This is a genomic window from Streptomyces sp. NPDC049879, from assembly GCF_044461265.1.
GTDB lineage: Bacteria > Actinomycetota > Actinomycetes > Streptomycetales > Streptomycetaceae > Streptomyces.
In genome coordinates this window covers 1-55504 of sequence record NZ_JBITKT010000011.1, presented here as the reverse complement: position 1 = coordinate 55504, position 55504 = coordinate 1, and the positions used below count along the sequence as shown (strand labels likewise).

Annotated in this window: 56 protein-coding genes (1 of these 56 cut by a window edge); 31 read left to right on the top strand and 25 right to left on the bottom strand. The window is 73.4% G+C overall.

All coding sequences use genetic code 11. The annotated features are described in order from the left end of the window. Window positions 1-38, bottom strand: the beginning of a protein-coding gene (locus ACIBPC_RS29305; RefSeq protein WP_398848833.1) for an SDR family oxidoreductase. Its footprint begins 709 nt before the window's first position; the window shows 38 of its 747 coding nt (coding positions 1-38); the start codon lies at window positions 36-38; its stop codon lies beyond the left edge, outside the window. A gap of 84 nt (window positions 39-122) precedes the next feature. Here ACIBPC_RS29305 and ACIBPC_RS29300 point away from each other — a divergent pair, with 84 nt between their 5' ends. Continuing rightward, window positions 123-602, top strand: a complete 480-nt coding sequence (locus ACIBPC_RS29300; protein ID WP_398848831.1) for an RrF2 family transcriptional regulator — start codon at window positions 123-125, stop codon at window positions 600-602. A gap of 3 nt (window positions 603-605) precedes the next feature. Here ACIBPC_RS29300 and ACIBPC_RS29295 read toward each other — a convergent pair whose 3' ends face one another. Further along, entirely contained in the window at window positions 606-1049 is a 444-nt protein-coding gene (locus tag ACIBPC_RS29295) for a Rid family hydrolase (RefSeq protein WP_398848829.1), read from the bottom strand. Between the two features lie 93 nt (window positions 1050-1142). Here ACIBPC_RS29295 and ACIBPC_RS29290 point away from each other — a divergent pair, with 93 nt between their 5' ends. Beyond that, complete coding sequence (locus ACIBPC_RS29290; RefSeq protein WP_362957970.1) at window positions 1143-1643, top strand: MarR family transcriptional regulator; 501 nt, start codon at window positions 1143-1145, stop codon at window positions 1641-1643. A gap of 4 nt (window positions 1644-1647) precedes the next feature. On the opposite strand, the gene ACIBPC_RS29285 is transcribed toward ACIBPC_RS29290, so the two are convergent. Then, on the bottom strand, window positions 1648-2406 hold the full coding sequence (locus ACIBPC_RS29285) for an APH(3'') family aminoglycoside O-phosphotransferase (RefSeq protein WP_398848827.1): 759 nt from the start codon (window positions 2404-2406) through the stop codon (window positions 1648-1650). A gap of 229 nt (window positions 2407-2635) precedes the next feature. Between ACIBPC_RS29285 and ACIBPC_RS29280 the strand changes: the two genes are divergently transcribed. Continuing rightward, a complete protein-coding gene (locus tag ACIBPC_RS29280; protein WP_398848825.1) occupies window positions 2636-3688 on the top strand; it encodes an RNA ligase family protein in 1053 nt (350 codons plus the stop codon). A 183-nt stretch (window positions 3689-3871) separates the two neighbouring features. Here ACIBPC_RS29280 and ACIBPC_RS29275 read toward each other — a convergent pair whose 3' ends face one another. Beyond that, the gene (locus ACIBPC_RS29275; RefSeq protein ID WP_398848823.1) at window positions 3872-4390 is read right to left on the bottom strand and encodes a pyridoxamine 5'-phosphate oxidase family protein; all 519 of its coding nucleotides are present in this window, start codon (window positions 4388-4390) and stop codon (window positions 3872-3874) included. Window positions 4391-4484: 94 nt separating this feature from the next. Between ACIBPC_RS29275 and ACIBPC_RS29270 the strand changes: the two genes are divergently transcribed. After that, a complete protein-coding gene (locus tag ACIBPC_RS29270) occupies window positions 4485-5102 on the top strand; it encodes a TOPRIM nucleotidyl transferase/hydrolase domain-containing protein (RefSeq protein WP_398848821.1) in 618 nt (205 codons plus the stop codon). Window positions 5103-5120: 18 nt separating this feature from the next. On the opposite strand, the gene ACIBPC_RS29265 is transcribed toward ACIBPC_RS29270, so the two are convergent. Further along, complete coding sequence (locus ACIBPC_RS29265) at window positions 5121-5627, bottom strand: isochorismatase family protein (RefSeq protein ID WP_398848819.1); 507 nt, start codon at window positions 5625-5627, stop codon at window positions 5121-5123. A gap of 37 nt (window positions 5628-5664) precedes the next feature. On the opposite strand from ACIBPC_RS29265, the gene ACIBPC_RS29260 reads away from it, so the two are divergent. After that, window positions 5665-6042: a cupin domain-containing protein gene (locus ACIBPC_RS29260; RefSeq protein WP_398848817.1), complete on the top strand. Its 378-nt coding sequence runs from the start codon at window positions 5665-5667 to the stop codon at window positions 6040-6042. Window positions 6043-6173: 131 nt separating this feature from the next. Here the strand turns inward: ACIBPC_RS29260 and ACIBPC_RS29255 are convergent, their stop codons facing one another. Next, window positions 6174-6614: a VOC family protein gene (locus ACIBPC_RS29255; protein WP_398848816.1), complete on the bottom strand. Its 441-nt coding sequence runs from the start codon at window positions 6612-6614 to the stop codon at window positions 6174-6176. A gap of 59 nt (window positions 6615-6673) precedes the next feature. Here ACIBPC_RS29255 and ACIBPC_RS29250 point away from each other — a divergent pair, with 59 nt between their 5' ends. Beyond that, window positions 6674-7639, top strand: coding sequence for a YafY family protein (locus ACIBPC_RS29250; RefSeq protein WP_362957995.1), 966 nt, complete (start codon window positions 6674-6676; stop codon window positions 7637-7639). 2 nt (window positions 7640-7641) lie between these two features. Here ACIBPC_RS29250 and ACIBPC_RS29245 read toward each other — a convergent pair whose 3' ends face one another. After that, window positions 7642-9582 carry a cellulase family glycosylhydrolase gene (locus ACIBPC_RS29245; RefSeq protein ID WP_398848814.1) on the bottom strand — a complete coding sequence of 647 codons (1941 nt, stop codon included), beginning with the start codon at window positions 9580-9582 and terminating at the stop codon, window positions 7642-7644. A gap of 222 nt (window positions 9583-9804) precedes the next feature. Here ACIBPC_RS29245 and ACIBPC_RS29240 point away from each other — a divergent pair, with 222 nt between their 5' ends. From ACIBPC_RS29240 to ACIBPC_RS29215, 6 genes are all read left to right on the top strand, one after another. After that, window positions 9805-10863, top strand: coding sequence for a LacI family DNA-binding transcriptional regulator (locus ACIBPC_RS29240; RefSeq protein ID WP_362958001.1), 1059 nt, complete (start codon window positions 9805-9807; stop codon window positions 10861-10863). A 444-nt stretch (window positions 10864-11307) separates the two neighbouring features. Beyond that, a complete protein-coding gene (locus ACIBPC_RS29235; protein ID WP_398848812.1) occupies window positions 11308-11826 on the top strand; it encodes a toxin-antitoxin system HicB family antitoxin in 519 nt (172 codons plus the stop codon). A gap of 109 nt (window positions 11827-11935) precedes the next feature. Next, the gene (locus ACIBPC_RS29230) at window positions 11936-12781 is read left to right on the top strand and encodes a DUF4097 family beta strand repeat-containing protein (RefSeq protein WP_398848810.1); all 846 of its coding nucleotides are present in this window, start codon (window positions 11936-11938) and stop codon (window positions 12779-12781) included. A 99-nt stretch (window positions 12782-12880) separates the two neighbouring features. Beyond that, a complete protein-coding gene (locus tag ACIBPC_RS29225; RefSeq protein ID WP_398848808.1) occupies window positions 12881-13873 on the top strand; it encodes an ATP-binding cassette domain-containing protein in 993 nt (330 codons plus the stop codon). Then, the gene (locus tag ACIBPC_RS29220) at window positions 13870-14658 is read left to right on the top strand and encodes an ABC transporter permease (protein WP_398848806.1); all 789 of its coding nucleotides are present in this window, start codon (window positions 13870-13872) and stop codon (window positions 14656-14658) included. The genes ACIBPC_RS29225 and ACIBPC_RS29220 overlap by 4 nt, the downstream gene beginning before the upstream one ends. 80 nt (window positions 14659-14738) lie before the next feature. Then, window positions 14739-15398 (top strand): class I SAM-dependent methyltransferase, encoded by a 660-nt coding sequence (locus ACIBPC_RS29215; protein ID WP_398848803.1) that lies wholly within the window; start codon window positions 14739-14741, stop codon window positions 15396-15398. 22 nt (window positions 15399-15420) lie between these two features. On the opposite strand, the gene ACIBPC_RS29210 is transcribed toward ACIBPC_RS29215, so the two are convergent. From ACIBPC_RS29210 to ACIBPC_RS29170, 9 genes are all read right to left on the bottom strand, one after another. Further along, window positions 15421-16401 carry an aldo/keto reductase gene (locus ACIBPC_RS29210; RefSeq protein ID WP_398848801.1) on the bottom strand — a complete coding sequence of 327 codons (981 nt, stop codon included), beginning with the start codon at window positions 16399-16401 and terminating at the stop codon, window positions 15421-15423. Continuing rightward, window positions 16398-17060 (bottom strand): HAD-IA family hydrolase, encoded by a 663-nt coding sequence (locus ACIBPC_RS29205; RefSeq protein WP_398848799.1) that lies wholly within the window; start codon window positions 17058-17060, stop codon window positions 16398-16400. Before ACIBPC_RS29205 ends, ACIBPC_RS29210 begins: the two co-directional genes overlap by 4 nt. A 2-nt stretch (window positions 17061-17062) precedes the next feature. Next, window positions 17063-17911: a phytanoyl-CoA dioxygenase family protein gene (locus tag ACIBPC_RS29200; RefSeq protein ID WP_362958020.1), complete on the bottom strand. Its 849-nt coding sequence runs from the start codon at window positions 17909-17911 to the stop codon at window positions 17063-17065. 83 nt (window positions 17912-17994) lie between these two features. Then, window positions 17995-19341 carry a glycosyltransferase gene (locus ACIBPC_RS29195; RefSeq protein WP_398848797.1) on the bottom strand — a complete coding sequence of 449 codons (1347 nt, stop codon included), beginning with the start codon at window positions 19339-19341 and terminating at the stop codon, window positions 17995-17997. Between the two features lie 21 nt (window positions 19342-19362). Further along, window positions 19363-20460: an MFS transporter gene (locus ACIBPC_RS29190; RefSeq protein WP_362958025.1), complete on the bottom strand. Its 1098-nt coding sequence runs from the start codon at window positions 20458-20460 to the stop codon at window positions 19363-19365. A gap of 56 nt (window positions 20461-20516) precedes the next feature. Next, complete coding sequence (locus ACIBPC_RS29185; RefSeq protein WP_398848794.1) at window positions 20517-21152, bottom strand: SIS domain-containing protein; 636 nt, start codon at window positions 21150-21152, stop codon at window positions 20517-20519. Continuing rightward, window positions 21149-21949, bottom strand: a complete 801-nt coding sequence (locus tag ACIBPC_RS29180; protein WP_398848793.1) for a hypothetical protein — start codon at window positions 21947-21949, stop codon at window positions 21149-21151. Before ACIBPC_RS29180 ends, ACIBPC_RS29185 begins: the two co-directional genes overlap by 4 nt. A 5-nt stretch (window positions 21950-21954) precedes the next feature. Beyond that, on the bottom strand, window positions 21955-22893 hold the full coding sequence (locus ACIBPC_RS29175; RefSeq protein WP_398848791.1) for a transketolase family protein: 939 nt from the start codon (window positions 22891-22893) through the stop codon (window positions 21955-21957). After that, on the bottom strand, window positions 22890-23774 hold the full coding sequence (locus tag ACIBPC_RS29170; RefSeq protein WP_398848789.1) for a transketolase: 885 nt from the start codon (window positions 23772-23774) through the stop codon (window positions 22890-22892). Before ACIBPC_RS29170 ends, ACIBPC_RS29175 begins: the two co-directional genes overlap by 4 nt. 508 nt (window positions 23775-24282) lie before the next feature. Between ACIBPC_RS29170 and ACIBPC_RS29165 the strand changes: the two genes are divergently transcribed. The 3 genes from ACIBPC_RS29165 (at window position 24283) to ACIBPC_RS29155 (ending at window position 26624) form a co-directional block, all read left to right on the top strand. Next, window positions 24283-25572, top strand: a complete 1290-nt coding sequence (locus tag ACIBPC_RS29165) for a HEAT repeat domain-containing protein (protein WP_398848787.1) — start codon at window positions 24283-24285, stop codon at window positions 25570-25572. A gap of 216 nt (window positions 25573-25788) precedes the next feature. Next, complete coding sequence (gene crcB / locus ACIBPC_RS29160) at window positions 25789-26271, top strand: fluoride efflux transporter CrcB (protein WP_398848785.1); 483 nt, start codon at window positions 25789-25791, stop codon at window positions 26269-26271. After that, entirely contained in the window at window positions 26268-26624 is a 357-nt protein-coding gene (locus ACIBPC_RS29155; protein ID WP_362958046.1) for a CrcB family protein, read from the top strand. The genes crcB and ACIBPC_RS29155 overlap by 4 nt, the downstream gene beginning before the upstream one ends. Window positions 26625-26687: 63 nt before the next feature. Here ACIBPC_RS29155 and ACIBPC_RS29150 read toward each other — a convergent pair whose 3' ends face one another. Then, on the bottom strand, window positions 26688-29276 hold the full coding sequence (locus ACIBPC_RS29150; protein WP_398848783.1) for an ABC transporter permease: 2589 nt from the start codon (window positions 29274-29276) through the stop codon (window positions 26688-26690). Continuing rightward, entirely contained in the window at window positions 29273-30061 is a 789-nt protein-coding gene (locus tag ACIBPC_RS29145) for an ABC transporter ATP-binding protein (protein WP_398848781.1), read from the bottom strand. The genes ACIBPC_RS29150 and ACIBPC_RS29145 overlap by 4 nt, the downstream gene beginning before the upstream one ends. 404 nt (window positions 30062-30465) lie before the next feature. On the opposite strand from ACIBPC_RS29145, the gene ACIBPC_RS29140 reads away from it, so the two are divergent. The 4 genes from ACIBPC_RS29140 to ACIBPC_RS29125 all read left to right on the top strand — a co-directional run bounded on the left by ACIBPC_RS29140 (window position 30466) and on the right by ACIBPC_RS29125 (window position 36113). After that, window positions 30466-31605, top strand: coding sequence for an acyltransferase family protein (locus tag ACIBPC_RS29140; protein ID WP_398848779.1), 1140 nt, complete (start codon window positions 30466-30468; stop codon window positions 31603-31605). Between the two features lie 66 nt (window positions 31606-31671). Next, the gene (locus ACIBPC_RS29135; protein WP_398848777.1) at window positions 31672-34317 is read left to right on the top strand and encodes a glycosyltransferase; all 2646 of its coding nucleotides are present in this window, start codon (window positions 31672-31674) and stop codon (window positions 34315-34317) included. 102 nt (window positions 34318-34419) lie between these two features. Beyond that, on the top strand, window positions 34420-35085 hold the full coding sequence (locus tag ACIBPC_RS29130) for a SurA N-terminal domain-containing protein (RefSeq protein ID WP_362958060.1): 666 nt from the start codon (window positions 34420-34422) through the stop codon (window positions 35083-35085). 20 nt (window positions 35086-35105) lie between these two features. Further along, on the top strand, window positions 35106-36113 hold the full coding sequence (locus ACIBPC_RS29125; RefSeq protein WP_398848775.1) for a nucleoside triphosphate pyrophosphohydrolase: 1008 nt from the start codon (window positions 35106-35108) through the stop codon (window positions 36111-36113). 849 nt (window positions 36114-36962) lie between these two features. Here the strand turns inward: ACIBPC_RS29125 and ACIBPC_RS29120 are convergent. Further along, the gene (locus ACIBPC_RS29120) at window positions 36963-37808 is read right to left on the bottom strand and encodes an NAD(P)H-binding protein (RefSeq protein WP_398848773.1); all 846 of its coding nucleotides are present in this window, start codon (window positions 37806-37808) and stop codon (window positions 36963-36965) included. A 122-nt stretch (window positions 37809-37930) separates the two neighbouring features. Here ACIBPC_RS29120 and ACIBPC_RS29115 point away from each other — a divergent pair, with 122 nt between their 5' ends. Beyond that, window positions 37931-38335, top strand: coding sequence for a helix-turn-helix domain-containing protein (locus tag ACIBPC_RS29115; RefSeq protein WP_362958069.1), 405 nt, complete (start codon window positions 37931-37933; stop codon window positions 38333-38335). Here ACIBPC_RS29115 and ACIBPC_RS29110 read toward each other — a convergent pair. Beyond that, on the bottom strand, window positions 38299-40350 hold the full coding sequence (locus ACIBPC_RS29110; protein WP_398848771.1) for a polysaccharide pyruvyl transferase family protein: 2052 nt from the start codon (window positions 40348-40350) through the stop codon (window positions 38299-38301). The two genes, ACIBPC_RS29115 and ACIBPC_RS29110, sit on opposite strands and share 37 nt — an antisense overlap. Before the next feature lie 113 nt (window positions 40351-40463). After that, on the bottom strand, window positions 40464-41420 hold the full coding sequence (locus ACIBPC_RS29105) for an SUKH-3 domain-containing protein (RefSeq protein ID WP_398848769.1): 957 nt from the start codon (window positions 41418-41420) through the stop codon (window positions 40464-40466). Between the two features lie 80 nt (window positions 41421-41500). On the opposite strand from ACIBPC_RS29105, the gene ACIBPC_RS29100 reads away from it, so the two are divergent. From ACIBPC_RS29100 to ACIBPC_RS29080, 5 genes are all read left to right on the top strand, one after another. Next, on the top strand, window positions 41501-42475 hold the full coding sequence (locus ACIBPC_RS29100) for an HNH endonuclease (protein WP_362958079.1): 975 nt from the start codon (window positions 41501-41503) through the stop codon (window positions 42473-42475). Further along, on the top strand, window positions 42472-44805 hold the full coding sequence (locus tag ACIBPC_RS29095; protein WP_398848767.1) for an SUKH-4 family immunity protein: 2334 nt from the start codon (window positions 42472-42474) through the stop codon (window positions 44803-44805). The genes ACIBPC_RS29100 and ACIBPC_RS29095 overlap by 4 nt, the downstream gene beginning before the upstream one ends. Before the next feature lie 190 nt (window positions 44806-44995). Then, window positions 44996-45886 (top strand): cellulose-binding protein, encoded by an 891-nt coding sequence (locus ACIBPC_RS29090; protein ID WP_398848765.1) that lies wholly within the window; start codon window positions 44996-44998, stop codon window positions 45884-45886. Window positions 45887-45995: 109 nt separating this feature from the next. Continuing rightward, window positions 45996-47459, top strand: a complete 1464-nt coding sequence (glmU, locus tag ACIBPC_RS29085; RefSeq protein ID WP_398848764.1) for a bifunctional UDP-N-acetylglucosamine diphosphorylase/glucosamine-1-phosphate N-acetyltransferase GlmU — start codon at window positions 45996-45998, stop codon at window positions 47457-47459. Between the two features lie 66 nt (window positions 47460-47525). Then, window positions 47526-48503, top strand: coding sequence for a ribose-phosphate diphosphokinase (locus tag ACIBPC_RS29080; protein ID WP_362958088.1), 978 nt, complete (start codon window positions 47526-47528; stop codon window positions 48501-48503). Between the two features lie 237 nt (window positions 48504-48740). Here ACIBPC_RS29080 and ACIBPC_RS29075 read toward each other — a convergent pair whose 3' ends face one another. Further along, a complete protein-coding gene (locus ACIBPC_RS29075; RefSeq protein ID WP_398848762.1) occupies window positions 48741-49319 on the bottom strand; it encodes a TetR/AcrR family transcriptional regulator in 579 nt (192 codons plus the stop codon). Between the two features lie 90 nt (window positions 49320-49409). On the opposite strand from ACIBPC_RS29075, the gene ACIBPC_RS29070 reads away from it, so the two are divergent. The 5 genes from ACIBPC_RS29070 to ACIBPC_RS29050 all read left to right on the top strand — a co-directional run bounded on the left by ACIBPC_RS29070 (window position 49410) and on the right by ACIBPC_RS29050 (window position 52702). Next, complete coding sequence (locus ACIBPC_RS29070; RefSeq protein ID WP_398848760.1) at window positions 49410-49856, top strand: anthrone oxygenase family protein; 447 nt, start codon at window positions 49410-49412, stop codon at window positions 49854-49856. 55 nt (window positions 49857-49911) lie between these two features. Then, window positions 49912-50298, top strand: coding sequence for a VOC family protein (locus ACIBPC_RS29065; RefSeq protein WP_398848758.1), 387 nt, complete (start codon window positions 49912-49914; stop codon window positions 50296-50298). A gap of 52 nt (window positions 50299-50350) precedes the next feature. Beyond that, a complete protein-coding gene (locus tag ACIBPC_RS29060; RefSeq protein ID WP_398848756.1) occupies window positions 50351-50788 on the top strand; it encodes a DUF4267 domain-containing protein in 438 nt (145 codons plus the stop codon). Between the two features lie 144 nt (window positions 50789-50932). Continuing rightward, window positions 50933-51535 (top strand): DUF6879 family protein, encoded by a 603-nt coding sequence (locus tag ACIBPC_RS29055; protein ID WP_398848754.1) that lies wholly within the window; start codon window positions 50933-50935, stop codon window positions 51533-51535. A 366-nt stretch (window positions 51536-51901) separates the two neighbouring features. Next, window positions 51902-52702: a TIGR02452 family protein gene (locus ACIBPC_RS29050; protein WP_398848752.1), complete on the top strand. Its 801-nt coding sequence runs from the start codon at window positions 51902-51904 to the stop codon at window positions 52700-52702. A gap of 162 nt (window positions 52703-52864) precedes the next feature. On the opposite strand, the gene cpt is transcribed toward ACIBPC_RS29050, so the two are convergent. Both cpt and ACIBPC_RS29040 read right to left on the bottom strand, forming a co-directional pair. Next, a complete protein-coding gene (gene cpt, locus ACIBPC_RS29045; protein ID WP_398848750.1) occupies window positions 52865-53398 on the bottom strand; it encodes a chloramphenicol phosphotransferase CPT in 534 nt (177 codons plus the stop codon). 29 nt (window positions 53399-53427) lie between these two features. Further along, window positions 53428-54453 (bottom strand): hypothetical protein, encoded by a 1026-nt coding sequence (locus ACIBPC_RS29040; protein ID WP_398848748.1) that lies wholly within the window; start codon window positions 54451-54453, stop codon window positions 53428-53430. A gap of 109 nt (window positions 54454-54562) precedes the next feature. Here ACIBPC_RS29040 and ACIBPC_RS29035 point away from each other — a divergent pair, with 109 nt between their 5' ends. Then, window positions 54563-55228, top strand: a complete 666-nt coding sequence (locus ACIBPC_RS29035) for a TetR/AcrR family transcriptional regulator (RefSeq protein ID WP_398848746.1) — start codon at window positions 54563-54565, stop codon at window positions 55226-55228. On the opposite strand, the gene ACIBPC_RS29030 is transcribed toward ACIBPC_RS29035, so the two are convergent. Beyond that, window positions 55191-55504: hypothetical protein (locus ACIBPC_RS29030; RefSeq protein WP_398848744.1), on the bottom strand; the 314-nt coding region annotated here is incomplete at its 5' end. The two genes, ACIBPC_RS29035 and ACIBPC_RS29030, sit on opposite strands and share 38 nt — an antisense overlap.

The following is a 55504-nucleotide window of genomic DNA, read 5'->3' as shown; positions in this document are numbered from 1 at the left end:
CCGATGTTCCCGGTCGCTCCGGCGACGACGATCCTCATGGGCTGTCTCCCTCTGCTCGGTGGCTGCCCGGACTCTATCTCGGACTAAACACGTCCGCAATCTCCGAGATAGGATCGGGTGTCATGAAGCTGCCCGTGAGCACCGAATGGCTGTTGCACTGCGCCACGACCCTGGCGCAGCTCGACGAGCGGTCCACGACGTCGGCGGCGCAGCTCGCGCGCTACTACGACCTGCCGCCCGCCTCGCTGGCCAAGCAGTTGCAGGCGCTGGTCAGGGCCGGCGTGCTCGCGGCGACGACGGGGCCGCGCGGCGGGTTCCGGCTCGCGCGCCCGGCGTCGGCGATCTCGCTGCTGGACGTGGTGGAGGCGGTGGACGGCCCGGCGTCGCCGTACGAGTGCCGCGAGATCCGGCAGCGGGGGCGCGGCGCGCTGCCCGCCGAGGACTGCCGCGACACGTGCCTGCTGGCGCGGAAGATGGCCGAGGCGCACGACGCGTGGCGGCGCAGCCTGGCGGGGACGACGCTCGCCGATGTCGTCGGCGAGCTGCCGCCGTCCGCCCCGGCCCGTACGCGGCGGCGGATGTCCGACACGGCGGGCGGCTGACCGTCAGGCGGCGTCCCGGCCGGTCAGGGCGGTGACGCGGATCTCGACGCGCATGCCGGGCGCGCCGAGCGCGGCGACGCCGATCTGGGTCCAGATCGGCGCCCGGTCGCCCATGCGGCGGCGGAACTGCTCGACCATGGCCCGGTTGTGCGCCTCGCCGATGGTGCCGGCCCCGGCGGGGACGTGGTACGAGTCGACGGCGACGACGTCGCGCCAGGTCGCCCCGGCCTCGGCGAGGGTCCGCTCGACGTTGTCGAAGGCGCGCGCGATCTCGTCCTCCAGCGCCTCGGGGAACGCCACCTCACCGACCGATTCCCACGCGGGGCCCCAGCCGCCCTGGCCCGAGATCTCGACGCGGTCCCCGATCCGCACGGCCTGGCTGTAGTGCAGGGCGGAGCGGAGCGCCGGACCGTAGCCCGGCGTGACGAAGAACTCGGGTGCCGGCATGGCGCCCACCTCTCGATTGACTTCACGCATGAAGTGAACGTAGCACGGTTTCGCTTCACGCGTGAAGTGAAACGCGCTTGGTAGGATGCCCGCATGACCGGCTCCACGGCCCCGGACGCCGGGGGTGACACCCCGGACGGGCCGCAGTGGCTCACGCCCGCCGAGAAGGACGCGTGGACGGGCCTCGTCTCCCTCGTCCTGCTGCTGCCGGGACGTCTTGAGTCCCCGCTCCAGCGCGCGTCGGGCCTGACGCTCTTCGAGTACCTGACGCTGAGCCACATCTCCGAGTCCCCCGGCCGCCGCCTGCGGATGAGCGAGCTGGCCTACCTCGCCAACGGGTCGCTCTCGCGGCTCTCCAACGTCGTCAAGCGCTTCGAGGCGCGCGGCTGGGTGGCACGCTCCCCCGACCCGGACGACGGGCGCTACACGCTCGCGGCCCTGACCGACGCGGGGTACGAGGTCGTCGTCGCGGCGGCGCCGGTCCACGTACGGGCGGTGCGCGAGCTGGTCATCGACCCGCTGACCGCCGCCGACCAGCGCGCCCTGGCGCGCATCGCCGCCAAGCTGCGGACGCGGCCCGTCGATCTCGCCTGAGCGCTCAGCCCCAGGTCAGCGGATCGAGGCCGAGGTAGAAGCGCGCCCGGTCGTGGTCGAGGGGCGTGCCGTAGCGCGCGGCGAACGCGTCGTCCGCCTCCCGCGCCGCGTCCTCGCCGGCCCAGGTCTCGCGGGAGTTGGCGAGGAGGAGGGCGATGTCGGCGTACGGGTCGGCGCGGCCGAGGCGGCCGAGGTCGATGAAGCCGGTGACGGTCGCGGACTCGGGGTCGAGCAGGATGTTGGGCAGGCACAGGTCGCCGTGGCAGACGACGGTCTGCGCCGCCTCCTGGGCGAGGCGCGCGTCGAGCTGGGGCGTGAGGCGGGCGAGGAGTTCGGCGGGGGGCGTCGCCTGCTGCTCGTCGGGAAGGAACTCAGGGTTGACCGCGCCGCGCGCGACGACATCGAGGGCCAGGGCGTACATGGTGGTGAGGTCGCGCGTGAACGGGCAGGTCCGCGGCGGCAGTTCGTGCAGCCGCCGTACGGCGTCCGCGATGGCCGCCCAGGACGCCCGGAGCGTCGCGGCCGGAACGCTGTCGGCCGGGACTCCGGCGACGGCGCTGGTCGTCAGCTCCGCTCCCTCAGGGCCTTCGCGCCAGTCGAGGACGCGCGGGCACGGCACACCCTGCGCGCCCAGCCACTCCACGCGGTCGCGCTCCGCCCGGAGCGACGCCTCCTGCCCGGCCGGGACCCGTTTGAGGTACCACGTCCCGTCGGACGACCGGTACACCGCCGCCCCCGACTCACCGCGCGTCACCTCGTCCACAGGCCCACACTAAGGTCTGTCCGGCGGCCCGCCACAACGGCCACCTCGACGTCGTGCGTGAGCTCGTCGACGGGCGGACCGGCGCCTGAGATCTGTCGTGCACGTCACGAGCGGAGCCGGAGCCGGATCGAGGCGAGGGCAACGGTTCGGTGCCGTCCCGCCGCCAAGGCCGCAGCCGTCGCGGCGAATCCGGTTGCCCGGTGCCGGGCAGGCAGCGATGATCCCCCTCATGTTCGATGCCGCACCTACGGGCTCCGCGCTACGGCCGTATCCCAAGATCTCCGCAAGGGGAGGGCTCGGCGTGTCCGGGGCCCGGGATTGGGTCGCAGCGGAAAAAGTGCATGGAGCGCACTTTGCCGTGGTGTGCGAGGGAGCGGGGGTTCATCCGGCGAAGCGGCGTGAGCTGCTGGGCGATGATGCGCTGGATGGCTTCTTCGGCGTGAGCACGATCTGGCCGGTGCTCTCGGTGGCGGCGGCCCGTTTCGCTTCCGCACTCCGCAGTGCGTGGGACGACGCCGCGAAGGTGACGATCTACGGTGAGCTGGCCGGTGGAAGCTACCCGCACCCCGATGTTCCCGCCGTCGCCGGGTCCGAGCCGGTACAGACAGGCGTCTGGTACGCGCCGGGCCTGCAGTGGCTGCCGTTCGACGCATCGGTCGAGACCGCCGAGGGACGCTGCTGGATCTCCGACCGCGCACTGCGTGACGGCGCAGCCGCCGCAGGGCTCAGCTGTCCTCCCGCTCTTGGGCACGGCACACTGAACAAGCTCCAGGAGCTGCCGTGCGCCTTCCCCACAAGGGTCCCAGCGCTCTTCGGGCTGCCCGAGCTGGCAGACAATCTCGCCGAAGGCTATGTCCTCAAGCCAGCCGGCCGATGGCTGGAGGCGGATTCCGCAGGCACAGGCGGCGTACGTCCCGTGGTCAAGGTGAAGCAGAAGTCCTTCGCGGAGGACGCGCGGTTCGACGGCGCACGTCCCTGTCTGCCGCCGCCGCAGGGAGCGGCCGGGATTCCTGCCTGGCTTCTGATCGAGGCCTCGGCGCTCCTCACCCCCGCTCGCGCGGCCGCCGTGGTCAGCAAGCTGGGCCCCCGCACTCCAGTGGATGTCGTGGCGGAGGAGATAACCCAGGATGTTTCGGAGGAGCTTGCCGAAGCACTGGGAGGCCTGGAGGACACGCTCCTGCGCGCTGTGGAACGGGCGCTTCTGTCCGGCGCGCGCTCCTTGGCGGTCTTCGACGCGAAGGACCGTCACCGCTCCCGGACAGGCAGACCAGGCACACGATGACGGCAGTAGGTAACTGCTTCTCGGTGGGAACTCAAGGGTTCGTCGTCGTGCTCTGCGGAGTTGCTTCCGTGGGTTCGGGGCCGACTCGCGACCTTGCCGTTCCGGTCCCCTGGACCGGCAACACGCCGCGCGGCCCCGCACCCACGTACGCGCAGGTGCGGGCCCTCGTCGACGGGCCCGGCGTCACATGCCGGTGAGCTTGTCGAGGTCGGGGGCGTAGACGGTCATCCAGTGCGGGTTCAGCCGGTAGTAGACGACCTCGCGGTTCCAGTCGAAGGCGTCGTCGTCGTAGAAGTCCTGCAGGTAGGCGAGGAGTTCCTGCCAGTCGGCCGTGGTCGCGGCGTCCTGGGGGTTCAGCTCCTCCACCGTGCCGTGGGCGAACACGCCGAGGTCCTCGCCGCGCAGGTGCGCGACGCTGGCGGCCGGACGGGCCGCGAGATGACGGGCCTTGGCGGCGTTGCGCGCCGTGCCGAAGTGCCACCGGCCGTGCAGGAAGTGTCCGTCGGCGCCGCTGATCCGCGGTTCGCCCTTCGCGGTCACCGTGGAGAGGGCGAGCGTGCACATGCCGGTGAGGACGCCGGTGAGCTGCGCCGCCGTGATGGTGCGGCCCTCGACGATCGAGCGGAGGTGTGCGGTCGAGCCGGAGAGGGAGGAGCCGAGGAGGGACTGGAGCTTGTCGAGTTCTTCTGGGGTTTCGCGCATACGGCCATCGTCGGCCGTAAACCCGACACCCTCTGTCGTCATTGATGAAGCAGCGGAGGTGTCCTGACGGGCGGTGAGGGCGGAGACTCGTCGCATGACGGACATGGGGGCGTTCCGGGAGGCGGTCACCGCGTGGGCGGCCGGTGGGCCGGGCGACGGGGTGCGGGAGCTGGCGGCGCGGCTGCCGGTGCGGACGGTGGTCCTGCTCGAAGGGCCGAGCGACGTCGCGGCGGTCGGCGCGCTGGCCGCCCGCCGGGGCCGGGACCTGGCGGCCGAGGGCGTGTGCGTCCTGGCCATGGGAGGCGCGATGAGCGTCGCCCGGTATGCGCGCCTGCTCGGGCCGCCCGGCCTCGGCCTGCGCCTGACAGGGCTGTGCGACGAGGCCGAACGGCCCTTCTACGCGCGCGGCTTCGAGCGGGCCGACGCCGCGCGGGAGGAGTTCTTCGTCTGCGCCGCCGACCTGGAGGACGAATTGATCCGCGCGCTGGGTGTCGCACGCGTGGAGGAACTCGTCACCGCGGAAGGCGACCTGCGCGCGCTGCGGACGTTCGCGCGCCAGCCCGCGCAGCGGGACCGTACGGCGCACCAGCGGATGCGGCGCTTCCTCGGCACGAAGAAGGGCCGCAAGATCCACTACGGGCGGGTGCTCGTCGAGGCCCTCGCCCCGGACCGCGTGCCCGCGCCGCTGGACGGACTGCTCGCCCGCCTGTGACCGTCCGCCCGCCCGGCGTCAGCTCTCGCCCGTGGCGCCCAGGTAGTCGGTGGAGAGGCGGACCGCGCCGAAGCGGGGGAACGTGTGGGTGACCGCGAAGTCGTGCTCGGCCGCGGTGAACCCGGCCATCGCGTCGGCGGCGAACTCGATCTCGTACCCGTGATCGCTCGCCGCGCGCGCCGTGGACTCGACGCCCATGGTGGTGACGAGTCCCGCCATCACCACGGTGTCCACGCCGCGTTCGCGCAGCCGCGCGTCGAGGTCCGTGGCGTGGAAGGCGCCGACCGTGTGCTTCACGACCACGATGTCCGCCGCCTCAGCCACCCCGTCGGCGAAGCCGCTGCCGGGGGGCTGCTCCGCCACGCCGGGGCGGTCGACCCGTACGGCGGCGACCGGCCGCCCGGCGTCGCGGAACGCCGTGGCGAGGCGGCGGCAGCGGCCGAGGACCTCTTCCCCGGTGTGCGGGGCGAGCGGCAGGCCGATGATGCGCGGCATGAGGTCGATCAGGACGAGGCAGGAGGTCACGGTTCCCGATCGTAGGGGCCGGGGGATGATCCGCCGCATGGACATCTTCACGTTCGACCGGGCGGAGCGCGCCGTGGAGCGTTTCGGCAGTGTCGGCACGCACGCGACGCGTATCGCCGCCGGTGACGGTGGTGCCGTGTCGGCGACCTGCCTGTCGGTGGCCCCCGGCGGAACGGTCGGCGCGCACCCGGCGACCGCCCCGCAGGTCTTCCTCGTGGTGGCGGGTGACGGCTGGGTCGCCGGTGGAGACGGCCGCCGGGTGCCGGTCGCGGCGGGCACGGGGGTGCGGTGGGAGGCGGGCGAGACGCATTCCTCGGGCAGCGAGGGTGCCGCGGGCCTGACGGCGATCGTGCTGGAGGGCCATGGCCTGCGTGTCTTCCCGCCGGACGCGACCCCCGGCACCCGCCTGGCCTGACGGCCGCGCCAGGCCGGTTGGACGCGGCGGTTCCCGTACTCGCCATGCTGCCTGTCACGGTGCGCTCCCTTCATGAACCATCTGGTCACGCAACGTAACAGGCGGCACTGACAATCCGCCCCGCCGCCGGATCAGGACTGCACGAACAGGCAGAACGGATGCCCGGCCGGGTCGAGCAGCACCCGCCAGCGGTCCGGCGAGGGCTGCGACGAGGGCTCCGTCGCCCCCAGCGCCAGCATCCGCGCCTGCCCCGCGTCCAGGTCCGCGACGCCCAGCTCCATGTGCGCCTGCTTCGCCCGGCCCGCCTCCGGCCAGGTCGGCGGCTCGTACCCGTCGATCCGGCAGCAGCCAACGCCGGGCGACCCCGGGTTCCCCAGCAGCACGAAGTCGTCGCTGCCGTAGATCACCGGCAGCCCCAGGGCCTCGCCCCAGAAGCGGCTCAGCTCGGCGATGTCGGCGCAGTCGAAGGAGACACCGGCCCAGGTGGCGGGTGCCGCGCCGGTGGTCTCGGTGTTCTCAGTGGTCTCAGTGGTCTCAGCGGTCTGAGTGGTCCCAGTGGTCTCAGTGGTCATGCCGACGACCGTAGGACCCGACCCGGACAGCTTCGGTCCTGGTCGGCGAGACTGTTCCCGTGATGAGCACTTCCGCGCGCCTCCTGCGGCTCGTCTCCCTGCTGTCGGCCCGCCCCTCGTGGACCGCCGGTGAACTGGCGGAACGCATGGAGGTCACCGAACGCACCGTCCGCCGCGACATCGCCCGCCTGCGCGAACTCGGCTACGGCGTGGACTCCGACCCCGGCCCCTGGGGCGGCTACCGCCTCGGCCGCGGCACGCGCCTCCCGCCGATCAGCCTGGACGACGAGGAGGCCCTCGCCGTCGCCGTCGGCCTGCGGGAGGCGGCGTCGGGCGGCGCGCTGGGCGGCGACCAGGCGGCGCTGTCCGCCCTGTTCAAGCTGCGGCAGGTGCTGCCCCGGCGGATCGCCGAGCGGCTCGGGGAGATGGACACCGCGTTCGTCCGTCTGCCGGGGAACGGCGAGCGCCAGGTGGCGGCGCGCACCCTGTTCGACCTGGCCACCGCCTGCCGGGCCGCCGAGCGCGTCCGCCTCACCTACCGCGACGGCGAGGGCCGTACGACCGTGCGCGACGCCGACCCGTACCGCCTGGTCCACACCGGGCGGCGCTGGTACCTGGTCGCGCGGGACGTGGCGCGCGGCGCGTGGCGCACGTTCCGCGCCGACCGCGTCCTCGCGACCGCGGGCACCGGGCTCCCCGCCGAGTACGGCGACCCGCCCGATCCCGCCGGGCTCGTCAGCCGCAACACCGCCCTGCGCGGCTACCCGTGCACGGCGGTCGTCCGGCTGCCGCTGCCCATGGCGGCGGCGCTGCGGATCGTCCCGCCCTCGATCGGCACCCACCGCGAGGACGGCGAGGAGGCGACCGTCGTCGAGGTCGGCGGCGCCGACCCGGACGGCCTCGCCCGCTACCTCCTCGGCCTCGGGACGCCGCTGCGCGTCCTCTCCCCCGACGACGTGCGCGAGGCGCTGGTCCGGCGGGCCCGCGAGCTGAGCGCGCTCAACGGCCCGCCGGACGGGGCCTGACGTCAGGCGGTGCGCAGCTCGGCCACGACCACGCCGAAGGGCGGCAGTTCGACGGCGGGCAGCGGCGCGCCGTCACCCAGCGCGTGCAGCGTCCCGGCCGCCAGGAGCGGCGCCGCGGTGACGGGCTCCGCGTGCTGGCTCACGAACCAGACGAACGCGCGCCCGTCCTCGTGCTCCATGCGCCCCACCAGGACCCGCGGGTCGTCCACGGTCACCTCGGGCGTGACGCCCGCCTCGGCCGCCAGGGCCGCGTACAGGCGGTGCGTCGGCTCGGGGTTGACGCGCGGGGTGATCGCGGCCATGTGCTCGACCGGGTAGGTGCACAGGACCATCCGGCCGCCGCCGACCGCGTACGACAGCAGAGCGGGCCGCCCGTGCGCGTCGGTGGCGACGACCTCGGCCCCGGCCGGTTCGACCGGCAGGAAGCTGCGGGAGTTCTCGGTGCCCGCGACGGCGAAGACCAGCTCCTCGCCCGCGCGGATCGCGCCGAAGTCCCGCTGGAACGTGAGGCGCACCTCGTCGTCGGTGATCGGGTCGGTGAGCCCGTACCGCAGCTTCTTCACGACGCCGAAGGTCTCGTCCAGCTTCGGCCACCACGGGCCGCGCTGCACGCCGTGCTCGCCGGTGAAGTAGGACGCGTACACCGTCGCGCCCGCCTCGGCGCGCGCCCGCAGCTGCCGCCAGCCGGGGGCGGTCAGCTGCTTGGCGGACGGCAGGAGGTAGAGCGCGCAGTCGTCCGGCAGCCCGTCCGCCTCGCGCGCGACGCCCACCGGCAGGTCGGCCTCGCGGGCGGCGACGTACGCCTGGCGGGTGTGGGCGAAGACGCTGGACGCGTCCTCCGGCTGCGTGAAGGGGTAGCGCTTCTCCAGGAACGAGGAGACGACGAGCGCGATCCGCGTGTCGGGCCGGTGGAGGCGGGCGATGTCCACGGCGGCCAGGACGTCGGTGAAGCGCTTGACCTCGCGCAGCTGCTCCTTCGGGCGGCCCTGGTCGTCGGTGAGGCCGAAGTGCATCTCGAACGGGTGGTGGGAGTAGGGCTCCTGGTTCCACAGCTCGTCGTAGTCGGTGTTGTTCCAGGGCATCCAGCCCGTGGCGCCGGCGAGGAGGGTGTTGTGGAGGATCTGGCGGTAGTAGTGGGCGGCGTTCTCCTCGGACACGTAGTCGGAGGTGAGGCCGAACTCCTCCATGATCACGGGCTTGCCCGCGATGTCGAGCAGCTCGCAGACGAACGCGGCGCCGAGGTGCTGGCGTACCTCGTCCGTCTCCATGCGGTAGACGTGCGGGCCGTGGAAGTCGATCAGCTCCGCCAGGTCGCGGACGCGGAAGCCGTTGTCCGCGCCGGTGATCTCGACGCCCCAGGCGCCGTCGCCGACGGACACGGGCTGGCGGGCGCCGGTGGAGCGGATCGCGTCGATCAGGGTCTTCGCCCAGGCGGTGACGGCGGCGGCGTCCACGGTGCCGATGCCGCGCGACTGCCAGTGGGCGTAGATCGGGATCTCGTTGGTGAGCAGCCAGCCCGCGACGGCGGGGTGGTCCTTCCAGCGGGCGGTCAGCTCGCGGACGTACCACTCCTGCTGGGCGACGAAGGAGGGGTCGGAGAAGATGTCGCGGCCGTCGCGCCAGGCGGGGTCCCAGTTCTGGCCGGACATGTGGCCGACGATGAAGGTGGGGATCGTCGTCATGCCCAGGGCGTGGTGGCGGTCGAGGAAGTCGTCGAAGTGGGCGAGGAGCCGGTCGTCCAGGGTGTTCTCGGCGGGCATGAAGTCCGGCCAGTAGAAGAAGGACCGGGTGAGGGTGATGCCGTGGTCGCGCATCACGCGCAGTTCCTCGTCGATGACGGCGGGACGGTAGTCGCGCCACATCAGGGGGCCGCCGGTGCGGGACCAGTAGTTGACGCCGATCCAGACGGACCCGTCGGGGAGTTTCGCCGCGTTGCGCTTCATCGGTGGACCGTTCTCTCTCGTGTGCCGCTCGGTTGTCGTCCACGGACAGGTATATCGTTACACCGATCGCGCTGTCGAGAGTCCGCTGAAGAGGAACGTCACGCCCAGTGGAACGTTTTCCTGTCTGCTGACGGCGCCCGGCGCGTCCGGCCGCTGGTACGGTGTGGGCACCTCGCCCCGGCACCAGGCGGCGGCGCGGTGGACGACCGAGGGGAATGCCAGGTGGCGGGACGCAAGGGCGCGGCGAAGCCGACCATCGCGGACGTGGCGGCGCTGGCCGGCGTGTCCGTGTCGGCCGTCTCGAAGGTGGTCAACGGGCGCGGCAGCATCTCCGCGCCGACCAGGCAGCGCGTCCTCGACGCCGCCGACAAGCTCCGCTGGTCGCCCTCCGCCACGGCCGTCGCGCTGCGCGGCGCCCGCACGCGGGCCATCGCCATGGTCGCGAGCCGCGCCCCCGACGTCCTGGCCGCCGACCCGCACTTCACCGTGCTCATCGCGGGCATAGAGCGCGAACTCGCCCCCGCCGACTACGGCCTGCTCCTCCACATCGTCGGCGAGGAGCCGGACGCCGAGGAACGCGCCTACCGGCGCCTCGCCGGCGAGCGGCGCGTGGACGGCGTGATCCTCACCGAGAGCCGGGTCAACGACCCGCGCTTCCAGCTGCTGCGGGACCTCCGGCTGCCGGCCGTCCTCGTCGGCGAGCCGTGGCCGCGGGACGCCGTGCCGGCCGTCGGCGCGCCCGGCCAGGACGCGGGCATGAACGAGGCCGTGGCCCATCTGCTGGGCCTCGGCCACCGGCGCTTCGCGTACCTCGCGGGGCCGGAGGACCGGGTGCACACCGCGTACCGCCGCCGGGTCTTCGAGGCGGCGCTGGCGGAGGCGGGGCTGCGCCCCGGCTGGATGGTGACCACCGACTTCACCCCGCAGGACGCGGCTTCGGCGACGTCGGAACTCCTCCGCCGCGAGAACCCGAGCCGCCCCACCGCCATCCTGTACGCGAACGACACCATGGCCATCGCCGGTATGTACGCGGCCCGGCGGCTCGGTTACGACGTGCCGGGGGACGTCTCGGTGGTGGGGTACGACGACCTGCCGATGGGCGATGTCGTCTTCCCGGGGCTGACCACGATCGGGCAGGACCTGACCCAGCTCGGGCGCGCGGCGGCGGCGGAGATGTTCCGGCTCCTCGACGTCGGGCGCGCCGACGAGACGCCGCTGCCCGCGCTCACGCCGCCGCGCCTGGTGGTCCGCGAGTCCACGGGCCGGGCGCCGCGGGACTGAGAGCGGCCGGACCGGCGCGGGGACGTTCACCGGTTCGAGGGATACCGGACATCGTCGCGATGCGTATACCTTGAACCCATGAAGCGCTACGGAGAGTCACCAGTCGGTCAGGGCGGAGGGCTTCCGCCGAGCCCGCCACATAAGGGCGCACGGGCCCCGGGACCCGCCCGCGCGGCGCCGGACGGGGAGGCGGCCGACACCAGTGGCGCCAAGCCTGGCGCCATCCGGGCACCACGCGACACCACGCGACACCATTCGGCGCCACCTGGCGCCACCCACGCCTCATCCGCGCGCCACAGCGGGCCACCAGCACCCCCCGCGCCACGACATCCCCGGCCACCACCTGCACGTTTTCGCAGGTCGGGACGGTCACCACCGCGCCCGGTATCCGCGCGGCGCCATCGGGGGTTGCGCATGGCATCACTCTGATGCCATGATGACGCCATGGATCTCACCCCGTATGTCGAATCCCTCCGCCGCGAACTCGCGGTGGCCGCCGAGTCCGGCGGGGAGGAGGCCCGTGAGCTGGCCGAGCGGCTCACCGCCCCCCTGGAGTCGGCGACCCGGCTGACGCTGCTCAACGTGCTCTCCGCGGCGATGGACGAGATCACCCGTGAACTCGCCCCCGGCTCCGTCGACGTACGGCTGCGCGGTCTCGACCCGGACTTCGTGGTGACGCCCCCGCCCACCGACAGCGCCGCCCCGGCGCACGAGGGCGGGCTCGCCGAACCGTTCAGGGCCCCGGCTCCCGCCGAGGGCGACGAGGGCGGCACCGCCCGCGTCAACCTGCGCCTGCCCGCCCAGCTCAAGGCGCGCGCCGAGGAGGCCGCGAACCGCGAGGGGCTGTCGGTCAACGCGTGGCTGGTCCGGGCGGTGTCGGCGGCGGTCGGCGGCGGCGGCGAGCCGCGCAGGCCGGAGAAGACCCAGCGCAGCGGACAGAGCATCACGGGATGGGTGCGCTAGCCGCGCGCCCGCCCCGCCGTTCCGGTCACACCACCACCTCACCCCACCACCTCAACCAGCACGTCCCACCAGCGGGGACGCCCCGAAGACCCAGGAGAACGGGACAGCCATGCCTTCTTTCGACACCCCCGGACCGATCTCGGCCACCGCGCACGTGGAGGCCGGCTCCATCCGGTTCACCGCGGGAGACCGCACCGACACCGTGGTCGAGGTGCGGCCCCGCGACCCGGAGCGCGACGCGGACGTCCGCGCGGCGGAGCACACCGAGGTCACCTTCGCCAACGGCGGGCTGACCGTCAGGATGCGCAAGCAGCGCCACCCCTTCGGGCGGCGCGGCACCGTGGACGTGACGGTCGAGCTGCCCACCGGCTCGCACGTCGAGATGACCGGCGCCTGGGCCCAGGTGCTCGGCGAGGGCAGGCTCGGCGAGGTCCGCGCGCAGACCTCGGCGGGCGACGTCCGCCTCGACACGACCGGCCCGCTGCGGCTGACCGCGTCGCACGGCTCGATCACCGTCGGGCGGGTCGAGGGCCCGGCCGAGATCACGACCAGCTCCGGCAGCCTGCGCGTCGGCTTCGTCGACGGTCCCGCCGTCCTGAAGAATTCGCACGGCACCACCAGCGTCGGCACCGTGACCGGTGACCTGCGGGTGAGCGGCGCCCACGGTGACATCGACATCGCACACGCCGAGTCCTCGGTCACCGCGACCACGGCCCACGGTGCCCTGCGTGCCGCCGATGTCGCGCGCGGCACCGTCCAGCTGGAGACCTCCTACGGCGCCATCGAGGTAGGCGTCCGCGAGGGCACCGCCGCCTGGCTCGACGCCAGTTCCCGCGCGGGCCAGGTGCGCAACACGCTCACGGCGTCCGAGTCCCCCGAGGAGGCCGACGACACCGTGGAGGTCCGCGCCCGCACCCGGTTCGGCAACATCGAGATCCTTCGCGCCAAGATCTGAGCCGGGCGCCCAGCCCGCCCCCTACCGTCCCGCCTTCCCACCACACCGCCTTCCCACCACACCGCCTTCCCCTGGGAGGACCCCATGCCTTCTTCTGTCATGCCCACATCCAACGAGGGTGCCGGTCCCGCGCGGCCCGCCGCCATCTCCGCCACCGGGCTGCGCAAGTCCTACGGCGACAAGCCCGTGCTCGAAGGGATCGACCTGCACATACCGGCGGGCACCGTCTTCGCGCTGCTCGGCCCGAACGGCGCGGGGAAGACGACCGTCGTAAAGATCCTCTCCACCCTGCTGTCCCCCGGCCCCGGCTCGGGCGAGATCCGCGTGGGCGGCCACGACCTGGCCGCCGACCCGCAGGCGGTGCGCGCGGCGATCGGCGTCACCGGGCAGTTCTCCGCCGTCGACGGCCTGATCACGGGCGAGGAGAACATGCTCCTGATGGCCGACCTGCACCACCTGTCCCGGCGGGAGGGCCGCCGCGTCACCGCCGACCTGCTCGAACGCTTCGACCTCACCTCCGCCGCGAGGAAACCGGCCGCCACCTACTCCGGCGGCATGCGGCGCCGCCTCGACATCGCCATGACCCTCGTCGGGAACCCGCGGATCATCTTCCTGGACGAGCCCACCACCGGCCTCGACCCCCGCTCCCGCCACTCCATGTGGCAGATCATCCGCGGACTCGTCAGCGAGGGCGTGACCATCTTCCTCACCACCCAGTACCTGGACGAGGCCGACGAACTCGCCGACCGCATCGCCGTGCTGAACAGCGGCCACATAGCGGCCGAGGGCACCGCCGACGAACTCAAGCGCCTGGTCCCCGGCGGACACGTCCGCCTGCGCTTCACCGACCCCGCCGCCTACCGGTCCGCCGCCACGGCCCTGCCCGAGGCCGCCCCCGGCGACGAGTCCCTCACCCTCCAGGTCCCCAGCGACGGCAGCCAGCGCGCCCTGGGCTCCCTCCTCGGCCGGCTCGACGCCGCGGGCGTCGAGGCCGACGGACTGACCGTCCACTCCCCCGACCTGGACGACGTGTTCTTCGCCCTCACCAGCAGCGCCGCCCGTCCCCACCAGCCCGAGGAGATCTCCCGATGAGCACCCTGGCCCTCGCCGCGCGCGACTCGACCACCATGCTGCGGCGCAACCTCCTGCACGCCCGCCGCTACCCCTCCCTCACCCTCAACCTGCTGCTCACCCCGATCATGCTGCTGCTGCTCTTCGTCTACGTCTTCGGCGACGTGATGAGCGCGGGCATCGGGGGCGGCGGGGACCGCGCGGCGTACACCGCCTACATCGTCCCCGGCCTGCTGCTGATGACCATCGGCAGCACCACCGTCGGGACCGCCGTGTCCGTCTCCAACGACATGATCGAGGGGATCATCGCCCGTTTCCGCACCATGGCGATCCACCGCGGCTCGGTGCTCGTCGGGCACGTCGCGGGGAGCGTCCTCCAGGCGGTCGTCAGCGTCGTCCTCGTCACCGGTGTCGCCGTGGCCATCGGCTTCCGCACCACGGACGCCACCGTCACGGAGTGGCTCGCCGCCCTGGGGCTGCTCGTCCTCTTCGCCCTCGCGTTCACCTGGATCGCGGTCGGCATGGGCCTGATCAGCCCCAACGCCGAAGCCGCCAGCAACAACGCCCTCCCGATGATCCTGCTGCCCCTGCTGTCCAGCGCCTTCGTCCCGCTGGACACCATGCCCGGCTGGTTCCGGCCCATCGCCGAGTACCAGCCCTTCACCCCCGCCATCGAGACACTGCGCGGACTGCTCCTCGGCACCGAGATAGGCGCGGACGGCTGGCTCGCCGTCGGCTGGTGCCTGGCCCTCACCGTCCTCGGCTACCTCTGGTCCGCCTCCACCTTCGACCGCGACCCGGAATGACCCCGCGAACCGCCGGGGCGGCGCACACCGGCACCACGCCCGAGTGCGCCGCCACACCGGCGTCTGCCAGAATCGCCGGGATGACCCCAGCCGCCGCCGGTCGCGCCGCCGAGGCGCTGCACCGCTTCAACGCGCGCCACCCCTGGGACCACAACGCCCACTACCACCCGTGGATCACCCGGCAGTTGCCCCGCCACGTCACCAGCGCGCTGGACGTCGGCTGCGGCAGCGGCGACCTCGCCCGGCTCCTCGCCCGCCGCGCCACGCGGGTGCACGGCATCGACGCCGACCCGGCCATCCTCGCCCGCGCCCGCGCACTGACACCGCCCGCCCTGCCCGTCGCCTACACCCTCGGCGACGCCATGACCGGCCTGCCGCCAGGACCGCACGACGCGATCACCTGCGTCGCCGTCCTCCACCACCTCCCGCTCACCGAGGCGCTCACCGCCTTCCGCGAGCACCTCGCACCGGGCGGCACACTCGTCGTCCTCGGCCTCCACCGCCCGCGCACACCCGGCGACTTCCTCCTGGAGGCCGCCGCGATCCCGGCCAACGCCGCCCTGGGCTGGCTGAAGAACCGGGGCCGCCGCGCGCCGCGCCCCGTCGCGATGACGGCGCCGACCCGCCCGGCGGAGACGACGTACGCCGAGATCGTCCGCGAGGCGGGCCGCGTCCTGCCCGGCGCCCGGATACGCCGCAGGCTGTTCTGGCGCTGGTCGCTCGTGTGGCACAAGCCCTGAGGCGCGGCCGGGCGGGCGGGTGTCACTCGAAGCCGGCGACCCGGTGCGGGACGTACGGCTCCTCCAGCGCCCCGGCCTCCTCCTCGGTCAGCTCCAGGTCCACGGCCAGCAGCGCGTCGTGCAGGTGCTCGGGACGCGTCACGCCGATCACGGGGGCGGTGACGGCGGGCCGGCGCAGCAGCCAGGCCAGGGCGACAGCCGCCATGGGGACGCCGCGCGCCCGGGAGACCGACGCCACCGCGTCCACGACCCGCTGGTCGGCCGCCTCGGTGCCCTCGTAGAGGCTGTCCCCGAAGGCGTCGTCGCCGGTACGCGGCGTGGCGGCCGGTGCGGGGCGGGCGAGGCGGCCGCGGGCGAGGGGGCTCCACGGCAGCACGCCGACGCCCTGGTCGGCGCAGAGCGGCAGCATCTCCCGTTCCTCCTCGCGGTTGAGGAGGTTGTAGTGGTCCTGCATGGAGACGAACCGGGCCCACCCGTGCGCGCCCGCGGTGAACAGGGCCTTGGCGAACTGCCAGGCGAACATGGAGGAGGCGCCGACGTAGCGGACCTTGCCGGACGTCACCAGCGCGTCGAGCGCGGCGAGCGTCTCCTCGACCGGGGTCGCGGGGTCCCAGCGGTGGATCTGGTAGAGGTCGATGTAGTCGGTGCCGAGGCGGCGCAGGCTGTGCTCCGCCTCGGTGAGGATGGCCTTGCGGGAGAGTCCGCCGCTGTTGGGGCCCTCCCGCATGGGGCCGAACACCTTGGTCGCGACGACCACCTCGTCGCGGCGCGCGTGGTCGCGCAGCGCGCGGCCGAGGATCTCCTCGCCGCTCCCGGCCGAGTAGACGTTGGCCGTGTCGAAGAAGGTGACGCCGTGCTCCAGGGCGGCGCGGACGATCTCCCGGCTCTCCTTCTCGGGGAGGGTCCAGGTGTCGGCGCCGCGTCCGGGTTCGCCGAAGCTCATTCCGCCCAGGCACAGCCGCGAGACGTCGAGCCCGGTGGACCCGAGTTTGGTGTATTTCATCCGGCACCTTCGTGACGTAGTGCGGTCAGATCGTCGCAGAGCAAGTCTAGGTGGGGCTGGCCCGCCGTCAGCCGGCTGCGCAGGGCGAGGGTCCGCATCCCGGCGGCCCGCGCCGCGGCCAGGCCCGCCGGGGCGTCCTCGACCACGAGGCAGCGCGCCGGTTCGGCGCCGAGCGAGGCCGCCGCGCGCAGGTAGCCCTCGGGGTCCGGCTTGCCCGCCGCCACGTCGTCGGCGGTGACGAGGACGCGCGGCTCGGGGAGCCCGGCGGCGCGCAGGCGGATCTCCGCGAGGCGCCGCCAGGCCGAGGTGACGACGGCCCACCGGTCGGCGGGCAGTGCCGCGAGGACGCGCCGCGCGCCCGGGACGGCGGCGATGCCCTCGCGGCACGCCTCCTCGGCCCGTACCAGCGCGGCGATCTCGCGTTCGACCTCGGGCGGGGGCAGATGCGGGGCCATCAGCGCGACCGTCTCCCGGTTGCGGCGGCCGTGCGAGACCCGGAAGAGGGCGTCGCTGTCGATGCCGTGCCGGGCGCACCAGGCGAGCCAGGTGCGTTCGACGCAGCGGCTGGAGTCCACCAGGGTGCCGTCCATGTCGAACAGCACGGCCGCGCACTCCAGCCGCCGCGTCGCGCCCCGGTCGGTGACCGTGAGGCGGAGCACCGTCAGCCCTGGCCCGGCCGTGCGCCGCCGGGCCGGCGGGCGCCGACGTAATTCTGTCCCGCGCCGCGGTTGGCGACCAGTTCGGGGCTGGGCCTGGACGGGTCGGCGTAGACGTTGCCCGCGCGGTCGGTGCCGCGGGCGAGGTAGATCTGGTGCCGGTCGCCGACCTCCTCGTGGTTGAACCGCACGTCGGTGCTGATGTAGCGCATGGTGAAGCCGCAGCGGCGCCTGGCGCTGACGTTGGCCTCGCTGCCGTGGACGAGCGTGGCGGAGTGGATGCTGCACTCGTTGGGGCGCAGGCGGAGGGGGACGGCCTGAGCCGGGTCGACGCTGTCGGGGTCGAGTTCCTCGTCGAAGACGCTGGTGGGGTTGGTCGTCGGGCGGTAGCGCCTGGCGCCGGGGGCGTGGCTGCCGGGGACGACGCGCATGCAGCCGTTCTCCTCGTCCACGGGGTCGAGCGCGAGCCAGACGGTGACGGCCTTGGCGGCGGGGATGATGGTCTCCCGCCAGTAGTAGGCGTCGTCGTGCCACGGCACGCTCTTGCCGTCCCCGGCGGGCTTGCAGAAGAAGTGCGCGGAGAAGAGCGCGATGTCCGGGCCGATGATCTGCTCGACCAGGTCGAGGACGCCCGGGTCCAGTAACCAGTCGAACAGCCGGGTGTCGGTGAAGTGCGGGACGTCCATGTCCTCGGGGCGCATGCCGCCCGGGAGGTTCACGAGCTTGTCCTCGAAGTGGGCGCGCAGCTGGTCGAACTTCTCCTGCGGGAGCAGCTGCGGCACGGTCAGGTAGCCGTTGCGTTCGTAGAAGCGCAGGTCTTCCTCGGTGAGGCGGGTGCTTGTCGCGATGGTCATGGGACCTCCTGTCGCTGTGTCGGTTTCTCTGTCGGTTTCTCTGTCGGTTTCTGTGCCGGTTTCTGTGTCGGTCGCTGTGCCGGTCAGGTCAGCAGCAGTCCGGTGACGGCCAGCAGGTCGCTGTCCGGCAGGTACGCGCCGTGCACGCGGGCGCGCGCCCGGCGGCCGAGCGCGGCGCCGTCGACCGCGCCGCCGGTCACGTCCGTGACCAGCCGGGCGAACGCCGCCAGGTCGTGCGGGTCGTCGAGGAGCAGGCCGGTGCGGCCGTGGTCGATCTGGTCGGCGATGCCGCCGACGGCGCTGCCGACGACCGGGCGTGCCTTCCACATGGCCTCGGTGACCGTGAGCCCGAAGCCCTCGGCGAGGCTCTTCTGGACCACGAGGCCGGCGGCGCGCTGGGCGGCGTTCACCAGGCGCGCGTTGTCGTCCAGGTCGTGCATGGGGAGGCAGACGAGGCGGGTGCGGCGGCGGACGCCCGGGGGCAGGGCCGTCCACGCGGCGCGGCACACCTCGAACCAGTGGGCCTGCTCGATGTCGTCGGGTATGGACGCGGGGTCGGGGCCGATGAGGGCGAGGTGCGCGTCGGGCACGGCGGCGAAGCCGGTGAGGACGGCGTGCATGTCCTTCAGCCGGTCCCAGCGCGACACCTGGACGACCAGGGGCGCGGCGGGGTCGCGCGGGCCGTCGGCGAGGACGTACCCGGGGGCGTCGCCCGGCCCGAGGCCGCAGCGTTCGAGGAGGCCGGGCAGCCGGTCGGCGGGCAGCGGCTCGTTCTTCGGGGCGAACGGCCACAGCACCGGGGGGATGACGGCCGCGCGGTGGTGGGCCAGCTCCTCGGGGATGTGCCGCCGTACGGAGAAGACCACGCCGTCCGCCTTCTCCAACAGCGGCGCGAGGGCGGCCCACGCCTCCCGCGAGCCGGGCGTCGGCGCGTCCACGCCCACGTGGCAGCGCCAGTGGACACCGGCGGTGACGCTGCTCAGGCCGGGGACGAGCCCGGCGGTCTGGTGGTCGTGCAGGAGGAGGACGTCGGCGGGGCCGAGGACGGTCCGCAGGCGGTCGGCCTCGGCGGCCAGGTGCCGCGTGTAGCCGTCCAGGTCGCCGGGGCGCAGGCGGTCGGCGTCCTGGACGCTGCCGTAGGCGAGGTTGCCGAGGCGCTTGGTGGTGTCGAAGAACGCCGGGTCGCCGTCCACCACCGCCCAGCGCACGGGGACGCCGAGCGCGCGGTAGAAGGGGACCAGGACGTGCAGCATCTCGGCCACCCCGCCGCCGGCCGCGGTGGAGTTCACGTGCCACAGGGTGCCGCCGTCCAGGCGGCGGCGGAGTCGGCGGGCGGCGTCCTGGAGCCGGTCCGCGCGTTCGGGGCCGATCAGGGTGAGGAACGCGTCCCGTGTCGCCGGGGGCATGGCCGGGGTGTCGATGACATGCATAGGAGTCCTTGCCTTGGCCGGTCAGAAGATGAGGAGGCGGCCCACGAGCCAGGGGAAGAACATCGCGCCGACGCTGGCCGTGCACAGGCACACGGCGCTGGCCTTGCCGCTCACGCCGACGCGCTTCTCCAGCAGGGTGAACGCCGAGGGGAACACGGGCGCCATGAACAGGCCGAACACCACCGTGCCGACGGCGACCGAGCCCAGCGTCGGCGCGCCGAGGCCGAAGAGCGCGGCCAGGACGGCGGCGCTGCCCGCGAACGCGGCGGCCAGCAGCCGTTCGGGGGCGTACCGGCCCGCGAGGGGCGCCCACAGCAGCCGGCCCGCCGTGACGGCGATCCAGAAGAGCGCCGTGAAGTAGGCGGCGTCGGCGGTCTCGTGGGTGAGGCCGCGGTCCGCCACGTAGGTGGGGATCCAGCCCGCGAAGCTGATCTCCGCGCCCACGTAGAGGAACAGCATCGCGGCCACCAGCGGCAGCACCCACGCCTGCCGGGTGTCGCCGCCGCTGCCCGTACGGGGCCGGTCGACGGTGACGGTGGGCCCGGGCAGCATCCGCAGCAGCCACACGAGGAGGACCACGGCGAGCACCGCGCCCGCCCAGTACGCGGGCACCAGCTGCCCGGTGGCCCGCAGGGAGAGGGCGATGGCCACGGGCATCAGGAGCGAGCCGAGGCCGAGGAAGAAGTCCGCGACGTTCATGAACGGACCGACGGTGCCGCGCCGTTCACGTACCAGCAGCGTGTTCACGGTGACGATCAGGAACGTCTTGCACAGGCCGAGCGCCCACCACGCGGGCAGCATCACGGCGCGGCCGGTCAGCAGGGGCAGCGTCAGCATCAGCGCGATGAGGCACGCCAGCGCCAGCGCCGCCTGGAGGTGCGTGGGGAAGCGGCCCAGCAGCCAGCCGGCGAGCAGGGAGCCGCACACCGAGCCGAACGAGTCCACCGTGAACAGCAGACTCAGATCGGCCGGTGTGCCGCCCGAGCGCTCGGCCAGGACGAGGAGCGAGGGCCCCAGCATGGCGGAGAGGACCCCGACCAGCGTGAAGCAGAGGAAGTAGGCCGTCGTCTGCGAGGTGACGCCCTTCGTCACCGATGGCGGCGATGGTGCGGTCGCCACGTTCTCCACGCGTGTTCCCCTCCGGTGTCCGGCTGATGTGCTGCGCGTACCGTCCGTCAGGCGACCGCGCCCACGCGGGCCTTGAGCAGGCCGACGAGGATGTGGTTGACCGACAGCGCCATGTCCTCGAAGTGGAAGTTGTTGTCGTTGGCGCCGGTCTGGCCGGGGAACGCCGAGGTGCCGGGCACGACGAGGCAGACGTCGGCCAGCTCCCGGCAGCGCCCGCCGTTCCCCTTGGTCATCGCGAAGGTGCGCGCCCCGGCGTCGCGTGCCACGGTGAGGGCGCGGACGACGTTGGGCGAGTTGCCGCTGCCGGAGAACGCCATGACCAGGTCGCGTCCGCCGACGAACGGGGCCAGGGAGGCGGCGAACATCTCGTCGGGCCCCAGGTCGTTCACCAGCCCGGTGAGTTCGGACGGGGAGCCGCAGAGGCTGACGAACCGCAGCCTGCGCACGCCGGCCGGCAGCGGGCGGGACTTGTCCTCGCTGACGAAGGGGTGGTGGGTGAAGTCGCAGAGGAAGTGGTCGAGGGTGCCCGCGTTGCCGCCGTTGGCCATGGCGTAGACGGTGCCGCCGCTGTCGTACGTCTCGAACAGCATCGTGGCCACCTGGTCCAGCTGCTCGACCGGGAAGTTCTCCATGACCTTCTGCTGCTCGGCGAGGTAGAGGCGGATCAGTTCTGCGCTGCTCACCTGGCCCCCTCGTGCTCGCTGTCGATGCGGCCGTCGCCCCGGCCGGTGTCGTCCTGCCAGCGGATGACGTCGTCGAGTTCGCTGGTGGACACCTCGATGGAGGTGTACGTGCGCTGCGCGATGACCCGGTGCAGGATGTCCGGCGCCGAGGACCAGCCCGTGCGCGGGCCGTGCAGGGCGGCGGGGATGCGGGCGGGGTCGACGGCCTCGGTCGTGTCGGCGGGGGCCCGCAGGCCGTTGAGCACCTTCGCCTCGCCCTCGACGACGTAGTTCGTCTCGGCCTTGAAGCGGTGCGACTGGAGGGAGGACTGGTGTCCGGCGGTCATGTGGATCTGCTTGACCGCGTAGGGCGGGCCGTCGAGGTTGGCCGTGTACCAGATCTCGTGGCCCCACGGCTTGTCCACCGTGTAGTCGGAGGCGTCCCGGCAGGCGGGGGGCGGGGCGGGGGTGTCGAGGAGGGCCGCGGCGTCGTCGGCCTCGCGGACGGTCCCGGCCCGGGTGCCGGCCTCGATGACCAGCGCCTCGGTGTCGCCGCGGTTGACGAGCCGGTAGACGCTGCCTGGCGGGGCGTGCCAGCCGGTGAACGTGCCGTACCGGGTCGTGCTCACCTCCCCGGGGGCCGCGGCGGCCTCCAGTTCCACGGCGCCGCCGATGACGATGTGGGTGCGCAGGTCGTCGGGGTGGCGGCGGAACGGGGTGGTCCCGCCCGCGGGCAGGGACAGCTCGGTGAACACGTAGCGCCGGCCGGTCGCGTCGCCGACCAGGTCCCGGACGGTCGAAGTGGTGGATGGCGGCACGGGTCTCACACTCCTAGGGCGGCGAGGGAATCGGCGAAGGCGCGGATGTGGCCGGTGACGGCCGGGGTGTCGAGCCGGTAGCGGGCGTAGAGGTCCTCGGGGGAGGCGGCCTGCCCGTAGTCGGGGACGCCCCAGGACGAGAAGCGGGGCGGCCGGTCGGCCTCCAGGAGGATGCGGCCCACCTCGTCGGCCAGGCCGCCGGTGACGTAGTGGTCCTCGATGACGAGGACGCCGCGGTGGGAGTCGCCGAGGGCGCGCACGGCGTCGCGGTCGGCGGGGAGGGACGACAGGTTGACGACGGTGGGGTGGATGCCGTGCCCGGCCAGCCCTTCGAGGCTGTCGAGCACCGCCTCCACGACGCCGCCCATGGTGACCACGGCGATGTCCTCGCCGGAGCGGAGCACGTCGGGCTGGCCGAAGACGAAGCGGTGTCCCGGCTCGTGGAACTCGCGCTGGGGCTGGCGGCACAGCCGCAGGTAGGTGGGGCGGCGGTGGCCGGCGATGTACTCCAGCATGGCCCGGGTCTCGGCCCCGTCCGCGGGGTGGAGGATCTCCAGGTTGGGCAGGGTGCGCATGACGGCGATGTCGCGCAGGCCCATCTGGGTCGGGCCGTCCTTGCCGATGGCGAGTCCGGCGTGGGTGCCCACGAGGACCACGCCCGCGTCGTTGAGGCCGACCGACTGGAAGATCTCCAGGTATTTTCCGGTCAGGAAGTGTCCGAAGCTCGCGACGAACGGTCGGAACCCCTCCTGGGCCAGTCCCGATGCGACGCCGATGGCGTTTGCCTCAGCGATTCCGCATTCGAAGAACCGATCGGGGAAGTGGTCTCTGAAAGCCAGGGTCTTGGTCGCCGAACCGAGGTCGCAGTTCACCACGACAACATTGTCACGCGCGTCGCCGAGTTCCGTCAGGGCCGCGCCGAACCAGTCTCTCGTGGCCTTCATCGGGCCACCCTCAAATAGCGCAGGCTTTCTTCCAGTTCATCGGGTTTCAACAGCCCGCTGTGGGAGCCGCCGAGCAAGGGGGCGCGGTCCGGGCCGAGATAGCCCTTCTGCGTGTGCGCGATGACGGCCGTCGGGCGCCGATGCTCCCGGCGGGCCGCGGAAAACGCCTGCCGCAGCTCGTCATGGGAATGTCCGTTCACCTCTCGGACGGACCAGCGGAACGCCGTGAGTTTCTCCGCGAGGGAGTCGAGCGGGAGGGTCGATTCGACCGTGCCGTCGCTCTGGCGGCCGTTCGCGTCGATGACCAGGGTGAGGTTGGAGACGCCGCGCGCCCCGGCGTACATGACCCCCTCCCAGACCTGGCCCTCCTGGCACTCGCCGTCGCCCGCGAGGCAGTACGCGTGCCCGCCGCCGTCGCGCAGCCGGCGGCCCTGGGCCCGTCCGATCGCCACCGAGAGGCCCTGCCCCAGCGCACCGGTGCTGACGTCGACGAACTCGCAGCGCGCGCGGTCGGGGTGGCCCTGCAGCGGGCTGTCCAGCGTGCGGAGGGTGGACACGAGCCCCGCGTCGAGGTCGCCGCCGACGAGGAGGGCGGCGTACCAGGCGGGCGCCGCGTGCCCCTTGGACAGGACGAACACGTCCCGCCCCGGGCCCCGGGACCAGCGCATCTGGTCGAACCGGAGCACGGCCATGACGTCGACGGCGGACAGCGAGGAGCCGATGTGGCCGGACCCCGCGTCGTGGATCATGCGCAGCACGGCGGCGCGCATACGCCTGGATAAGCTTTCGAGATTCGGGACTTCGGGCTCCTCCAGGTCGGCCTGAATGGCGAGGTCCTCGCCAATTCTTCCGATGCTGGACGCCGAAAGCGAATGCGTCATCAGATTCGTCTTCCCTGGGATTGAGTTCCTATGGCATGCGGTCTTCGGTACCACGCCATTTTCACGGGATCTTCGCGGGATCCCAGAAGGGTGCACCGCTCGCACAAGAGGCGGTCACCGGCTCATCCGGAAACGAGTACGTGAGCTCCATCCCCACTCTTGCTCAGGATCAGATCTCCTTCAACAGGCGCATGGCAGGTTGACCAGAAGGCGGCGTGGGAATTTTTGGGGAATGCCCGGGTTTTTCATGGAGCCGTGCCGCGGCTTTCTCCCGGCGAGCGGCCGGGTATCGGACAATTTCCCTTCCCGGCGGACGTGTTCTCCGGCTCCGGATGTGCGGGGAGCAGCGGATGGTGCGGGTGGGGAGGAAGGGGACCGGCCGCTTTCCGGTGCGGTCGCGAACCACCCGGCGGACGCACTCCGCCGGCTCTGTCAGACCCGTGCGCCATGATCGGTGGCGGACGCCGAGGGCGCGTCCGGTGGGGAACCGGAGGGCTGGAGCATGGACATGGACCGCCTCGTGCGCGCACTGGCGGCGCCCGACACCCGGCGTGACGCGGCCGACGCGCTGGCCGGGCTGGGGGCGGCGGCCGTGCCGCCGGTCCTGCGGGAGCTGACGGACGAGGACTCCCCCGTGGAGTGGTCCACCTCGGCGATGCTGCTGCGGCGCCTCGGGGCCGCCGCCTTCGACGCGGTGGTCCGGTGCCTGGCCGTGGCGGGGGCGCCGGAGGTGCGGCGCAGGCTCGCCTGGACGCTCGCGGGCTACGGGACGGCCCTGCTCGACCGGTACGTCGCGGCGCTGTCGCATCCGGCGGCGATCGTGCGGGAGAAGGCGGCGATCGGCGTCCAGTACTGCGGCGCGGACGGCTTCCCCGCCGTGCCCGCGCTGCTGTCCCTGCTGGACGACGAGGACGCGGACGTGGCGTCGCGCGCGGGGTTCGTCCTGGCGCAGTTCGGTCCCCGGGTGATACCCGTGATGCGGCGCATACGGGCCGAGGGGCCGGGGCGGCAGCGCGCCGGTGCGCTGGCGGTCCTCGCCTCGGTCGGCGGGGAGGCGGCCCTGTCGGAGCGCGACCGCGCGGCGGTGGAGCGGCTGATACGCGTCAAGCTGACAGGCGACCGGCCGCGGGCGCCCGAGACCTGCTGGCTGCACTGGATCGCGGTGCCGACCGGCGACCAGGCGGGGGTGATGGCGGAGCTGGGCCTGTCCCGGCCGCGCCGGGTGACGTTCGCCCTGGGCAACGACGTGGTGGACGCCGACAGCCACGAGCGTGACCTGCGGCGCGTCTTCGTCACGCCGGAGCTGGACGGCTGGACCTTCGTCATCGGCTCCTGGTGCGACCCGGCGGACGACGAGCGGCGGGCGGACGTCGCGCGGCTGTGCGTGGCGCTCAGCGAGCGGTACGGGCGGGCGCAGGCGTACTCCTTCAGCGAGCAGGACGACGCCTCCGGGTGGCTCGTGGCGGAGGGCGGCACGGTCCTGCGGCACTGGTGGACGGCCGACGGGGAGGACGTGCCCGACGAGGACGCGGACCGGGCGCGCGGGGTGATCGGCGACCCGCTGCCCTGCGAGGTGGCGCGCCGCGCGGCGATCGAGGCGGAGAACGCGGGCGAGCCCGAGGACATCGAGGGGGAGTGGAGCTGGGCGCTGCGGGAGATGGCGCCCGAGGTGGCGGCGGCGATGGGCCTCAGCCCGCTGGACATCACGGAGGACACCCCCGTGCGCGGCACGGGCGTCGTGGCGCTCACCCCGCGGGGCGGCGGCGGGGAGGCGTTCCTGGGGGCGTACCGCATCTGAGCCGCGGGACCGGCGGTGCGCCGGTGCGGCGTCCCGCGCCCTGCCCCGTGTATGACAGCGGAGCGGGCGCTTGGCTACCCTGGACCACGCGACCGGCGCGCCCGGCCGCACGGCGGTGGGGCCCGCCGTACCCGAACCGCGGCACCGTCGCCGACAACGGTCCCTGCCTGGTCCATCCGCGCGCCCGCGCGCGCCCAGCAGGCAGGAGAACGCCCCGTGAACGACCAGCCCGACCGCCCCGGCACCCCGCACTCGCCCATCGACCCGGACGCGGCGCCCACACCGGGCCGCAGCGAGGCCCAGGTCCTCGCCGCCATCGCGGTGGGCGGGGCGATCGGCGCCTGCGCGCGCTACGGCGCCGGGCTGCTGTGGCCGGTGCGCAGCGGCGCCTTCCCCTGGACCACCTTCGCGGTCAACCTCACGGGCTGCGCCGCCATGGGCGTCCTGATGGTGCTGGTCACCGAACGCTTCACCACGCACCGGCTCCTGCGCCCGTTCCTCGGCACGGGCGTGCTGGGCGGCTACACGACGTTCTCCACGTACGCGACCGACGCCCGGCACCTCCTGTCCGACGGCCACACGGTGACGGCGGTCCTCTACCTGGCCGCGACCGTCACGGGCGCCGTCGCCGCCGTCCTGGCCGCCGCGCGCCTGACCCGCCGCCTCGCCGGCCTGCCCTCGGGACGGAGGCACGCGTGAACTGGCTGCTGGTGATCGCCGGAGCGCTGATCGGCGCGCCCCTGCGCTACCTCACCGACCGCGCCGTCCAGGCCCGCCTCGGGACGCTCTTCCCGTGGGGCACGTTCACGGTCAACATGCTGGCCTGCGCCGTGCTCGGCTTCCTCAGCGCGGCGGCGGTCCCGGCCGACGTCGAGCACTTCCTCGGCCCCGGCGTGTGCGCGTCCTACAGCACCTACTCGACGTTCTCCTGGGAGACACTGCGCCTCGCCGAAACCGGCACCCCCCTGCGCGCGACGGCCAACACCCTGGCCTCCCCCCTGGTCGGCCTGACAGCCGCCTTCCTCGGCACCGCACTCGCCCACGCCCTCTGACCCCGCGCACGGACGAGCCGCCCCCGGGGTGGGGGCGGCTCGTCGGGGTCGGGCGGGGTGTCGTCAGTCGGTCGCGATGGCGTTGAGGATGTTCATGCGGCTTGCGCGGATCGCGGGGAAGAGGGCGGCCAGCAGGCCGACCAGTGCGGAGCCGAGGAAGACGATCACGATCGTCGGCCACGGGATCTCCAGCACGTCCATCCCCTCCAGCGCCATCAGCTGCTGGCCCGTCACGCCCCACGCCATGCCAAGGCCGAGGCCGAGCAGTGCGCCGAACAGGGCGATGGCGACGGATTCGAGGCGGATCATGCGGCGCAGCTGGCGGCGCGAGAGGCCGATGGCCCGCATGAGGCCGATCTCGCGCGTCCGCTCCACCACCGACAGGGCCAAAGTGTTCACGACGCCGAGGATGGCCACGATGATGGCGAGCGCGAGCAGGCCGTAGACCATGTTGAGCAGCCCGCCGATCTGGCTCTGGAGCATCTCCTTGAACTCGGCCCGGTCCATGACCTCCATCTGCGGGTACGGGTCGAGCGCCGCGTCCAGGCCCGCCGCGACGGCGTCCTCCTGGCCGTCCTCCGCGGTGACGAAGAGGAAGACCGGCAGCGCCAGCGCCTCCGCCGGGACGTACTGCTCGGCCGTGGCGAGCGAGACGTACCAGGCGCCGACGAGCGCGCTGTCCGGGGAGACGATCGCGCGGATCGTGAGCGTGGCCGTGTCGCCGTCCTGGAAGGCGACGTCCAGCGTGTCGCCGAGGGCGAGGCCCTCCTCGGTGGCGAAGTCGCTGTCCACGGAGATGCTGTCGGGTCCGAGCGCGTCGGCCATCGAGCCTTCGAGGACGTCGAGCGCGACGTCGTCGTTCCAGGTGTCGGGGACCGCGCCGATCCTGGAGTCCGTCTCCGTGCCGTCGGGCGCGGTGACGTCCACCTCGATGTCGCGGTACGGGGTGAGGCGTTCGATGCCGTCCACGCCCTCGACGGCCCGCTGGATGTCCTCGGTGACCGGCGACATCACCGCGGGCTGCACGATGTAGTCGGCGCCGAGCGACCGGTCGATCTCGTCGGTGGCGGAGGCGACCATGGACGTGCCGACGACGGACAGGCCCACGACCAGCGCCAGGCCGATCATCAGCGCGGAGGCGGTGGCGCCGGTGCGGCGCGGGTTGCGCAGCGCGTTGCGTTCGGCGAGGCGGCCGACCGGGCCGAAGACGCGGAGCAGGACCGCCGCGATGAACCGGACGACGAGGCCGACGAGCGCCGGGCCGACGAGGATCAGCCCGAGCAGGCTGAGCAGCACGCCGAGGCCGAGGAGGCCGCCGCCCGCCGCCGCCTCGTCCTGCGCCGCCGCGGCGGCGAGCGAGGCGAGTCCGGCGAGGCTGAGGACGGCGCCGATCGCCGCCCTGATCCGGTTCGCCCTGACGTCGCCCGGCATGCCGGCGTCCCGCAGCGCGGCCATGGGGCTGATGCGGGCCGCGCGGCGCGCCGGGACGTACGCGGCGAGCAGCGTCACCACGACGCCGAGGACGACGCCGATGACCGGCACGCTCGGGTCGATCGTCAGGTCGTCGGTGCTCAGCTCGACGCCGATGGCGCTCATGAGGGCCATCAGCCCGACCGCGACGCCGACGCCCACGCCGAAGCCGACGACGGAGCCGACGACGCCGAGCAGCAGGGCCTCGGTGAGCACGGACCTGTTGATCTGGCGGCGGCTCGACCCGAGGGCCCGCAGCAGTCCGATCTCGCGGGTGCGCTGCGCGACGAGCATGGAGAACGTGTTGACGATCAGGAAGATGCCGACCAGCAGGGCGATCCCCGCGAAGCCGAGCAGGACCCATTCGAGGATCGAGAGGACCTCGCCGATCGAGTCGCGGTTCTCCTCCACGAACTCGTCGGCCGTCTGGAGCTTGTACGCGTCGGCGCCGACGGCGTCGCCGACCGCCGCCTTGAGCTGCTCGTCGGTGACCGCGCCGGTCGAGTCGACGTACAGGGACGTGTACGCGTCCTGGCCGCCGAGGAGGAGGGCGCGGGCGGTGTCGAGGTCGATGTAGAGGAGGGAGGCGCCGGGGTTGGTGACGGTGAACGCCGCGATGCCGGAGACGGTGAAGTCCTGGTCGCCGCCGACCGTGACGAGGCGCACGCGGTCGCCGATGCCGAGGTCGCGGTTCTCGGCGGTGTCGGCGTCGATCATGATGTCGCCTGAGCCCTCGGGCGGGCCGCCCTCGGTGATCTCCATGGACCGCAGTTCGATGTCGGACCAGGTGGAGACGATGGTGGGGGCGCCGGTGGTCGGGCCGATGTTCTCGTTGTCCTCGTCCACCGCGACCGCGCTGGTGGAGACGACGACGCCGGTGACACGGTCCACGCCCTCGACGTCGGCGATCTCGTCGGCGACCGAGGCGGGCAGGGAGTCGGGGACGCCGGTGGCGGACCCCTCGTCGTCGAACATGCCGCCCTCGCCGTCCTCGGCCGCCGGGGCGACCATGACGTTCGAGGCGGTGTCGGCGAAGAGCTTGTCGAACGTCGTGTTCATCGTCGCCGTGAAGACGAGCGTGCCGCAGACGAAGGCGACCGACAGGACGACCGCCATGCCCGACAGGGCCATGCGGCCTTTGTGCGCGAAGAAGTTGCGCACCGAGGTCTTCAGGACGGTCATGAGGTGCGGCCCTTGGCGTCGAAGTGGCGCATGCGGTCGAGGACGCGGTCGGCGGTCGGCTGGTGCATCTCGTCGACGATGCGGCCGTCGGCGAGGAAGACGATGCGGTCGGCGTACGCGGCGGCGGCGGGGTCGTGGGTGACCATGACGATGGTCTGGCCGAGTTCGTCGACCGAGCGGCGCAGGAACTGCAGGACTTCGGACCCGGCGCGGGAGTCGAGGTTCCCGGTGGGCTCGTCGCCGAAGATGATGTCAGGGCGCGCGGCGAGGGCGCGGGCGACCGCGACACGCTGCTGCTGGCCGCCGGACAGCTGCGCGGGGCGGTGCTTGAGCCGCCCGGCCAGCCCGACCGTCTCGATCACCCGGTCCAGCCACTCCTTGTCGGGCTTGCGGCCGGCGATGTCCATGGGCAGCGTGATGTTCTCCAGCGCGTTCAGCGTCGGCAGCAGGTTGAACGCCTGGAAGATGAACCCGATCCGGTCCCGCCGCAGCTTCGTGAGCCGCTTGTCCTTCAGCCCCGTGATCTCCGTCTCCCCCACCCATATGCGGCCGCTGGTCACCGTGTCGAGCCCGGCCAGGCAGTGCATCAGCGTCGACTTCCCCGACCCCGACGGGCCCATGATCGCCGTGAACCGCCCCCGCTCCACGGACACACTCACCCGGTCGAGCGCGACCACGCGCGTCTCACCCGACCCGTACGCCTTCACCACGTCGTCCGCCCGCGCCGCCTCGGCCGCGTGCCGCCCGTTCCCCCCGGTCGCCGGGTCCACCACAGCCGTAGCCACGGTCCGTCTCCTTCAGTCGGTGCGCCGCTCCCGTCGAGCGGCTGTTCCTCTCCTGCCCCCTCAGGCTAGAAACAGGGACGGCCCCGGCTCGTCGCCCGCCGGTATGAACGCGTCCCCCCGGCCGTCTCGGGGATGCCTCGGGGCCAACCCTGAGAACCGCCCCTGAGAACCACCCCGCCACACGCCCGCCCACGGCGCCGGGACGGCCGCCGTGCACCCCTGTCACCCACCCGTCATAAATTCACCCCCAGTTCACTCCGGCGCTGCGCCGGGGCCACTCTTTCTGCGCACTATTGAGCGGTCCGGAATAAGCAACGACTCATTCATGACCTCCGCTCATCGGCTGTGCTCATCGGCAAGGCCCCACCCGGTCGTATGGAGTTGAGCACGGTGGAAGGCACAAGGTGCTGAGGCAGCAACGCGACATCGCCGGCCCGGCCGCGAAGCCCCGGGACCCGCAGTGGGAGAACGTGCGGTACATCGCCGCGGCGACCGTTCTCGTCGGGCATGCCATCACCCCGCTCCGCGACCAGTTCCCGTTCATGCACTGGCTGTACAACGCCTCGTGGCAGCTGGGCGTGCCCGCGTTCGCCCTGATATCTGGCCGCTTCAGCTCGGCGCTTCCGCTGACCGGGCGGGCGGCAGGGCGGCTCGTCACCGGAATCGCACTCCCCTATGTCGCCGTTTCCCTGGTCACATCGATCCAGCTGTGGGCGATCGACAGGGAATGGCATTTCTCCCTTGTGGAACCGGCGGCGACACTGTGGTTCCTGCTGTCGCTGATCTTCTGGAAAATGGCGCTTCCCTATGTGGTGACGCTGCGCTGGCCCCTGGCCATTTCCGTGCTCCTCGCGCTGACCGTCGGATTCGCCGAGGACATCGGCTACCCCTTTTCCGCTTCGCAGACGATCACTTTCTTCCCGTTCTTCTACCTCGGTCATCTCCTGCGGGAAAGAGAGGGTTTCGCGGCGGCCGTCGCCGCCGTGCCGCGCTGGGCCGCCGCCCTGGTCACCGCGGCCCTCGCGGGCGGCGCGTGGCTGCTGAACGACCGGCTGTCCCCCGAGTGGCTGGCGATGAAGCGGCCGTACAGCGCGGAGGACTTCGCGTTCGCCCGGGGCGTCCCGATCCGTGCGGCCATCCTGTTGTGGGGCGTGATCGCGGTCCTCGCGCTCGTCCGCCTCGTACCGCGCCGCCACGTGCCGCTGATGACTTCGCTCGGCACCGCGGGCATGTACATCTACATCCTCCATCCGCTGGTGCTGACCCACTTCCACAACATCGACTTCTTCGCGCGGATCGACACCGACGCCGAGGCGCTCGCCGTCCTCGCGGTGGCGGTCGCATCGACCGTCGTGCTCGGTTCACGCCCGGTACAGGCCCTCACGCGCCCGTTGGTCCAGCCGCGGGGCCGCTGGCTGCTGCGCCCGCCGGAGAGGCTGCCGGACGCCGCGGACGGCCGGGGAGGGACGCCCCCGCCACCCCGTTCCCCCGCGGCCTCCCCGGCGGCGCCGCAGGGCGCCGGCCCCGCCTCCCGGTCCGGGTGACCCCGGCCCGCTCCACCGTCACGCACCGCCTCGCACCGCCACCGGACCAGGAGAACTGGGAAGAAGATGCACATCGCTGTCTTTGTCGAGAACCGCAACGGCGTCGACCTGACGCGGCGCATCATGACCGCGCCCCGGGCAGCCCGCCACACGTTCTCGGTGTTCACCGCCGATGTGAACGGAGAGGTCGCCCGCTGGATCGCCGAGGAGGCCGCGCACCGCCTCGACGGCGTCACGGTCCGCAACCTCTTCGAGGTGGGCGAGGCGATGAGCGACGACGAGTTCGCCCAGGCGCTGAAGGTCCGCGCGGCCGGTTACGCGCGCGAGCAGGGCATCGAGCGCGTCGTCCTTTTCAACGACCAGTCGCGGCGCGGACGCAAGGTCACCGAGGCACTGACCGACGACCTGCCGGTCGTCCTCGTGCAGGACGGCCACCTCGACTTCCACTACAAGCGGCTCGGCACCGGCCGCCGCGACCAGAACTGGTACTACGGCGCCTCCCGCCCCGCCGCCGTCTGCGTGTGGGGCCCGGCGATGGCACAGCACGTCGGCTTCCGCACCGCCGAACCCGGCCCGCCCGTCCACATCACCGGCGCCCTCGGCCACAGCGACGACCCGACGCTCCTGACCGTCGCCCGCTCCGGCCTGCACCGCACCACCCGCGAGGCCGACGCGCCGCTTCGCGTGATCGTCCTCGACCAGCCGCTCGGCGACCAGGGCAAGATGCCGCGCCCCGCGCACCGCGATGAGCTGACGCGGCTCGTGGGCGCGCTGGGCGAGCACGGCACGGTGGACATCAAGCCGCACCCCTCCACCCAGGCCGCGCACCTGACCTGGCTGGCCGGGCTGCCCGGCGTGACGGTGCTGGAGGCGGACACGCTGCTCGACGCGGACGCGCTGGCCGCGTACGACCTGGCCATCACGTTCTTCTCCACCACCTACCTGCAGACGCTGCGCGCGGGCGTCCCGCTGGTGCTGTACAACCCCGAGGCGCTGAACATCGTCTTCCCCACCATCCACCACCCCCTGCTGCGCAACGCGGGCACGACCGAGGAGGTCGCCGCCGTCACGTCCCGGCTGCGGCGGTCCCGCAAGTTCCTCGCCAACCAGCACGGCTCGCCCATCGAACACTTCCTCGCGTTCCGCGACGACGTGGCCGAACAGATCATGACCGTCGTCGAGGACGCCGTGCCGCCGCGCCCGGTGACCGAGGGCGGTACGGGCGCGGCCCCCGGCGCGGTCCGCCCCAGCGGCCTCTCCCTGGCGGAACGGGCCCTCGCCGAGGTCGAGCGGCGCGCGAACCGCCCCTCGACGCTCGCCGTCGTCGGCGTGAGCTTCTCGTACATCACGGGTGTCGCCGTCCCCGTGCTCACCTACACGCAGGCGCTGATCGCCCAGTCCCCGGTGGACGTGCACTACTTCGACCTGGCCGCGTTCCCGCAGCCCGAGCACGCCGCCGACGCGCTCGCGGACGCGGAGATCGTGCTGATCAACAGCATGGCGCCGTTCTGGCGTTCGCCGATCGCCAACGGGCTGGTGGAGGGCCTCCTCGACGCGGGCCGCACGGTGATGCTGTACGCGCACGAGACGGAGTACGTCTTCAACTACGAGGCGGAACGGTCCGCCGAGCGGCACGTCGAGATGCTGAAGCTGCTGCCCCGGCTGACCGTGCTGTGCGTGTCGAAGGCGCAGGCCGACATGTTCCGCCAGCTCGGCGTCACCGACCCGATCGTCATCTACAACACCGTCCCCCGCGACATCCACCGCACGCGGGCGTCGGCGACAGTCGCGGAACGCCCCCGCATGGTCATGGTCGGCACCGTCCAGGACCGCAAGGGCGTGGACCTGTTCTCCCGCGTCGCCGAACTGGCGTACGCGCGCGGCCTGCCGTGGCGCTTCAGCTGGGTCGGCTGGAAGACGCCGCGCATCGCCCGCCGCACGCTGCTGTCCGACCGCGTCGAGTGGATGGGCGCCCTGTCCCGTGACCGCGTGCGCGAGGAACTGGCCGCGTCCGACGTGTTCTTCCTGTCCAGCGTGGACGACCCGATGCCGCTGTCCGTAGTGGAGGCGGTGCAGCACCGGCTGCGCATCGCGACGTTCCACCGCGTCGGGTCCCGCGAGGTCCTGGAGGGCGTCAGCGGCTACCGGGCCTACACCGAGTACACCCCGGAGGCGGCGCTCGACGCGCTCGCCGCCGTACTGGACGAGGACGTGGACGAGGAGCGGTACCGGGAGGTCGAGGAACTGTTCGACATCCCGGCGTTCAGCGCCCGCATGTCGGCAGCGCTGTCGCTGCCCGCGCCCGGCGCGGCCGTGGCGCACGACGAGGAGGAGGCGCGGAACCGCTTCTCGGTGGCGATCGGGCAGAGCGTGGCGTTCCGCACCGACGAGTTCCGCGACCACCTGCGGGCGGGCCAGGACGCCAACGCGTTTCGCATCGGCAAGGAGATCCTGCGCCGGTCCACGCAGTCGACGGACGTCCTGGTCGGCATGGCGGAGCTGCACGCGCGGGCGGGGCGGGCGCAGGACGCGCTGACCATGCTGGGCGGCGCGGCGTGCGTCGGGGGGCGGCGGTCGCGCGTGTGGATGGAGATCGCACGGGTGGCCGAGATGCTGGGCGCGGAGGGGCGTTCGCTTCAACGGTTCGCGCGGCGTGAGGCGTTGCGTGTCAAGGTGCGGAACAGGGCGGCCCGCATCGGTGGCGCGGAATGACGCGGCCTGCCGCGCGATGCTCCCTGGCCTTCGCGGGCCGCGCTGCATAAGATCGACCGACTCGACCCACGTACCGCAGGTTTCCGCACACGGGAGTGCAAGGTGAAGCGTCGCGCGTCCCTCCTGTCCCTGACCGCAGCCGCTGCCGCCGTTGCGCTCCTGACCGGCTGCTCGACGGGCGGCCATCCGGGGCAGGCCGCCGTGGTGGGCGGCGAGGACATCTCGCTGGCCAGTGTGCAGGCGCAGGTGGAGGCGGTGCGCGACGCGCAGCGCGCGCAGCCGAACGCGGACGAGCTGATCGCGTCGAGCGGCTCCCTGTCCCGGCAGACCGTGGACTTCCTCGTCTACCTGGAGGTCCTGGAGCGGGCGGCGGCCGAGGAGGGCGTGGAGGTCAGCCGGCGCGACGTGCAGGAGGCCCGTTCGCTGGCCGAGCAGAACGTGGGCGGCGAGGAGGCCCTCGCGGAGGCCGCGCTGATGCCGCAGCAGGGGCTGCCGCTCGCCGGTGACGAGCAGATCGACATGGTGTTCCGCAGCAACCTGCTGATCCAGCGCCTCGCGGAGCGCCTCGGCGCGGCGAACTCGCCGGAGGGGCAGCGGGCCATCGTGGAGCTGCTCGGCCGCACCGCCGACGAGATCGGCGTGGAGGTCAACCCGCGTTACGGCCGCTGGGACCCCGAGCAGCTGACGCTCGGCGAGGCCGACCAGCCGTGGGTGCGCGCCGAGGGCGGCGCGGGCGACACCGCCGAGGTCCCGGCACCGCCCGCCTGACGCCGGGCTACGCTCGACGGGTGAGCGAGCGAGACAGTGACCGCACGGGGCCTGGCCGGATCGTCCTGCTGACCACGACGCACCGGGTCGCGCCCGGCCTGCTGTCGTGGGCGGCCTGGCGGGCGCTGCGGACGGCCGACCGTGTGCTGTGCCGTGACGCCGCCCACCCGCAGCTGCCGTACCTGAAGGACGCCGGGGTGGCCGTGGAGACGGCGGCGCCCGCCGCCGCCGAACTGGTCGCCGCCTGCGCGGGGGGCCGTACGGTCGTGGTCCTCGCGGGCGCGGAGGGCGAACGCGCGCTGACGGACGGGCTCGCCGCCCTGGCGGGCTCGGGGCGCGCGGGCGCGCTGCCCGATCTGGAGCTGCTGCCCGGCTCGTACGACCTGCCGGGCGCGCGGCTGCTCGACCTGGTGGAGGTCATGGACCGCATCCGCGCGGTGTGCCCGTGGGCGTCGGGGCGGACGAGCGCGGAGCTGGCGGCTTACGGCGTCGAGGAGATGTACGAGCTGGTCGAGGCGGTGGAGACCGGCGACCGCGTGGGGGTGCGCGAGGAGTTGGGGGACGTGCTGCTCCAGGTGGTGTTCCACGCGCGGATCGCGGAGGAGGACCCGGAGGAGCCGTTCGGGATCGACGACGTGGCGGGCGGGATCGTGGAGAAGCTGGTGCGGCGGCATCCGCATGTCTTCGGCGACGAGGTCGCGGAGACGGCCGAGGACGTGAAGGCGCAGTGGCTCCGGATCAAGGGTGTGGAGAAGGGCCGTGCGTCGGTGACGGACGGGGTGCCGCTGGGGCAGCCCGCGCTGGCGCTCGCCGCGAAGCTGGTGGGCCGGGCGCGGGCGGCGGGTCTCGACGTGCCGCTGCCCGGGGCGGGGGCGGGGGCGGAGGGGTACGGCTACCGGCTGCTGGCGCTCGCCGCCGAGGCGGGGGCGGCGGGGGTCGACCCGGAGACGGCGCTGCGGGCGGCGGCGCGGACGTACCGCACGGCGATCCGCGCGGCGGAGGGTGCTCCCGACCCCGGCGGGGACTGACCGCCCGCCGGGCGCCGGGCGGCTTTGTCAGTGCCGTCCGCTACGCTCCGTGACCATGAGGATGCGAGGATGGACGGCGTGGTGGGGCAAGTCCCGTGAGGGCGGCGGTGCCCGGGGCTTCCCGGGCAGAAGTGCGGGCGCCGCGCGCCGTGTCGGCATGTGGTCCGCTGCGCTTGCGGCGGTGGTGAGGAGACCCGGCACCGGCCAGGGCGGGATCCGGGGACCGGCGAAGTGGCCGGGCGCGGAAATCAGTTCGCAGAGGGGTGGCCCTGCGGGCGCACGGGCAACAGCTGCCCGAGCGGAACGCGACGGCGGGATCGGCCCACCGGGGAATCCCACTCCCCCGCCACCGGACGACGCCGGGACCACCCGGCCTCGCAGACGGACGCCACCGCCCGCCAACGCCCCAGGCAGCACAACGCCCTGCCGAGCGGACACCGCCCCGTCCTGGGAACAGCTTGCCCTGGAAGACCTCACGGGCAGACGTCGGACCCGCGGAGCGCTCTCACACGCCAACGCCCCGGCGAACAGCACGCTTCGGCACGGCCGGTCCGGCGCGGGAGCCGGGCGAGCCGACGCCGCCCCGTCCCGCGATCGGCTGCGCGACGGTCCGCCGATGCCGGACCGCGCTACAGGAAGAGACCCGGCACACAGGGCGCCACCGCCCGCCAACCCCTGCCGAAGCGAGGCATCCAGGCAAGCCGGCGGTGTCACCCCGTCTCGTGGTGGCCTGGCGCCGCCCGGCCTTGAAGGACCGGGCGGGCCGCGAGGCGGGCGTCTCCCCGCCGGGGGTGGTGCCGTGCCGTTCGTATGGCTGCCGTGCGGCGGAGTCCGGCCGCCGCGGCCGTCTCAGCGGAAGGCGGCGGCGTTGCGGCGGGCCCAGGCGGCGAACGAGCCGGGGGCGCGGCCGGTGACGCGGGCCACGTCGGGGCTGACCCGCAGCTCCTCGCCGGTCGGTTCGCCGAGGATGGCCAGCGTCGTCTCGACCACCGGCTCGGGCATGAACGCGCCCATCGCCGCCCGCGCCTCCTCGCGCGTCCACTCGGTGAAGCCGACCGGCTCGCCCAGCGCCTCGCCGATCGCCCGCGCCTGCTCCCTGGGCGTGACGGCGGCGGGGCCGGTCAGCATGTACTCGCGCCCGGCGTGCTCGTCCTCGCGCAGTGCGGCGGCGGCCACCGCCGCGATGTCGTCCGGGTCGACCACGGGCAGGCCGACGTCGCCGAACGGCGCCGCGACGGCCCGGTGTTCGCGTACGGACGGCGCCCACGCGTACGCGTTGGAGGCGAAGCCCCCGGGGCGCAGCAGCGTCCACTCCATGCCCGAATCGCGCACCGCCTCCTCCCACGCGCGGGCGAGGCCGCCGTGGGACTGCGAGCCGGGGCGGGTGACGACGCCCTGGGACGACAGCAGGACGACGCGGCGGACGCCGCCCGCCCTGGCGGCGGCGAGTATGCGGTGCGGGTCCACCAGGTGGGCGGCGGCGCCGGTGTTGTGCAGGAACAGCGCGTCGGCGCCGTCGAACGCCGGCCGCAGTCCGTCCGGTTCGGTCAGGTCCGCCGCCAGGTGGCGTACGCCCTCGGGGACGTCCGCCGCGGTGACGGCGCGGGAGACGGCGGTGACCCGCTCCCCCGATGCGGCGAGTTCGCGGACGAGCGGACGGCCGACGTTCCCGGTGGCCCCTGTGATGACGATCATGGCGCGTTTCCTCTGGGTGAGAGTGCGAACGGGCGGGTGCGTCCCGCCCCCGGCCGAGGGAAGCTACCATCGCGGATGTAGTAGGTACCTAGAAGATAGTGACTTGCCAAGGGGGATTCCGGATGGTGGAGAACGCCTCGTGGACGGCGGCCGCGTCCTCGGACGCCGGGGGCGCGTGCCCCATCGGGCCCGTGGTGGACATCGTGTTCAGCCGCTGGACGACGCCGATCCTGTGGTCGCTCCACGCCTACGGCCGCCAGCGCTTCGTGGAACTCCAGCGGAACGTCGGCGGGATCACCCCCAAGGTGCTCACCCAGCGGCTGCGCCAGCTCGAACGCGACGGCCTCGTCCTGCGCACGTACCACCCCGAGGTGCCGCCGCGGGTGGAGTACGAGATCAGCGAGCTCGGCCTGAGCCTTGCCCCGCTGTTCGCGCACCTCGCGGGCTGGGCCGCCGAGCATCTCCCGCGCGTCGAGCGCGCGCGGGACGCCTACGACGCGGCGCCCGCGCCCCGCGCCGTGGTCTGAGCCGGCGGCCCGGGGAGGCCGAAGAGTTCGGCGAGCGAGGCCGCGTTCTCCCGGGTGACGCGCAGCAGTTCGCGCTGCCGCCCGTGGACGTCCGCGACGGCCGCCTCGTGGTCCGTCAGCAGGCCGACGGCCCGCTCGGTGAGGTCGGCCGCCAGGTCGGGCGCGTGGATGGACACGCCCCATTCCGGCCGGTCGATGTCGGCGAGGAAATAAGCCAGTTTCGGGTGCGAGACGAGGCTCAGGGCCGGGGTGCCGCAGCCGAAGGGCAGCATCGTCGCGTGGCCGCGCATCCCGATGACGAGGCGGGCGCGGCGGTAGGCGTCGAGCAGTTCCCCGTTCGTCAGGTCGTAGAGCCGGGCGACGGGCAGGGTCAGGCCGTGTTCGCGGCGCAGGTCGTGGACGAACGCCTCGTCCGCCGGGGTGTGGGCGGCGTACCGCACGTCGGCGTGGGCGCGCAGGCTGCGGACGGCGCGGGCCATCTGGTCGAGGAAGTACCCGTAGTCATGGCCGAAGCGCAGTCCGGCGCGGTCGTAGGCGCAGTTGAGCAGGACGGTGTCGGTGCGGTCGCCGGGGGCCGGGTCGGTCCAGCCGGGGACGAGGTGGCGCAGCACCGTCGTGGGGCAGGGCTGGTGGTGTACGCGGTCGCGCAGTCCGGCGGGGAGCAGTTCGCGGACGCGCTCGACGGAGCCGCGGTTGCGCAGGCCGACGAACGCGGCGCACTCCACGAGGGTCCGCAGGCTGCCCGCGATGCGGCCCGGCGCGAGGTGCTGCCCGTCGAAGAGGTTGAAGCCGACGCCGAAGACCGCGAGGGGCGCGGTGATGCGGCGCAGTTGCTCGTCGGGGACGTTCCACTGCCAGCCGCTGTTGCCGTTCGGCCAGGTGTCGGGGAGGAAGAGGCCGCCGCCGCCGACGATCACGCCGCGCCGCGCGTTGAGTTCGGCGAGCACCCGGTCGTCCACGAGGCGGTGCACGGGGACGGTGTGCCAGCGGGTGGCGTCGGTGGTGGGGCCGAAGCAGCGGCGGACGGCCTCCGGGAGGATCTTGTCGCCCGCGTTCTCCTGCTCGTAGGCGTAGTACGCGACGTGGGCGACCTGTTCCGTGGCGGGCACAGGCGGCGGGGGTGTGGCGCCCGGCAGGGTGCGGGCGTGGAGGGCGCGGCAGCCCGGGTCGGTCGGGTCGGCGTCGAGGCCCTGGCGGGCGTAGCGGTGGGCGTCGGTGTCGCGGCCGTGCAGCCAGGCGAGGCGGGCGAGCTGGGCGAACGCGCGGGGGGCGACGACGGGGTGCGCGGTGGCGACGAGCAGGTGCGTCTCGGCCTCGGGGTAGCGGGACAGGGCCATCAGCGCGCTGCCGAGCGCCTCGTGGTTGCGGGCGCGGCGCGGATCACCCGCGGCGGGGGCGAGCACGTCGACGGCCTCGGCGTACCGTCCCTGCTGGTGCAGTGCGGAGCCGACGACGCGGGCGAGGCCCGCCGGATCGACGCGTTTGCCGGCCGGGGTGACGATCGGGCCGTCCGCGCCCAGCAGCGGAAGGGCGCAGTGGAGCAGCAGGTCGTGCGCCTTGCGGCCGGGCAGGGCGCAGTACTCGGCGTAGAACTGGTGGGGCGTCAGATCGGGTGGGGACGCCTCGGCGGTCGCTGCGTCGTGTTCGGACCCGAAGGGTTCCACGGAGCCTGTGGGGCCTGCGGGCTGTGGGTCCTCGGTGGGCTCGTAGGGGACCACCGGCCGGCGGGTGCGCAGCAGCGGCGCGAGGTCGTCGCGTACGAGGCCCTCGGCGGGCAGCGTGATGACCGTGTCGTAGTCGCCGTACCCCTCGTCCTCTCGCCGGGGCACCAGGCGCGGGTGGAAGCGGCGGGCGGCGGTGAAGTCGGCGTCGGGCAGCCCCGGATGCAGCAGGACGACGTCCTCGCAGACCGCGGGGCTGGTCAGCGCGAGACTCCGCAGCAGCGCGGGCAGCCAGGACAGCCGCTCCGCGTCCACCCTGGCCGCGAACGCGACACGGCGCTTCCGGTGTTCCATGATCCTCCTCGGCACGCGCTGACCGACTCTGCCAAACGGCCGTCGTTGTCGAGGTGTTGTCCGGTGACACAGCGGGTGAACTTCCCATGGCCGGGGGGCGTCCCCGGCCATGGTCACGCGCTGTCGGCGAGCGCGAGCCGGTGCGGCGCCGCCCCGGTGAGGAGGGTCGTCAGCCCCGCGAGCACGTCGTGCCCGAGGAACCAGTCGCCCGTGTGGTCGATCGCGTACAGCCGTCCTTCCCTGTCCACGGCCAGCAGCGCCGTGCCGCCGCTCTCCTCGCCTAGCGGGCACAGCTGGGTGTCGAGCGCGTGCCCCAGCTCGCCCAGCGTCCGCGTCCAGTGCAGCCCGCGCAGCGGGTCGACGACGACGCCGCTGGGCGCGTACGCCGCTCCCGGACCGGCCGGGTGCAGCGTGAGCGGCCCCAGTTCGGCCCAGGTCTCGAACGCGGCCGGGAACAGCGCGTGCGTCCGCCCGTGCGCCGACCGGTGCCCGCTGAGCGCGTCGGCCCACTGCTCGGCCCGCGCCGCGTGCCGCCTGCCCGGCTGCCACCCGGCCTCCGCGAGGGCCTGGTGGACGGTCCCCACGGCCCAGGGCGCGCCCGCCGCGGGCCCCGCGCGGTCGGGTCCCGGGCTGGACGCGGCGCTGACGCTGTGGACGCCGAGGCGGGCGTTCAGCATCGTGCACGTCCGGCAGTGCGGGGCGTACGCGCCGTGCTGCGGGTCGCCGTCCTCCCGGATGTGCCGCGTGGTGAGGCCCGCGCCCGCCAGCGCGTGCCGTGCCTGGTCGATGTCGGCGGCGCCCGCGTCGGTGAGGACGCGGGACAGCAGGGCGACCTCGGGGCAGCGCCCGAAGTGCCGTTCGCGCTGGGCGGTGCCGAGTTCGCCGAGTATGGCCGCGACCACCGGGTGGAGGGCGGGCATGGTGGCGCTGCGGATCGCCGTCGCGGTGAACGCGCCGCGCTCCGGCAGGGACAGCGCGGCGGCGGTCGTCGGGAGGATGCCGTCCCGGCGCCGCAGGAGCTCGGGGGGCGCCGGATGGACCGGCGGCTGCCCGTGGGTATCCGTTATCACGCACACGATCGTGCCACTGAACACGCGACCCCTTACGCTGTGCCGGAACAGCGAGAGTAAGCAGCAGGGGGCGTAACGCCATGACGACAGGTCGGCTCGGACAGCAGGCCGCGCCACCGAACAGGGCCTATGCCGGACAGGTGGTGCAGTTCCCGGACCCGGTGCGGGCCGCGCGCTTCCCGCTCGGAATACGGGTGGACGCGCAGGGTTATCCGGATTTCTCGCCGTACGCCAGGGCGGCGGCCGAGATCGCGGAGCCCCCCGACGGCTTCGGCGTGGACGAGCTGCGGCTGACCGACTACGTGTCGGCGAACGCCGCCCTGCACGCCGCGCGGCACGAGCTGTGGGCGGACCTGTCCCCCGTCGCCACGCCGCACGGCTGGACGTGGCACCACGTGGCGAACTCCCGGCGGCTCGAACTGATCCCCGTGGAGGTCAAGGCGCTCCTGCGCCACCACGGCGGCCTCGCGACCACCGCCGTGGACCAGCACAAGCGGGGCACCAGGCCGCTCAACGAGACGCGCCCGGTGCACTTCTCCGTGCCGCACGGCGTGGCCGTCCCCGAGGACCGCGTGCGCGCCGCCGAGCAGAAGCTCGGCTACCGGCTGCCGGAGGAGTACCGCTCGTTCCTCAAGGCGGGCGGCGGCTGCGCGCCCCGTGGCGTGGCGCTGGACGCGGAGCTGGGCCTCCTGATCGACCAGCCGTTCTTCACCCTGCGCGAGGAGGCGGCGGTCAACGACGTCGTCTACGTCAACAAGTGCCTGCGCGACCACCTCACGAAGGACTACCTGGGCGTCGCGTTCGTGCAGGGCGGCATCGTCGCGGTGAAGGTGCGCGGCGAGGACACGGGCTCCGTGTGGGTGTGCCCGTACGACGACGCGCGCGACCGGGACGGGCTGACGATCGAGCAGCGCGTCGCCGACCTGCTGCTGCCCTGCGGCACCGACTTCGACGACTTCCTGCTGCGGCTCGCGGGCAACCCGCCCGAACTGGCGTCCGTGGCGGACCTGATGGTGGACGGCGGGTTCGCGCAGGCCGTCCCGGTGGAGGGATGAGCGCGGTGGTCACGTTCGCACAGGCGCAGGAGCGCGCCGAGCGGTGGGTGAACGGCGCGCCGGACGGCGGGCCGCGCCACGAGGTGCGGGTCCGCGAGTTCGACCTCGGGTTCGTCGTGTGGGCCGAGGACGACGCGAGCGGCCCGGTCGGCGGGAAGAAGCTCGTCATCGCCCGGGACAGCGGCGACACCACGCTGTGGCCCGCGCTGCCGGCCGACGAGGTGATCCAGCGGTACGGCGAGGAGTACGGGCCCGCGGCGGCCGGGGAGCCCGCCGCCGCGCCCGCGCCGCAGGCGGGCGCGGAGGCGACGTCGTTCACGCTGATCCCGCCCGAGGTGCTGGCCGCGCGGCCGCCGGGCAGCCCGGCGCCGGAACCGCGCGTACCGTCCGACCCGACCCCGGCCCCGACCCCGCCCCCGGCGCCCGTGCCTGCCGCGCGGCCCGCGGCGGACGAGTCCACGCCGCCGCCGTCCGGCGCGCCGTGGGCGCCCCCCACGCCGTCCCTGGCGGCCGTGTCGCCGCCTCCGCCGCCGCCCGGCGCGTCGGTGCCGCAGCCGCCCTCGCCGTGGGACGACGTGGACGCCACGCCCGCCCGGCGGGAGCCGGCCGACGCCTCGCCGTGGGCCGGGACGGACACGTCCGAGTCCGGTGAGGGGACGGAGTCCGTGGCGCCGCCCGCCACCGTGTTCTCGCCGCCGCTGGCCGAGGACGAGGGGAAGCCCGCCGACAAGGCGCCCTCCGGGCCCACCGGCATGTCCTCCGAGGCGCGGACGGCGATCATGCCGCAGGGCAGCAGCCTGCCGCGCACCGCCGTGCACCCGTCCGTACCCGGTGCGCCCGGGAAGCCGGACGCGCCCGAGCCCCCGCAGGCGCGGGACACCCCCGCGAAGGCGGATCCGCCGCCCGCCGTCCCCGGCCCGTCCGGCCCGTCCGGCGCGCCCGTCGGCCCGCCGCCCGCCCCGGGCGGCAAGGCGCCGGACGCCGCGGCCAACGCGTACGTCCCCACCCAGGCCGTCTCCCCCGAGGTGATCGCCGAGCTGAAGGCGGCCGCCGCGGGCCGTCCCGCCCCGCCGGACGCCAGTGACCTGGCGCCCCGGCCGCCCGGCACCCCCAGCCCGCTGGCGGAGACCGCCCTCTCCCACCGCCCCACGCCCGACCAGGCCGTCCCGGGACCGCCTCCCCCGCCGCCGGGCATCGTCAGCAGCCCTCCGCCCGCGCCGCAACCTGCGCAGCACCAGGGCCGGTTCACCCCGGCGCCCCCGCCCGCCGCGGGCACCCCGCCGCCGCAGGGCATCGGCACCCCGCCGCCGCCCCCCGCGCCCGGCGCCGGCTACGGCTATCCCCCGCCCGGCACGCCCACCGTGGGCTCCGGCTACATGGCCGTGCTCCGCTACCGCGCGCCCGACGGCTCCGAGCAGCAGCTCATCCGCCGCTCCGCACCCGGCATGCCGCACCCGGAGTGGCAGATCCTCTACGAGCTGCGCTCCATGAACGTGCCGCCGCAGCAGGTCATCGAACTGCACACCGAGCTGCAGTCCTGCGAACTGCCCGGCGCCTACTGCGCCCGCATGATCCGCGAGACGTGGCCCCAGGTGCGCGTCACCCACACGGCCGCGTACGGGCGTGACCTCGCGTCCCGGCAGGCGGGCGTACGGCATCTGGTGGAGCACCAGGACGAGCTGAAGCAGTTCGCCGACGGCCCGCCCCGTTCCGCCCCCGTACGGGCCCCGCTGCAGCCGCAGCAGGCCGCGCCCGCCGTGCCGCTCGACGCCATCGGGCAGGAGCTGGTGCAGGCGTACGGGCCGCAGGGCGTCTTCCGCTACACGCCGCAGGCCGTGTCGCGGCAGGGTGTGCCGGAGATCGTGGCGCAGAGCCTGGTGTGGTCGGGCGTGCCGGTGGAAGTCAACCCGTTCTTCTGGGCGCAGGCCCAGGCGGGGCGGCCGATCCCCACGCTGGGCGAGCTGGCGGTGGAGCGCGGCGTGCAGCCGGCGCCCGACGCGGGCTCGTACCTGGTCGTCGGCTCGGACTTCGGGCGGCAGCTGTGCGTGCAGTACGGGACGGCGCACATCGTCGCCGTGCCGCTGGAGGCGGGCCCCGGCGGGCAGCCGGTGCCGCCGCAGTTCGTGAACGCGTCGCTGCCGCAGTTCGCGCGGTGCATGGCGCTGCTCGGCCGCATGTGGCGGTTGCGCTACGGGCTGAACAGCGAGCAGGCCGGACGCTGGACCACCGACTTCCAGGCCCAGCTCGGCTCCCTCGACCCGCAGGCGCTCGCCGACCCCGAGAGCTGGTGGGCCGTTCTCCTGGAACAGATGTGGGACGGCCTGCTGTAGGCCCTGCCTGACAAATCCCGCCTGGGCGCCAACGCCTGGCACGGCACCTCGCTGCGTTGTCGGAACGCCCAAGTACTCCAGCACGAGGGCATCCCTCCGCCTTGCGATGCACCGCACCAGCCGCTGCCGCCCCCGCCTGGCGGCGGACGGCGCTATTTGTCAGACACGGCCTTGCGGGGATCATGTCCTCATGACGGCTTTCCCGAGCGCACGCGGCCGTGGCTACCGGCCCGACCAGGTCGACCAGGTCGTGGCCGGTCTCAGCCGCGAGCGCGACGAGGCATGGCGGCGCCTGGGCGCGCTCGGCGAGCGCGTCGACGCGCTGGCCGCCGAGGCGGCGCGGCTCGGCGCCGCGGTGGCCGCGCTGCCGCCCCCGGCATACGAGTCGCTGGGCGAGCGCGCCACGCTGCTGCTCGCCGAGGTGGAGGCCGAGGCGGCGGCGCTGCGCGAGGCGGCCGACGAGGAGGCGCGCGGGCTGATCGAGCGGGGGGCCGCCGAGGCGCGCGCGCTGCGCGACGTGGCGCGCGCCCAGGCCGCCGACCGGCGCGCGGCGGCGGACGCGGCGGCGGACGACGTGCTCGGCCGCGCGACGGCGTACGCCGGTGAGCTGATGACCGAGGCCAGGCGCGAGGCCGCCGCGCTGCGCGACCAGGCATCCGAGGCGCTCGCCGAGGTGACGCGCCGCTGCCGCGCCCTGGTCGCCGAGCAGCGCGCCAGGCACACGGCGGAGGGCCGCGCGCTGGACGAGCGGCTGGCGGCCGTGCAGGCGGAGACCGACGCGCGCGTGGACGAGCTGACGTCGCGCGGCGAGGCGCTGCTCGCGCGGGCGCGGGAGGAGCTGGCGTCGGCCGAGGCGACCGCCAGGGACCGCGAGGAGACGGCCGACGCGCGGCGCGCCGAGCTGCTCGCCCGGGCGCGGGAGCGGCGCCAGGCCATCGAGCGCGAGTCGGAGGAGCTGGCCCGCGACCACGGCGAACGCGCCGACGATGTGCGCGCCCATCTGACGCACATCCGCAGCACCCTCGCGGCGCTCACGGGCCGTACGCCGCGCCGCGCGGCGCCCTGGGAACGCGACGGCTGACCGCCGCCCGCCACCCCGCCCGGCTCGTACGTCTGAACGGGTGCGGCGGGCCGTGCCCCGGTATCCTGCGGGAATCCCCCATTCCCGAAGGACCGAAGGACGCGATCCCGTGAGCTCCAGTCGCCCGGCAGCCATCATCGTTCTCGCAGCGGGTGAGGGGACCCGCATGAAGTCGTCCACGCCCAAGGTGCTGCACGAGATCTGCGGCCGCTCCCTGGTGGGCCACGCGGTGACGGCCGCGCGGGGTCTCGACCCGGCGGAGCTGGTCGTGGTCGTGGGCCACGGCAAGGAGCGGGTGAGCGCCCATCTGGCGGACATCGACTCGGGCGTACGGGCGGTGGTGCAGGAGCGGCAGCTGGGCACGGCGCACGCCGTGGGTGTGGCGCTCGCGGCACTGGCGGCGGACGGGGTGGAGCCGGCGGGGACGGTCGTCGTGACGTGCGGGGACGTCCCGATGCAGACGGCGGCGACGCTCGGCTCGCTGGCCGCGACGCACGCGGCGGACGGCAACGCGGTGACGATGCTCACCATGGAGGTCCCCGACCCGACGGGTTACGGCCGTGTCGTGCGCGGCGCGGACGGCTCGGTGGTGGAGGTCGTGGAGCACCGGGACGCGACGGAGGAGCAGCGCGCGATCCGGGAGGCGAACGCGGGCATCTTCGCCTTCGACGGGCGGCTGCTGGCGGACGCGCTGGCCCGGGTGGACACGGACAACGACCAGGGCGAGCAGTACCTGCCGGACGTGGTGCGCATCCTGCGTGAGGACGGTCACCGGGTCGGCGCCTGCGTGGCGCCCGATCACCGCGAGCTGGTGGGGATCAACAACCGGGTGCAGCTCGCGCAGGCGCGGCGGCTCATGAACGACCGGTTGCTCGAAGAGGCCATGCTGGCGGGTGTGACGGTCGTGGACCCGGCGACGACGTGGCTGGACGTCACGGTGACGTACGAGCCGGACGCGGTGATCCACCCCGGGTCGCAGCTGCTGGGCGCCACCCATGTGGCGGCGGAGGCCGAGATCGGTCCTGGCACGCGGCTGCGGGACACGGTGGTGGGTCGTGGCGCGGTGGTCAGCAACACGGTGGCGGACAGCGCGCACGTGGGGGCGGGCGCGAACGTCGGCCCGTACGCGTACCTGCGTCCCGGCACGGTCCTCGGCCAGGAGTCGAAGGTGGGGACGTTCGTCGAGCTGAAGAACTCGGCCATCGGCGAGGGCACCAAGGTGCCGCACCTGTCGTACGTCGGCGACGCCACGATCGGCGACCACACGAACATCGGCGCCGCCACCGTCTTCGTGAACTACGACGGCGAGGAGAAGCACCACTCGACGGTCGGCTCGTACTGCCGCACGGGCGCCGACAACATGTTTGTGGCACCTGTCACGATCGGGGACGGTTCCTACACCGCCGCCGGGTCCGTCATCACTCGCGACGTCCCGCCGGGATCACTCGGCGTAGCCCGTGGCCAGCAGCGGAACGTCGAGGGCTGGGTGGGCAGGAAGCGCCCCGACTCGGACGCCGCGCAGGCCGCCGAGGCGGCCCTAGCTGCGATGGAGCGGAAGCCGGGCGAGGCCTGACAGGTACGGTAGGGGATGCCCCCATAAGGGTGAACGAGCGCCGACGCGGCTACAAGGAGACACATCGTGACCGGGATCAAGACCACCGGCGAGAAGAAACTCATGCTCTTCACCGGCCGCGCGCACCCTCAACTCGCGGAGGAGGTCGCCGCGGAGCTGGGGGTGGGTCTTGTCCCGACCAAGGCCGTGGACTTCGCGAACGGCGAGATCTACGTGCGTTTCCAGGAGTCGGTGCGCGGCGCCGACTGTTTCCTCATGCAGAGCCACACGGCGCCGATCAACAAGTGGATCATGGAGCAGCTGATCATGCTGGACGCGCTGAAGCGCGCGTCCGCACGCTCGATCTCCGTGATCATCCCCTTCTACGGCTACGCCCGCCAGGACAAGAAGCACCGCGGGCGTGAGCCGATCTCCGCGCGCCTGATGGCGGACCTGCTCAAGACGGCCGGGGCCGACCGGATCATCACCATGGACCTGCACGCCGACCAGGTGCAGGGCTACTTCGACGGCCCGGTGGACCACCTCTTCGCGCTGCCCGCGCTGACGAACTACATCGGCGGCCGGGTGGACCGCGACCGGCTGACGGTCGTCTCCCCCGACGCCGGGCGGGTACGGGTCGCGGACCGCTGGGCCGACCGGCTGGCGGCGCCGCTGGCCATCGTCCACAAGCGGCGCGACCCGGACGTGGCGAACCAGGTGACGGTGCACGAGGTCGTCGGCGAGGTCGAGGGCCGGGTGTGCGTGCTGGTGGACGACATGATCGACACGGGCGGCACGATCTGCGCGGCCGCGGACGCGCTGTTCGCCAACGGCGCGGCGGACGTCATCGTGGCGGCGACGCACGGCGTCCTGTCGGGCCCGGCCGCCGACCGCCTGAAGAACTCGCGGGTGAGCGAGTTCATCTTCACCAACTCGCTGCCGACGCCGAGCGAGGTGGACCTCGACAAGATCACCGTCCTGTCGATGGCCCCGACGATCGCCCGCGCGGTCCGCGAGGTCTTCGAGGACGGCTCGGTCACCAGCCTCTTCGAGGGCGACGCCTGATCCCCCTTCCCGAGCGGGGGAGGCCGCCCCACCGGCCGTGACCGGACCGGCCCTCCCCCGCCGGGCGCGCACGCCGGGGCCCGGGCGACGCGCGCGCCCCGCTTTCCGGGAGAGCGCCCCCCGTTCGCGCACACGCCCCGCCCCGGCACCGCCCACCGCGTGACGCGGCGAACCTGATCGATGCCCACAGCATCCACCGCATCCTCCCGTGCGGACGCCCCGCCGCATGGCGGCCCGTCAGTAGACGGCGAGCCGGTCCACCAGCATCCGCACCCTCCGGTCGGTGTCCTCCGGCAGCAGCCGTCCCGTCCGGGTCAGGGTCGCCACCCCGTGCAGGCACGCCCAGAACACCTCGGTGAACAGCTCCGGGGCGACGCCCTCCCCGGCGACCCCGCCCAGGGGCTCCAGCAGTGAGGCGAAGGCGTCCTTGAGCACTTCCGGGGTGTCCTCCTGGGCGTACGCGAGGCCGCCGTCGAGCTGGAAGATGGCGTCGTAGACGGCCGGGTTGCGTTCGGCGAAGTCGAGGTAGGCGCGGGCGAGGGCGTACACCCGGGCGCGCGGGCCGTCCGCTGCGGCGGTCGCGGCCCGCACGGCGGCGGCCAGCTCCGCGGCGCCCTGGAGGGCGACGGCGCCGATGATCTCGCGTTTGCCGCGGAAGTGGCTGTAGAGGACGGGCTGGCTGTATTCGATGCGCTCGGCGAGCCGGCGGGTGGTGACCGCGTCCCAGCCCTGCTGCTCGGCGAGTTCGCGGGCTGTCGCGACGATGAGGCGCTCCCGTTCCGCCCGCTCGCGTTCCTTGCGTTCCTGTACCGACATGATGAGACTCTAGCACCGCTAGACGAGAGAGCAACAGCAGTGTTAGCGTCGCTTCGTCATCTAGCAGCACTAGACGCCAAGGGGCTCGTCATGCTCAACGCGCTTGAGGTCGTCACCACCGTGATCGTCGGTGTGATGGTGGGGGTGGAGTTCTCCGTCGCCTTCTTCCTCAACCGGATCTTCAACGCCCTCCCGGAGGACGGCGGCCAGCTCGGCCGGGCCCACGGCGGCCGGATCCTCGGCGCGGTGATGCCGTTCTGGTACATCGGCTCGCTCGTCCTCGTCGGCGTCTGGGCCGCCGCCGGGTGGGGCGACGACGGCACCGGCCTCGTCGTCGCCTCCGGCGCGCTGCTGATCGTCAGCGTGCTCATGTCGGTGCTGGTGCTCGTCCCGATCAACAACCGGGGCAAGACGTGGACCCCGGAGAACCGGCCTGCCGACTGGAAGCAGCAGGTGGACCGCTGGGACCGCTTCCACTACGGCCGCGTCGCCGTCATCACCGCCGCGTTCGCCCTGCTGGCCGCCGCCCTCGCCTGACCCCGCGGCCCCACCCACCCCTCCGCACCATCCCATCCCGGAGAAGGAAGCCCTCATGGCCGTCGAGCTGAACCACACGATCGTCCCCGCCCGTGACCCGCAGACCTCGGCGCGGTTCCTCGCCGACATCCTCGGCCTCGAAGTCGGTCCGCCGGTGGCACACTTCACGCCGGTCACGCTGTCCAACCGCGTCAGCCTGGACTACGACCGGCTGGACGACTTCGAGCCGCACCACTACGCGTTCATGCTCGGCGAGCAGGAATTCGACGCCGCCCTCGCACGGATCCAGCACAGCGGGATCACCCACTACGGCGATCCCGCGTGCAAGGAGACCGGGGAGGTCTACCACAGCAGGCACACCCCGGGCCGCAGGGGCACGTACTTCCGGGACCCCGACGGGCACCTCATGGAACTCCTCACCCAGGGCGACCCCAGGCTCTGAGCCCGCACGACCCACCAAGCCCGCCGGCTCACGAAGACACCCAAGGAGAACGATGTCCCTCAAGCGGATCAACACCGTCGTGACCACCGCCTTCATCCTCTTCATCATCTGGTTCGGGCTGGAGTTCGTCCTGGCCCCGGAGTCGACTGCGCCGACCTTCGGCCTGCCGAGCTGGCCGTCCGGCGACGGCGGCGGCTTCCTGGTCATCAAGGGGATACGCGACCTCACCCTGGCCCTCGTCCTGGCCGTCCTGCTGCTGACGGGCCACCGCCGGGCCCTGGGCTGGGTGCTGCTGGCGGAGTCCTTCGCCGCATTCGGCGACATGACGACCGTGCTGGCCCACGACGGCTCCACGGCCACCGCACTCGGCGTCCACGGCCTGACCGCGGCGGCGATGGTGGGCAGCGGCCTGCTGATGCTGCGCGAGACACGCAAGCCGACGACCGCCCCCGCAACACCGACGGCAACGCCCGCCCCGCAGCCCGCCTGATCACCTCGGCCTCACCCGGTGGCGCCCCAAACGCCCCTCCCCACCAGACGCCCACTTGACGCTCCATGGCACGGCCGACAACGATCGGGCCGCACGGTTCGCCGGATGCCGGGCGAAGGAGGGGCCGAGGAAGGGAGGGGCGCGGTGCGTGCCCGTTTTCTCGGCAAGCCCCTGAACTCCCCTTCGGCGCGACGCGGAGGGGGAAGGAAACTGAGCCGGCTCACGGGAGACGAGTTCGGGCGGCTGTTCCACTCGTTCGAGCACACCGCTTTCCGCCTTGAGACACGCGAGCGCTACGACGTGGACTACGAGAACGAGTCCTTGCGGAAGTTCCTCGCGAAGGAGCGGGACGAACTGCCGTGGATGCGGGACTGGCTGACCATGATCCGTGACGCGACGGCACAGGGACGCCGTTTCCACCGCGTCCGCGTCGTCAGCCTGCCGCTCAGCGACTACAGCCGATTCGGCGTGTGGCGCGCCCAGTTCACCAACGGCGCGGGCGAGGACATCCGCTACCTGACCCGGGACCGCGCGACCGCCGCCGGTCTTCCTCTCCACGACTACTGGCTGTTCGACTCGCACAGACTGGTCCGCATGCACTTCGACGAGAGCGACGCCTTCCTCGGCGCGGAAGTCGTCGAGGACACGGAAGAGATCGTGCGCCACAACCACTGGCGGGACGCGGCGTGGCATCACGCCGTAGAACGGGACGAGTTCGCCGCTGAACAGCACCGCGAATCCGCCTAGTGCCGTGCCTGCCCGTCACGCTGCCGCCGACGTCGGCCGACGCCCCTTCCACGTACTCCTCGGCGTCCTTTCGGCTCGCGCCGCGCCGACCGCATCGTGGTCCTGCACGAAGGCCGCGTCGTCGGACAGGGCGCGTACTCGGGGTCCGGCCGAGGTGAGACCACGGGCCGCGACGGGCCGGCCTGAAATCATCGGGCGGCGCCGTCGAGCTGATGCGGCACGCGGCTGCCGCGCCGTTCCCTGAGGCCCGGGCCCTCGTCGTCCACAGCCCTGCCCGGCGAATTCCCTTAGCCGTCGGCGCGCTGTTGTTGTATACCCGTCCACACATGATCATCATGAACGACCCGGACCACGGAGGCTCGAACGGTGCGCCGGAGATGGCAGGAGACCCAGTCGGCCTTCGAGCGGGGCTGGTACGAGCACGAGGGGCGCAGGGTGGACCTCTCGGCCGCTCTGGACGACATGCGCCGGGGGACCCGGCTCTACCTCCCGGGCGAGCTTCGCCGCCTGCCCTTCCCCGAGGGCACGGACGACACGCGCGTCGAGGTGACGGACGAGAGCACCCTGGAAGCGGTGGAACGCCTGGCCGGGGCCGGACGCGTGGCGGTACTGAACTTCGCGTCGGCCCGCAATCCGGGGGGAGGAGTGGCCCGCGGGGCGCGTGCCCAGGAGGAGAGCCTGGCCCGCTCCAGCGCGCTGTACGACGCGTTGATCCGGTGTCCGGAGTTCTACGAGTTCCACCGGGACAATCCCGATCCCTTCTACAGCGACCGGATCGTGTACGCGCCGGACGTACCGGTGTTCCGCCGGGACGACGGTTCCTGGCTGCACGCACCCCTGCGCGCGGCGTTCCTGACGTCGGCCGCGCCGAACCGCCGGATGATCGAGCGGGACCGCCCCGGGGCAGCGGGGAGAATCCCGGCGGCGCTGTCGACCCGCGCCCGCGGTGTGCTCGCCGTAGCGGCCCATCACCGCGACACCCACCTCGTGTTGGGCGCGTGGGGTTGCGGCGTGTTCGGCAATGACCCGGCCGAGGTCGCCGAGGCGTTCGCGGTCCACCTGCGCGGCGACTTCGCGGGTGTTTTCGAGCATGTGGTGTTCGCCATCCTGGACTTGGACGACGCGACACGCGAGTCGTTCGAGTGGGCGTTGACCGGCACCCCATGACGTCGGCCAAGGGCTGGTTCCCGAGAGATCGGACGGTCTGCGCGCGGGCCCGTTCCACCGTAGGGATACGCCGACAGGACAGCCTCTGCCGCGCTGACAGACGTTTCATGTCCTGCTTGGCGGAGGCCGCGCAGGCTGTGGGGTGATCCGGGGCGGGGGGTGTCAGGTGATGTGGGACGCGATGGTGTGGGCGCAGGGGAGGGGGGTCGTATGGGTTGTGTCCACTTCCAGGTCGTAGGTCACGCCCCGGTGCACGGTCTCCGCCTGCGAACGTGCCATCCCCGTCGTCCGGTCGCCCCGCGCCGTCTCCCGCAGGGCCGCCACGTCGGGGGCGCAGTGGACGCCCACCCACAGGACGTCCAGGCCATCGAGCGCCTCGCGCCAGTGCTGTTGGGACGCGGCGCCGCCGAGGAACACGTCGTCCACCACGAGCCGCGCCCCCGCGCGGGCCGTCGCCGCGAGGCCGCGCATCCACGCCGCCTCCAGTTCGCGGAAGCCGCCGCCGACATGCACCGCGCCGTCCGCCGCGAACTCGATGCCCTCCCCCGGCTCCCGCAGCGCGGCGGGCAGCGCGTCCACCAGCGCGTCGATCCCGAACGCGAGCCACGGCCCCGGCAGGACCGCCTGGAGGCACCGGGCGATCGCCGTCTTCCCGCAGCTCGACCCACCGTTGAGCAGAATCACGTGCGTGGTCATCGCGTCAATCTAGTGGCAGCGCGCGCACGTCACCCGCCGTACCGCCGCGCCACCGCCGTGAAGGCGGCCTTGGGCTCCCAGTCCATGTCCGGGTAGGCCTGCCCCCGGCCCCCTTCGAGGAGTTTGACGATGCCGAGGCCCGCCCGGTCCAGGTCGTCCCTGGGGTCGCCGTCCGGGCGGTGCAGGTAGCCGGCCAGGGCGAAGAGGTAGACGAACGCGCTGTCCACGCCTTCGGTGTCGAAGATCTCCAGCAGTTCGTCCAAGTACGCGGCCTGGCCCGCCTCGTCGCGCTCGTACACGCCGTTCAGCCGTACGGGCGCCCTGGTCTCCGGGTCGTGCTCGACGACGTCCAGCACCCGCCCGCCGCGGTCCCCCGCGCCCTGGTAGGCCGCGGTGCCGAAGCCGGTGATGGCGAGCGGCTTCGGGCCCTGGGCGAGCGTGCGCACCGCGTCCCTGAACCGGTCGGCGACCTCGGCGGACCGGATCAGCTCGTACGTGACGATGTCGAAGGGCGTCCAGTCCACCTGCTCGAACTGGATGGCCGCGTACGTGAGCCTCCCCCCGAAGCGCTCGCGGACGGCGGCAGCGGCGTCGCGGAGGAACGCGTTGACGCGCGCGCCGAGTTCGCGCATCGCCCCGGCGGGTCCCCCGGGTCGGCCGAGCAGCAGCGCGACCCGTTCCTCGGGGCTGTCCCCTGGCAGGAACCCCCGGTTCATCACGCTCAGTTCGACCCCCGCGACGAACACGACCGCCGCGCCCTCCCGCCGGAGCCGTTCGGCCCGCTCGGCGCAGTCGCGGAAGAGCGTGAGGATCTCCTCCGGTTCCGACTCCAGCGGGTAGGGCGAGAACCAGACCTCCAGGCCGAGCGCGGCGGCGGCCTGGGCGGCCTGCTCCAGCCGGTCGGGGTCGCCGCCGACGATGTGGACCGCGTTGCAGTGCAGGTCGTCGCGGATGACGGCGAGTTCACGCCGGACCAGCGCCGGGTCGGACCGTTCGTGGGAGATCCGGCCGTCCACGACGAATCCGGTGTCGTAGGTCATTCCTCGTGCCCGCATGGCGGCGTACGTCCTCTCTGCCGGTTCCTGTCGTCGGGGCCGAGACTCGCAGGAAAAGTGCGTACACGCAAGTTTGCGCGCGCGCAGTGAGATGTGGAACGCTGCCCCCGTGACGACACCACCGCCGGGGCTGCGGGAACGGAAGAAGCAGGCCACGCGCGAGGCGCTCCGCGAGGCGGCCCTGCGCCTGGCCGTCGAACGCGGCCCTGAACACGTCCGCGTCGAGGACATCGCCGAGGCCGCCGGTGTCTCGCCGCGCACCTACAACAACTACTTCGCCAGCCGCGAGCACGCGATCGTGTCCGCCGTCACCGCGGACCGCGAGGCACGGATCGCGGCGGCGGTCGCGGCACGGCCCGCGGGAGTACGCCTCGCCGACGCTGTCACCGAAGCGGTGGTCGAGCAGTACACGGACACCGGCGAACGCGCCCGCGGCGTACTGCTGTTGATCACCACCCGGGCCGCACTGCGCGACGCGTTCCTCGGCAGCACGGCGGGCATCGAGCCGCCGCTCACGGCGGCGATCGCCGAACGCCTGGGGGACGCCGGACCGCACACGCCCCGCGTCCTCGCGGCGAGCGTGGCGGCGGCGGTGCGCATCGCGCTGGAGGGCTGGCTCCAGCCGACCGGGAACGCCGGAGGGCTGGTCGTGCCCTCCGGCCCACTCCCCGACCGGCTCCGCGCGGCACTGGCCCCCCTCGCGCCCGCGTTCGACGCCGCAGAAGCCCCGGCCGGGGTCAGTCGTCGGGATCGGGATCGGGGTCGGGGTCGGTGAGGATGCGGAAGGCGAGTTCGGCTTCGGTAGGGAGGGCCCGTCGTAGGTGTGCGGCGTGGTCGAGTGCGGCGAAGACGCCGAGGCCGAGGGCGATGTCCGCCGGGTCGGGTGCGGTGGTGTCGAAGTCGGCCGGGTCCTCGCCGAGCCGGATCAACGCCCGCCGGTAGGCCCGCCACCAGGCCCGGTCGGTGTGGACGAGGGCGCGGCGGGCGGTCTCGGCCGGCCCCAGCGCCGCGACCGCACCCGATACCGCTCCGAACGCGCCCGCCACCACGA

Excerpts from the sequence above, each read along its gene's own strand:
- ACIBPC_RS29300 (WP_398848831.1), top strand. The coding sequence starts at position 123 with ATGAAGCTGCCCGTGAGCACCGAATGGCTGTTGCACTGCGCCACGACC.
- ACIBPC_RS29295 (WP_398848829.1), bottom strand. The coding sequence starts at position 1,049 with ATGCCGGCACCCGAGTTCTTCGTCACGCCGGGCTACGGTCCGGCGCTC.
- ACIBPC_RS29290 (WP_362957970.1), top strand. The coding sequence starts at position 1,143 with ATGACCGGCTCCACGGCCCCGGACGCCGGGGGTGACACCCCGGACGGG.
- ACIBPC_RS29280 (WP_398848825.1), top strand. The coding sequence starts at position 2,636 with ATGTTCGATGCCGCACCTACGGGCTCCGCGCTACGGCCGTATCCCAAG.
- ACIBPC_RS29275 (WP_398848823.1), bottom strand. The coding sequence starts at position 4,390 with ATGCGCGAAACCCCAGAAGAACTCGACAAGCTCCAGTCCCTCCTCGGC.
- ACIBPC_RS29270 (WP_398848821.1), top strand. The coding sequence starts at position 4,485 with ATGACGGACATGGGGGCGTTCCGGGAGGCGGTCACCGCGTGGGCGGCC.
- ACIBPC_RS29260 (WP_398848817.1), top strand. The coding sequence starts at position 5,665 with ATGGACATCTTCACGTTCGACCGGGCGGAGCGCGCCGTGGAGCGTTTC.
- ACIBPC_RS29255 (WP_398848816.1), bottom strand. The coding sequence starts at position 6,614 with ATGACCACTGAGACCACTGGGACCACTCAGACCGCTGAGACCACTGAG.
- ACIBPC_RS29245 (WP_398848814.1), bottom strand. The coding sequence starts at position 9,582 with ATGAAGCGCAACGCGGCGAAACTCCCCGACGGGTCCGTCTGGATCGGC.
- ACIBPC_RS29235 (WP_398848812.1), top strand. The coding sequence starts at position 11,308 with ATGGATCTCACCCCGTATGTCGAATCCCTCCGCCGCGAACTCGCGGTG.
- ACIBPC_RS29230 (WP_398848810.1), top strand. The coding sequence starts at position 11,936 with ATGCCTTCTTTCGACACCCCCGGACCGATCTCGGCCACCGCGCACGTG.
- ACIBPC_RS29225 (WP_398848808.1), top strand. The coding sequence starts at position 12,881 with ATGCCCACATCCAACGAGGGTGCCGGTCCCGCGCGGCCCGCCGCCATC.
- ACIBPC_RS29220 (WP_398848806.1), top strand. The coding sequence starts at position 13,870 with ATGAGCACCCTGGCCCTCGCCGCGCGCGACTCGACCACCATGCTGCGG.
- ACIBPC_RS29215 (WP_398848803.1), top strand. The coding sequence starts at position 14,739 with ATGACCCCAGCCGCCGCCGGTCGCGCCGCCGAGGCGCTGCACCGCTTC.
- ACIBPC_RS29210 (WP_398848801.1), bottom strand. The coding sequence starts at position 16,401 with ATGAAATACACCAAACTCGGGTCCACCGGGCTCGACGTCTCGCGGCTG.
- ACIBPC_RS29200 (WP_362958020.1), bottom strand. The coding sequence starts at position 17,911 with ATGACCATCGCGACAAGCACCCGCCTCACCGAGGAAGACCTGCGCTTC.
- ACIBPC_RS29195 (WP_398848797.1), bottom strand. The coding sequence starts at position 19,341 with ATGCATGTCATCGACACCCCGGCCATGCCCCCGGCGACACGGGACGCG.
- ACIBPC_RS29175 (WP_398848791.1), bottom strand. The coding sequence starts at position 22,893 with ATGAAGGCCACGAGAGACTGGTTCGGCGCGGCCCTGACGGAACTCGGC.
- ACIBPC_RS29170 (WP_398848789.1), bottom strand. The coding sequence starts at position 23,774 with ATGACGCATTCGCTTTCGGCGTCCAGCATCGGAAGAATTGGCGAGGAC.
- ACIBPC_RS29165 (WP_398848787.1), top strand. The coding sequence starts at position 24,283 with ATGGACCGCCTCGTGCGCGCACTGGCGGCGCCCGACACCCGGCGTGAC.
- ACIBPC_RS29150 (WP_398848783.1), bottom strand. The coding sequence starts at position 29,276 with ATGACCGTCCTGAAGACCTCGGTGCGCAACTTCTTCGCGCACAAAGGC.
- ACIBPC_RS29135 (WP_398848777.1), top strand. The coding sequence starts at position 31,672 with ATGCACATCGCTGTCTTTGTCGAGAACCGCAACGGCGTCGACCTGACG.
- ACIBPC_RS29120 (WP_398848773.1), bottom strand. The coding sequence starts at position 37,808 with ATGATCGTCATCACAGGGGCCACCGGGAACGTCGGCCGTCCGCTCGTC.
- ACIBPC_RS29115 (WP_362958069.1), top strand. The coding sequence starts at position 37,931 with ATGGTGGAGAACGCCTCGTGGACGGCGGCCGCGTCCTCGGACGCCGGG.
- ACIBPC_RS29110 (WP_398848771.1), bottom strand. The coding sequence starts at position 40,350 with ATGGAACACCGGAAGCGCCGTGTCGCGTTCGCGGCCAGGGTGGACGCG.
- ACIBPC_RS29100 (WP_362958079.1), top strand. The coding sequence starts at position 41,501 with ATGACGACAGGTCGGCTCGGACAGCAGGCCGCGCCACCGAACAGGGCC.
- ACIBPC_RS29095 (WP_398848767.1), top strand. The coding sequence starts at position 42,472 with ATGAGCGCGGTGGTCACGTTCGCACAGGCGCAGGAGCGCGCCGAGCGG.
- ACIBPC_RS29090 (WP_398848765.1), top strand. The coding sequence starts at position 44,996 with ATGACGGCTTTCCCGAGCGCACGCGGCCGTGGCTACCGGCCCGACCAG.
- ACIBPC_RS29075 (WP_398848762.1), bottom strand. The coding sequence starts at position 49,319 with ATGTCGGTACAGGAACGCAAGGAACGCGAGCGGGCGGAACGGGAGCGC.
- ACIBPC_RS29070 (WP_398848760.1), top strand. The coding sequence starts at position 49,410 with ATGCTCAACGCGCTTGAGGTCGTCACCACCGTGATCGTCGGTGTGATG.
- ACIBPC_RS29065 (WP_398848758.1), top strand. The coding sequence starts at position 49,912 with ATGGCCGTCGAGCTGAACCACACGATCGTCCCCGCCCGTGACCCGCAG.
- ACIBPC_RS29060 (WP_398848756.1), top strand. The coding sequence starts at position 50,351 with ATGTCCCTCAAGCGGATCAACACCGTCGTGACCACCGCCTTCATCCTC.
- cpt (WP_398848750.1), bottom strand. The coding sequence starts at position 53,398 with ATGACCACGCACGTGATTCTGCTCAACGGTGGGTCGAGCTGCGGGAAG.
- ACIBPC_RS29040 (WP_398848748.1), bottom strand. The coding sequence starts at position 54,453 with ATGCGGGCACGAGGAATGACCTACGACACCGGATTCGTCGTGGACGGC.